Annotated in this window: 52 protein-coding genes (2 of these 52 running past the window's edge); 15 read left to right on the top strand and 37 right to left on the bottom strand. The window is 57.5% G+C overall.

Annotated features, from left to right (window positions below):
* Positions 1-1628 carry the 3' portion of a DNA mismatch repair protein MutS gene (gene mutS, locus OWK27_RS14095; RefSeq protein WP_267590620.1) on the top strand. Its footprint begins 934 nt before the window's first position, so the window shows 1628 of its 2562 coding nt (coding positions 935-2562); its start codon lies off the left edge, out of view; the stop codon is at positions 1626-1628.
* 82 nt (positions 1629-1710) lie between these two features.
* On the opposite strand, the gene OWK27_RS14100 is transcribed toward mutS, so the two are convergent.
* Genes OWK27_RS14100 through OWK27_RS14110 form a run of 3 tightly spaced genes read right to left on the bottom strand, consistent with a single transcriptional unit; the run spans position 1711 to position 3962 of the window.
* Positions 1711-1932 (bottom strand): non-oxidative hydroxyarylic acid decarboxylases subunit D, encoded by a 222-nt coding sequence (locus OWK27_RS14100; protein ID WP_148421244.1) that lies wholly within the window; start codon positions 1930-1932, stop codon positions 1711-1713.
* Positions 1933-1942: 10 nt separating this feature from the next.
* Positions 1943-3370, bottom strand: coding sequence for a non-oxidative hydroxyarylic acid decarboxylases subunit C (locus OWK27_RS14105; protein ID WP_267590621.1), 1428 nt, complete (start codon positions 3368-3370; stop codon positions 1943-1945).
* Positions 3360-3962: a non-oxidative hydroxyarylic acid decarboxylases subunit B gene (locus OWK27_RS14110; RefSeq protein WP_148421240.1), complete on the bottom strand. Its 603-nt coding sequence runs from the start codon at positions 3960-3962 to the stop codon at positions 3360-3362. Before OWK27_RS14110 ends, OWK27_RS14105 begins: the two co-directional genes overlap by 11 nt.
* 172 nt (positions 3963-4134) lie before the next feature.
* On the opposite strand from OWK27_RS14110, the gene OWK27_RS14115 reads away from it, so the two are divergent.
* Together OWK27_RS14115 and OWK27_RS14120 are read left to right on the top strand one after the other, a co-directional pair.
* Positions 4135-4551: a MarR family winged helix-turn-helix transcriptional regulator gene (locus tag OWK27_RS14115; RefSeq protein WP_148421238.1), complete on the top strand. Its 417-nt coding sequence runs from the start codon at positions 4135-4137 to the stop codon at positions 4549-4551.
* A complete protein-coding gene (locus OWK27_RS14120; RefSeq protein ID WP_267590622.1) occupies positions 4548-4925 on the top strand; it encodes a DUF4440 domain-containing protein in 378 nt (125 codons plus the stop codon). Before OWK27_RS14115 ends, OWK27_RS14120 begins: the two co-directional genes overlap by 4 nt.
* A 52-nt stretch (positions 4926-4977) precedes the next feature.
* Here OWK27_RS14120 and rpoS read toward each other — a convergent pair whose 3' ends face one another.
* Together rpoS and nlpD are read right to left on the bottom strand one after the other, a co-directional pair.
* Positions 4978-5970, bottom strand: a complete 993-nt coding sequence (gene rpoS / locus OWK27_RS14125) for an RNA polymerase sigma factor RpoS (protein ID WP_013098493.1) — start codon at positions 5968-5970, stop codon at positions 4978-4980.
* A 59-nt stretch (positions 5971-6029) separates the two neighbouring features.
* Complete coding sequence (gene nlpD, locus OWK27_RS14130) at positions 6030-7103, bottom strand: murein hydrolase activator NlpD (protein WP_242173206.1); 1074 nt, start codon at positions 7101-7103, stop codon at positions 6030-6032.
* Here nlpD and OWK27_RS14135 point away from each other — a divergent pair.
* Positions 7036-7176: a peptidase gene (locus tag OWK27_RS14135; protein ID WP_227009712.1), complete on the top strand. Its 141-nt coding sequence runs from the start codon at positions 7036-7038 to the stop codon at positions 7174-7176. The two genes, nlpD and OWK27_RS14135, sit on opposite strands and share 68 nt — an antisense overlap.
* A 94-nt stretch (positions 7177-7270) precedes the next feature.
* Here the strand turns inward: OWK27_RS14135 and OWK27_RS14140 are convergent, their stop codons facing one another.
* The 11 genes from OWK27_RS14140 to cysG all read right to left on the bottom strand — a co-directional run bounded on the left by OWK27_RS14140 (position 7271) and on the right by cysG (position 15979).
* A complete protein-coding gene (locus OWK27_RS14140; RefSeq protein WP_148421232.1) occupies positions 7271-7897 on the bottom strand; it encodes a protein-L-isoaspartate(D-aspartate) O-methyltransferase in 627 nt (208 codons plus the stop codon).
* Positions 7891-8652 (bottom strand): 5'/3'-nucleotidase SurE, encoded by a 762-nt coding sequence (gene surE / locus OWK27_RS14145; protein ID WP_148421230.1) that lies wholly within the window; start codon positions 8650-8652, stop codon positions 7891-7893. The genes OWK27_RS14140 and surE overlap by 7 nt, the downstream gene beginning before the upstream one ends.
* Positions 8633-9682, bottom strand: a complete 1050-nt coding sequence (gene truD / locus OWK27_RS14150; RefSeq protein WP_148421227.1) for a tRNA pseudouridine(13) synthase TruD — start codon at positions 9680-9682, stop codon at positions 8633-8635. The genes surE and truD overlap by 20 nt, the downstream gene beginning before the upstream one ends.
* A complete protein-coding gene (ispF, locus tag OWK27_RS14155) occupies positions 9679-10158 on the bottom strand; it encodes a 2-C-methyl-D-erythritol 2,4-cyclodiphosphate synthase (protein ID WP_006811766.1) in 480 nt (159 codons plus the stop codon). Before ispF ends, truD begins: the two co-directional genes overlap by 4 nt.
* Positions 10158-10868 (bottom strand): 2-C-methyl-D-erythritol 4-phosphate cytidylyltransferase, encoded by a 711-nt coding sequence (ispD, locus tag OWK27_RS14160; protein WP_148421225.1) that lies wholly within the window; start codon positions 10866-10868, stop codon positions 10158-10160. Before ispD ends, ispF begins: the two co-directional genes overlap by 1 nt.
* Positions 10869-10887: 19 nt before the next feature.
* On the bottom strand, positions 10888-11199 hold the full coding sequence (gene ftsB, locus OWK27_RS14165; RefSeq protein ID WP_003862095.1) for a cell division protein FtsB: 312 nt from the start codon (positions 11197-11199) through the stop codon (positions 10888-10890).
* Positions 11200-11278: 79 nt separating this feature from the next.
* Complete coding sequence (locus tag OWK27_RS14170; RefSeq protein ID WP_148421223.1) at positions 11279-11605, bottom strand: DUF3561 family protein; 327 nt, start codon at positions 11603-11605, stop codon at positions 11279-11281.
* A gap of 58 nt (positions 11606-11663) precedes the next feature.
* Positions 11664-12269, bottom strand: coding sequence for an adenylyl-sulfate kinase (cysC, locus tag OWK27_RS14175; protein WP_148421221.1), 606 nt, complete (start codon positions 12267-12269; stop codon positions 11664-11666).
* Positions 12269-13693: a sulfate adenylyltransferase subunit CysN gene (gene cysN, locus OWK27_RS14180; RefSeq protein WP_267590623.1), complete on the bottom strand. Its 1425-nt coding sequence runs from the start codon at positions 13691-13693 to the stop codon at positions 12269-12271. Before cysN ends, cysC begins: the two co-directional genes overlap by 1 nt.
* A gap of 9 nt (positions 13694-13702) precedes the next feature.
* On the bottom strand, positions 13703-14611 hold the full coding sequence (cysD, locus tag OWK27_RS14185; protein WP_006811770.1) for a sulfate adenylyltransferase subunit CysD: 909 nt from the start codon (positions 14609-14611) through the stop codon (positions 13703-13705).
* 9 nt (positions 14612-14620) lie between these two features.
* Complete coding sequence (cysG, locus tag OWK27_RS14190; protein WP_267590624.1) at positions 14621-15979, bottom strand: siroheme synthase CysG; 1359 nt, start codon at positions 15977-15979, stop codon at positions 14621-14623.
* Between the two features lie 239 nt (positions 15980-16218).
* Here cysG and OWK27_RS14195 point away from each other — a divergent pair, with 239 nt between their 5' ends.
* Complete coding sequence (locus OWK27_RS14195; RefSeq protein WP_193356089.1) at positions 16219-17262, top strand: aminopeptidase; 1044 nt, start codon at positions 16219-16221, stop codon at positions 17260-17262.
* A gap of 118 nt (positions 17263-17380) precedes the next feature.
* On the opposite strand, the gene cysH is transcribed toward OWK27_RS14195, so the two are convergent.
* Genes cysH through cysJ form a run of 3 tightly spaced genes read right to left on the bottom strand, consistent with a single transcriptional unit; the run spans position 17381 to position 21648 of the window.
* Entirely contained in the window at positions 17381-18115 is a 735-nt protein-coding gene (gene cysH / locus OWK27_RS14200) for a phosphoadenosine phosphosulfate reductase (protein WP_176609605.1), read from the bottom strand.
* 15 nt (positions 18116-18130) lie between these two features.
* Positions 18131-19843 (bottom strand): assimilatory sulfite reductase (NADPH) hemoprotein subunit, encoded by a 1713-nt coding sequence (cysI, locus tag OWK27_RS14205; RefSeq protein ID WP_267590625.1) that lies wholly within the window; start codon positions 19841-19843, stop codon positions 18131-18133.
* A complete protein-coding gene (cysJ, locus tag OWK27_RS14210; RefSeq protein WP_267590626.1) occupies positions 19843-21648 on the bottom strand; it encodes an NADPH-dependent assimilatory sulfite reductase flavoprotein subunit in 1806 nt (601 codons plus the stop codon). The genes cysI and cysJ overlap by 1 nt, the downstream gene beginning before the upstream one ends.
* A 303-nt stretch (positions 21649-21951) precedes the next feature.
* Here cysJ and queD point away from each other — a divergent pair, with 303 nt between their 5' ends.
* A complete protein-coding gene (gene queD, locus OWK27_RS14215) occupies positions 21952-22317 on the top strand; it encodes a 6-carboxytetrahydropterin synthase QueD (protein WP_148421211.1) in 366 nt (121 codons plus the stop codon).
* On the opposite strand, the gene OWK27_RS14220 is transcribed toward queD, so the two are convergent.
* Entirely contained in the window at positions 22302-24656 is a 2355-nt protein-coding gene (locus tag OWK27_RS14220; RefSeq protein ID WP_267590627.1) for a helix-turn-helix domain-containing protein, read from the bottom strand. The two genes, queD and OWK27_RS14220, sit on opposite strands and share 16 nt — an antisense overlap.
* Positions 24657-24827: 171 nt before the next feature.
* Here OWK27_RS14220 and OWK27_RS14225 point away from each other — a divergent pair, with 171 nt between their 5' ends.
* The gene (locus OWK27_RS14225; protein WP_267590628.1) at positions 24828-25997 is read left to right on the top strand and encodes a M20 aminoacylase family protein; all 1170 of its coding nucleotides are present in this window, start codon (positions 24828-24830) and stop codon (positions 25995-25997) included.
* Positions 25998-26024: 27 nt separating this feature from the next.
* Positions 26025-27422, top strand: coding sequence for an MFS transporter (locus tag OWK27_RS14230; protein ID WP_252004266.1), 1398 nt, complete (start codon positions 26025-26027; stop codon positions 27420-27422).
* 16 nt (positions 27423-27438) lie between these two features.
* Here OWK27_RS14230 and queE read toward each other — a convergent pair whose 3' ends face one another.
* The 3 genes from queE to OWK27_RS14245 are packed head-to-tail and all read right to left on the bottom strand — an operon-like array spanning position 27439 to position 30431.
* A complete protein-coding gene (gene queE / locus OWK27_RS14235) occupies positions 27439-28110 on the bottom strand; it encodes a 7-carboxy-7-deazaguanine synthase QueE (protein ID WP_148421203.1) in 672 nt (223 codons plus the stop codon).
* A gap of 54 nt (positions 28111-28164) precedes the next feature.
* Positions 28165-28872, bottom strand: a complete 708-nt coding sequence (locus tag OWK27_RS14240) for an N-acetylmannosamine-6-phosphate 2-epimerase (protein ID WP_148421201.1) — start codon at positions 28870-28872, stop codon at positions 28165-28167.
* The gene (locus tag OWK27_RS14245; RefSeq protein WP_267590629.1) at positions 28872-30431 is read right to left on the bottom strand and encodes a maltose/glucose-specific PTS transporter subunit IIC; all 1560 of its coding nucleotides are present in this window, start codon (positions 30429-30431) and stop codon (positions 28872-28874) included. Before OWK27_RS14245 ends, OWK27_RS14240 begins: the two co-directional genes overlap by 1 nt.
* A gap of 167 nt (positions 30432-30598) precedes the next feature.
* Here OWK27_RS14245 and OWK27_RS14250 point away from each other — a divergent pair, with 167 nt between their 5' ends.
* Positions 30599-31423: a MurR/RpiR family transcriptional regulator gene (locus tag OWK27_RS14250; protein ID WP_267590630.1), complete on the top strand. Its 825-nt coding sequence runs from the start codon at positions 30599-30601 to the stop codon at positions 31421-31423.
* A 52-nt stretch (positions 31424-31475) separates the two neighbouring features.
* Here the strand turns inward: OWK27_RS14250 and eno are convergent, their stop codons facing one another.
* The 5 genes from eno to rlmD form a co-directional block, all read right to left on the bottom strand.
* Positions 31476-32774 (bottom strand): phosphopyruvate hydratase, encoded by a 1299-nt coding sequence (eno, locus tag OWK27_RS14255; protein WP_006811784.1) that lies wholly within the window; start codon positions 32772-32774, stop codon positions 31476-31478.
* A gap of 82 nt (positions 32775-32856) precedes the next feature.
* Positions 32857-34494, bottom strand: coding sequence for a glutamine hydrolyzing CTP synthase (gene pyrG, locus OWK27_RS14260; protein ID WP_003862718.1), 1638 nt, complete (start codon positions 34492-34494; stop codon positions 32857-32859).
* A 223-nt stretch (positions 34495-34717) separates the two neighbouring features.
* On the bottom strand, positions 34718-35509 hold the full coding sequence (mazG, locus tag OWK27_RS14265) for a nucleoside triphosphate pyrophosphohydrolase (protein WP_267590631.1): 792 nt from the start codon (positions 35507-35509) through the stop codon (positions 34718-34720).
* 65 nt (positions 35510-35574) lie between these two features.
* The gene (gene relA / locus OWK27_RS14270) at positions 35575-37806 is read right to left on the bottom strand and encodes a GTP diphosphokinase (protein WP_193356100.1); all 2232 of its coding nucleotides are present in this window, start codon (positions 37804-37806) and stop codon (positions 35575-35577) included.
* Positions 37807-37857: 51 nt separating this feature from the next.
* On the bottom strand, positions 37858-39156 hold the full coding sequence (gene rlmD / locus OWK27_RS14275) for a 23S rRNA (uracil(1939)-C(5))-methyltransferase RlmD (RefSeq protein ID WP_148421189.1): 1299 nt from the start codon (positions 39154-39156) through the stop codon (positions 37858-37860).
* 57 nt (positions 39157-39213) lie between these two features.
* On the opposite strand from rlmD, the gene barA reads away from it, so the two are divergent.
* Positions 39214-41973: a two-component sensor histidine kinase BarA gene (gene barA, locus OWK27_RS14280; RefSeq protein ID WP_148421187.1), complete on the top strand. Its 2760-nt coding sequence runs from the start codon at positions 39214-39216 to the stop codon at positions 41971-41973.
* Between the two features lie 85 nt (positions 41974-42058).
* Here the strand turns inward: barA and OWK27_RS14285 are convergent, their stop codons facing one another.
* The 8 genes from OWK27_RS14285 to syd all read right to left on the bottom strand — a co-directional run bounded on the left by OWK27_RS14285 (position 42059) and on the right by syd (position 50389).
* Entirely contained in the window at positions 42059-43198 is a 1140-nt protein-coding gene (locus OWK27_RS14285; RefSeq protein ID WP_267590632.1) for a glycerate kinase, read from the bottom strand.
* A gap of 77 nt (positions 43199-43275) precedes the next feature.
* Positions 43276-44613: a glucarate dehydratase gene (gene gudD, locus OWK27_RS14290; protein WP_267590633.1), complete on the bottom strand. Its 1338-nt coding sequence runs from the start codon at positions 44611-44613 to the stop codon at positions 43276-43278.
* A 15-nt stretch (positions 44614-44628) separates the two neighbouring features.
* Positions 44629-45969, bottom strand: coding sequence for an enolase C-terminal domain-like protein (locus OWK27_RS14295; protein WP_148421326.1), 1341 nt, complete (start codon positions 45967-45969; stop codon positions 44629-44631).
* Positions 45969-47324: a galactarate/glucarate/glycerate transporter GudP gene (gene gudP / locus OWK27_RS14300; RefSeq protein WP_148421181.1), complete on the bottom strand. Its 1356-nt coding sequence runs from the start codon at positions 47322-47324 to the stop codon at positions 45969-45971. The genes OWK27_RS14295 and gudP overlap by 1 nt, the downstream gene beginning before the upstream one ends.
* 310 nt (positions 47325-47634) lie before the next feature.
* Positions 47635-48084: a flavodoxin gene (locus OWK27_RS14305; protein ID WP_148421179.1), complete on the bottom strand. Its 450-nt coding sequence runs from the start codon at positions 48082-48084 to the stop codon at positions 47635-47637.
* A 15-nt stretch (positions 48085-48099) separates the two neighbouring features.
* A complete protein-coding gene (gene truC, locus OWK27_RS14310; protein WP_193356104.1) occupies positions 48100-48885 on the bottom strand; it encodes a tRNA pseudouridine(65) synthase TruC in 786 nt (261 codons plus the stop codon).
* Positions 48882-49211: a YqcC family protein gene (locus OWK27_RS14315; protein ID WP_148421175.1), complete on the bottom strand. Its 330-nt coding sequence runs from the start codon at positions 49209-49211 to the stop codon at positions 48882-48884. The genes truC and OWK27_RS14315 overlap by 4 nt, the downstream gene beginning before the upstream one ends.
* Positions 49212-49843: 632 nt before the next feature.
* Positions 49844-50389 carry a SecY-interacting protein gene (syd, locus tag OWK27_RS14320; protein WP_148421173.1) on the bottom strand — a complete coding sequence of 182 codons (546 nt, stop codon included), beginning with the start codon at positions 50387-50389 and terminating at the stop codon, positions 49844-49846.
* Positions 50390-50458: 69 nt separating this feature from the next.
* Here syd and queF point away from each other — a divergent pair, with 69 nt between their 5' ends.
* The 5 genes from queF (at position 50459) to xni (ending at position 56874) form a co-directional block, all read left to right on the top strand.
* On the top strand, positions 50459-51301 hold the full coding sequence (gene queF, locus OWK27_RS14325) for an NADPH-dependent 7-cyano-7-deazaguanine reductase QueF (RefSeq protein ID WP_242171029.1): 843 nt from the start codon (positions 50459-50461) through the stop codon (positions 51299-51301).
* Between the two features lie 116 nt (positions 51302-51417).
* Positions 51418-52782: a nucleotide 5'-monophosphate nucleosidase PpnN gene (ppnN, locus tag OWK27_RS14330; protein WP_148421169.1), complete on the top strand. Its 1365-nt coding sequence runs from the start codon at positions 51418-51420 to the stop codon at positions 52780-52782.
* Between the two features lie 504 nt (positions 52783-53286).
* Entirely contained in the window at positions 53287-54576 is a 1290-nt protein-coding gene (locus OWK27_RS14335; RefSeq protein ID WP_148421167.1) for an HAAAP family serine/threonine permease, read from the top strand.
* 62 nt (positions 54577-54638) lie between these two features.
* The gene (locus OWK27_RS14340) at positions 54639-56006 is read left to right on the top strand and encodes an L-serine ammonia-lyase (RefSeq protein ID WP_148421165.1); all 1368 of its coding nucleotides are present in this window, start codon (positions 54639-54641) and stop codon (positions 56004-56006) included.
* 112 nt (positions 56007-56118) lie between these two features.
* Positions 56119-56874: a flap endonuclease Xni gene (gene xni, locus OWK27_RS14345; RefSeq protein WP_242171025.1), complete on the top strand. Its 756-nt coding sequence runs from the start codon at positions 56119-56121 to the stop codon at positions 56872-56874.
* A 98-nt stretch (positions 56875-56972) separates the two neighbouring features.
* Here the strand turns inward: xni and rlmM are convergent, their stop codons facing one another.
* On the bottom strand, positions 56973-57671 hold the 3' portion of the coding sequence (gene rlmM / locus OWK27_RS14350) for a 23S rRNA (cytidine(2498)-2'-O)-methyltransferase RlmM (protein ID WP_176609588.1). It continues 402 nt past the right edge of the window; only the last 699 of its 1101 coding nucleotides appear in the window; its start codon lies off the right edge, out of view; it ends in the stop codon at positions 56973-56975.

The raw sequence follows: 57671 nt of genomic DNA on the forward strand, positions 1-57671 counted from the left end.
ATATGCCGGTTCGCAATACCGAAACGCTTATCAGCCGTCAGCAAACCATCGCCGCTTTACAGGATCGTTATACCGAGCTGCAGCCGGTGCTGCGCCAGGTGGGCGATCTTGAGCGTATCCTGGCGCGCCTGGCGCTGCGCACCGCGCGCCCGCGCGATCTGGCCCGTATGCGCCACGCTTTCCAGCAGCTGCCGGAACTGCGCGCTCAGTTGGGCGAGGTCGACAGCGCGCCGGTGCAGAAGCTGCGCGAGACGATGGGCGAGTTTACCGAGCTTCGCGAACTGCTTGAACGTGCCATCATAGACGCGCCTCCGGTTCTGGTGCGCGATGGCGGCGTCATCGCCCCGGGCTACAACGAAGAGCTGGACGAATGGCGCGCGCTGGCCGATGGCGCAACGGACTATCTGGATAAGCTGGAAATCCGCGAGCGTGAGCGTCTGGGGCTCGACACCCTGAAGGTGGGCTATAACGCGGTGCACGGCTACTATATTCAAATCAGCCGCGGGCAGAGCCACCTGGCACCTATTCACTACGTTCGTCGCCAGACGCTGAAAAATGCCGAGCGCTACATTATCCCCGAACTGAAAGAGTACGAGGACAAAGTGCTTACCTCGAAAGGGAAAGCGCTGGCGCTGGAAAAACAGCTGTATGACGAGCTGTTCGACATGCTGATGCCGCACCTGGCGGACCTGCAGCTTAGTGCCGCCGCGCTGGCGGAGCTGGATGTTCTGGTGAACCTGGCCGAACGCGCCGAGACGCTGAATTACGCCTGTCCGACCTTTACCGACAAACCCGGGATTCGCATTACCGAAGGCCGACACCCGGTGGTTGAACAGGTACTGAATGAACCGTTCATTGCCAATCCGCTTAACCTTTCACCGCAGCGAAGAATGCTGATCATTACCGGCCCTAACATGGGCGGTAAAAGTACCTATATGCGCCAGACGGCGCTTATCGCCCTGCTCGCCTATATCGGCAGCTACGTTCCGGCACAGAAGGTGGAAATTGGGCCAATCGATCGTATCTTCACCCGCGTGGGGGCGGCGGACGATCTGGCAAGCGGTCGCTCAACCTTTATGGTAGAGATGACCGAAACCGCCAACATCCTGCATAACGCGACAGAGAACAGCCTGGTGCTGATGGACGAAGTGGGACGCGGTACCTCCACCTATGACGGCCTGTCTCTGGCCTGGGCCTGTGCGGAAAGCCTGGCGAATAAGATCAAAGCGTTGACCCTCTTCGCCACCCACTACTTCGAACTGACGCAGCTACCGGAGAAAATGGAAGGCGTGGCTAACGTCCACCTTGATGCGCTGGAGCACGGCGATACGATTGCCTTTATGCACACGGTGCAGGACGGTGCGGCAAGCAAGAGTTATGGTCTGGCCGTTGCCGCGCTGGCGGGCGTGCCGAAAGAGGTTATTAAACGCGCGCGTCAGAAGCTGCGCGAGCTGGAAAGCTTGTCACCGAATGCGGCAGCAACGCAGATCGATGGCACGCAGATGTCGCTGCTGGCGCAGCCAGAAGAGACTTCTCCGGCCGTTGAAGCGCTGGAGAACCTCGATCCGGATTCACTGACCCCGCGCCAGGCGCTGGAGTGGATTTATCGGTTGAAGAGCCTGGTTTAAGGCTCCGCTGACGCCATTACCCATCCCTCTTCCACGGAAGAGGGTGTAAGCACGAAAACGGCAACGTAAGTTGCCGTTTTGCTTATAGCAACGGTGGAACGGTTGGCACCTGCGGCGCCTCGTCAATATCCTTCTGCGTCATGCGGAACGCTTCGGGATAGTGCTCCCGGCTGGTGCGGCGCAGCGGCTCGGTATCGCGCCAGGTATAAAGACAGTGCTGGCACTGGTATACCGTCCAGACACCCTTCACCGGTGATGTTGCCATCACTTCAATATGCTCATCGGCACAACGTGGACAAATCATCTTTTCCTCCTTATTGACGTGCCGCCAGCATCGCGGTCAGCTTCTCGGCCCAGGCTTTGGTTTCAGGGAGATCCTGTACCGGCTGGCTGTAGTGGCCACGGTTGTCCGGGGCAACGGGCGTGGTGGCATCAACGATCAGTTTGTCAGTGATCCCCGCCGGGCTGGATCCGGGGTCAAGCTCCAGCACCGACATGTTCGGCAACTGCACCAGATCCCCTGCCGGGTTCACCTTCGATGACAGCGCCCACATCACCTGCGGCAGGTTGAACGGATCGACATCTTCATCCACCATGATCACCATTTTCACGTAGCCCAGGCCGTGTGGCGTGGTCATGGCGCGTAACCCGACGGCGCGGGCAAACCCGCCGTAACGCTTTTTAGTGGAGATGATCGCCAGCAGCCCGTGGGTGTACATGGCGTTCACCGCCTGCACTTCCGGGAATTCCGCCTTCAGCTGCTGGTAGAGCGGCACGCAGGTGGCCGGCCCCATCAGATAGTCAATCTCAGTCCACGGCATCCCCAGGTAGAGAGATTCGAAAATGGGTTTGGTGCGATAGGAGACTTTATCAATGCGCACGACCGTCATGTTGCGTCCACCAGAATAGTGCCCGGTAAACTCGCCGAACGGCCCTTCAATTTCACGTTTTCTGCTCTCAATCACCCCTTCCAGGATCACTTCCGACCCCCACGGCACGTCGAACCCGGTGAGCGGCGCGGTGGCAATCGGATACGGGCTTTCGCGTAACGCGCCGGCCATTTCGTACTCGGACTGATCGTATTTCAGCGGCGTGGCGCCCATCAGGGTGATGATCGGATCGTTACCCAGCGTAATGGCAATGGGCAGATCTTCGCCCCGTTCTTCCGCTTTGTGCAGATGCAGCGCGATATCGTGCATCGGCACCGGCTGCAGGCCGAGCTTGCGCTTGCCCTTCACTTCCATGCGGTAGATCCCGACGTTCTGCTTGCCGAAGTTATCCGGGTCGAGCGGATCGCGCGAGACAACGCACGCTTTATCGAGATAAAAACCGCCGTCGCCGTCGTTCAGACGGAACAGGGGCAAAATATCGAACAGGTTGATATCTTCACCGTCCACCGTATTTTCCGCCCATGCCGGATTCGCGCGCCGCTCAGGCGTAACGGGGAATTTATCCCAGCGCTGGATAAATTCATCGATCTGCTTTTTCACCGGCGTGTTTGGGGGCAGCCCCAGAGAGATGGCGTGGTTTTGCCAGGAGCCGATGGTATTCATCACTACTCGGGCATCGGTGAACCCGCGGATATTGTCAAACCACAGCGCGGGAGCCCCTTCGCCAATGCGTCCGGTCGCGTTGGCGGCTGCCGCCAGATCCGGCTCGGCGTTCACCTCTTCCTCAATTTTAAGCAGTTGCCCTTGCGCGTCGAGGGCCTGCAGAAAGCTTCTCAAATCATCAAATGCCATCGTGATTCTCCTGTGAAAAATGTTTTGCCTCCCGCAGACCGTTCCAGCGGCGCGCCTTTTTGTGTTCCAGACCAAACTGGTCCAGAACGCGGGTCACGATATGCTGGGTGATGTCATCAGCGGTTTGCGGGTGGTTGTAATAGGCAGGCATGGGCGGCACCATCGCCACGCCCATGCGGGAAAGCGCGAGCATATTCTCCAGATGAATAGTGCTGAGCGGCGTTTCGCGGGGGACCAGCACCAGCCTGCGTCCCTCTTTCAGCACAACGTCTGCCGCACGGCCTACCAGCCCTTCGGCATAGCCCGCGCGGATCCCCGCCAGCGTTTTCATGCTGCACGGGATAACGATCATGCCGTCGGTGCGAAACGAGCCGGAAGAAATGGTGGCAGCCTGATCGGCCGGGCTGTGGACAACGTCTGCCAGGGCAGCAACGTCCTGCGCGGTAAACGGCGTTTCCAGTTCAATAGTTGTTTTCGCCCACTTCGACATCACCAGATGGGTTTCGACCTCCGGCATTTCCCGCAGCGCCTGCAGCAACGCCACGCCCAGCGGCGCGCCCGTCGCCCCCGTCATTCCCACTATTAATCGCATTCAGCACCTCAATGAATTTGTTCGTACACGAACATTATCGTTAAAGTACTCCCCCATCGTTTTTCTGACAAGATTGTTCGTACACGATCACACTAATTGCTAAAAATCGCCGCGTTATAATCCAGCGCAATAGGGGCTATCATAGAGGGAGAATTTTTCCACCGGAGCGTTCATGGAACTGAGACAAGAAGCGTTTCACCTGTTACGTCAGCTTTTTCAACAGCATACCGCGCAGTGGCAGCATGCCTTACCGGAGCTGACCAAGCCGCAGTACGCGGTTATGCGCTCAATTGCCGAGCACCCGGGCATTGAACAGGTGGCGTTAACCGAAGTGGCTGTCAGCACGAAAGCGACGCTGGCGGAAATGCTTAGCCGCATGGAGAAGCGTGGGCTGGTAAAACGCGAGCACGATCCCGCGGACAAACGCCGCCGGTTTGTCTTTCTGACCCCTGAAGGCGAGGCGCTGCTTGAACGCTCCCAACCGGTAAGTTACGGCGTGGATGAAGCGTTCCTGGGACGGCTGACGGCTGATGAACGCAAGCAGTTTGCGGCCCTGATCGGCAAAATGATGACGAAGGAGAAACCGTGACCCACTTTGAGAAAGAGATTATCGACGCGCACGTCGCAATAGAAAGCTGGTTAAGCCGCAGCGAAGGGGATTATGACGCCCTGCTTGCCCGTTTCCGGCAGGATTTTTTAATGGTTACCCCAGGCGGCGCTCACCTGGACTACGCGGGGCTGGCGGCTTTCTTTACGAGCCAGGGCGGTAGCCGCCCCGGCCTGAAGATCGTGATTGACGAGCTTACCACGCGACAAACCTGGGACAACGGCGCGGTACTTCATTACCGTGAAACGCAGACCCGCCCGGATCATCCGGTAAACGTGCGCTGGTCAACCGCCGTGCTTAATCAGGAAGGCGCTGTGATAACCTGGCGTCTGCTGCATGAAACGGCACAGCCGTAGCGCATAAGAAAAAGGCCCGTCTCACGACGGGCCTTTTTTGACGAAAGGGTGCTTACTCGCGGAACAGCGCTTCGATATTCAGACCTTGCCCCTGCAAAATTTCACGCAGGCGGCGCAGACCTTCTACCTGAATCTGACGAACACGTTCACGGGTCAGGCCAATTTCGCGGCCGACGTCTTCCAGTGTCGCAGCTTCATACCCCAGTAAACCGAAACGACGTGCCAGCACTTCACGCTGTTTGGCGTTCAGTTCGAACAGCCATTTGACGATGCTCTGCTTCATGTCATCGTCCTGCGTGGTGTCTTCCGGGCCGTTGTCTTTTTCATCGGCCAGGATGTCCAGCAGCGCTTTTTCGGAGTCGCCACCCAGCGGGGTGTCAACGGAGGTAATGCGCTCGTTGAGACGCAGCATGCGGCTTACGTCATCAACCGGTTTGTCTAGTTGCTCTGCAATCTCTTCCGCACTTGGCTCGTGGTCCAGCTTATGGGACAACTCGCGCGCGGTACGCAGATAAACATTCAACTCTTTGACGATGTGAATCGGCAGTCGAATCGTACGGGTCTGGTTCATAATTGCCCGTTCGATGGTCTGACGAATCCACCAGGTCGCGTAGGTTGAGAAACGGAACCCGCGTTCCGGGTCAAACTTCTCAACTGCGCGGATGAGACCTAAGTTGCCCTCTTCAATCAGATCCAGCAGAGCCAGACCACGATTGCCGTAACGGCGGGCAATTTTCACGACCAGTCGCAGGTTACTTTCGATCATGCGACGACGCGAGGCAACATCACCACGCAAAGCACGACGTGCGAAATAGACTTCTTCTTCGGCCGTTAGCAGTGGGGAGTAACCAATCTCCCCAAGGTAAAGCTGAGTCGCGTCCAGCACACGCTGTGTGGCACCCTGCGATAACAGCTCTTCTTCAGCTAAATCGTTATCACTGGGTTCCTCTTCTACTAAGGCTTTTTCGTCAAAAGCCTCTGCTCCGTTCTCATCAAATTCCGCGTCTTCATTTAAATCATGAACTTTCAGCGTATTCTGACTCATAAGGTGGCTCCTACCCGTGATCCCTGAACGAGACACCCTGGCTGGCATGCCCCGTCAATTTATCGCTGCGGTAAATATTGCAGCGGGTTTACGGATTTCCCCTTGTAACGAATTTCAAAATGCAAGCGTGTAGAACTGGTTCCGGTGCTACCCATGGTAGCGATTTTTTGCCCCGCCTTAACTTCTTGTTGTTCCCGGACCAGCATCGTGTCGTTATGGGCGTAGGCACTCAGGTAATCATCATTATGTTTGATGATAATAAGATTACCGTAACCGCGCAGTGCGTTACCGGCATAGACAACGCGTCCGTCAGCGGTCGCGATGATTGCCTGTCCTTTACTGCCTGCGATATCGATCCCTTTGTTCCCACCCTCAGAGGTAGCGAAGTTCTCGATAATCTTGCCGTCAGTTGGCCAGCGCCAGGTATTAATTGACGAGCTGGCATTCTGACTGCTTGCAGTCGGTACAGTAGAGCTAACCACAGGTGCCGTAGTCGGTGCTGTGACAACAGTCGCAGTACCTTTATTATTCGGCAACATTTTGTTAGCAGTCTGATCACCTGAATCCTCAGAATACGTAATTACAGGTTGTGAAGCAACTACCGTGGTGGTTTTTTGTGCAGGAGTAACGCTGTTATTTTGAGCGGTCACGTCAGCGGCTGAAACGGTGTTCCCTGGCGTGAGCGGTGTACCCGTCGCGTTGCCAACCTGAAGCGTTTGCCCGACTTCCAGAGCATACGGGGCCTGGACGTTGTTTCGCTGTGCCAGATCGCGGAAATCGTTCCCGGTGATCCAGGCGATATAGAACAGCGTATCGCCGCGCTTCACGGTATAGGTACTGCCGCCGGTATAGCTACCTTTCGGAATGTTCCCATACTTGCGGTTATACACTATGCGGCCATTTTCGGTCTGAACAGGCTGTTCCACTGGCTGAATCTGTGTAGGCTGCGTGACCGGACGCTGAACTGGCTGGATCTGTGGTGTTTGCTGCGCCGCCGACGTCCCCATTTTAGGCGGAGGCGTGATCAACATTCCGCTGGACGTGTTACCCGAGCCGCTGGTTCCATTGACGGAACTGACGGGCGCAGGCGCGTTATTCGAACTTGTACAGCCTGCCAGCCAGAGCGAAACCAGTGATAATGCCGCAACACGGCTGATGGTGAATTTTGGGCTTCCCGCGCTCATTTATCCCCCAGGAATGTGTTAACTACCAGTGACTTAAAAATAACCGTGATGGCACGAACCTATCGCGCCACACCATACGCTGAATTTGCCTTAATAACCCTGGAAAAATCCGAGTCTCAGGCCAGTTCGCCCTTAACCAGGGGCACAAAGCGCACGGCTTCTACGGTATCGATAATAAACTCGCCGCCGCGTCGACGAACGCGCTTCAAAAGCTGCTGCTCATCCCCCACGGGCAAAACAAGGATCCCCCCTTCATCCAGCTGCGACAGAAGCGCCACGGGAATTTCAGGTGGGGCAGCCGTTACGATAATGGCATCAAACGGGGCGCGAGCCTGCCAACCTTGCCATCCATCACCGTGACGTGTCGATACATTATGTAAATCAAGCTGTTTCAGGCGACGACGCGCCTGCCACTGCAAGCCTTTAATCCGCTCAACGGAACAGACATGGTGCACAAGATGGGCCAGGATCGCGGTTTGATAGCCTGAACCGGTGCCAATTTCCAGCACGCGGGATTCCGGCGTTAGCTCCAGAAGCTCCGTCATGCGCGCCACCATGTAGGGTTGCGAAATCGTCTGGCCTTGCCCGATGGGTAGCGCCACGTTTTCCCACGCTTTGTGTTCAAACGCCTCATCTACAAACTTCTCACGGGGAACCTGAGCGAGCGCGTTCAGCACCTGCTCATTAGCGATCCCCTGAGCGCGTAGTTGTTCCAGAAGAGTTTGTACACGTTTACTTACCATTGCGCGTTCACTCCGACCCGATCTAACCAGTCCGACACCACATCATGCGCGCTATAGGCGGTTAAATCCACGTGCAGTGGCGTAACGGAAACGTAGCCTTCGTCCACCGCGGCGAAGTCGGTGTCTGGCCCCGCATCGCATTTATCTCCCGGAGGGCCGATCCAGTACAGGGTGTTGCCCCGCGGATCCTGCTGCGGAATGACCTGATCGGCGGGATGGCGGCTGCCGCAGCGCGTGACGCGGATCCCCTTAATTTCATTCAGGGGGAGATCCGGCACGTTGATATTTAGGATGCGTCCGGTACGCAGCGGCTCGCGGCCAAGCGCGCGGAGAATTGAGCAGGTCACCGCGGCGGCGGTGTCATAGTGCGTGTGGCCGTTTAGCGAGACCGCCAGCGCCGGGAACCCCAGGTGACGGCCTTCCATCGCCGCGGCCACGGTACCAGAGTAAATCACATCATCGCCAAGATTTGGTCCGGCATTGATGCCGGAGACCACAACATCCGGTCGCGGGCGCATCAGCGCATTCACGCCCAGAAATACGCAGTCGGTCGGCGTCCCCATCTGCACGGCAATATCGCCATTCTCAAAGGTAAAGGTGCGAAGTGAAGACTCCAGCGTCAATGAGTTAGACGCGCCGCTGCGGTTACGATCGGGAGCCACGACCTGCACGTCCGCAAAGTCGCGAAGGTGTTTCGCCAGCGTCTGAATACCTGGCGCGTGGATCCCGTCATCGTTACTCAGCAATATTCGCATAATCACCCGACGTGTTGATAAGTTCCCTGACAACACTGGTGGCAAAGCTACCTGCCGGCAGCCAGAAGCGTAACTCGACGGTTACGTCATCCCACCAGTTCCAGCTCAGCTGTTGCGGGTAGAGCAGCATCGCACGGCGTGCCGCCTCAACCTTTTCCCGCACCAGCAAGGATTGTAATTCCGGCGCATCCGCCACCGCTGACTGCTCGGCGGCAAGCGCCTCGCCCTGGGTTCCCCAGTCGCCGGAGCCCGGCAGGGCTGCGGTAATCATCAGCGCTTTAGCGTCCACGCGCGACTGGACATCGGCCATCTCTTCGGCCGTTGCCACAAACCAGCTTCCGCGTCCCGCTAATTGTAGCGCATCGCCGACAACAACTTGATTCGCGTCCGGTTTTTTCAGCCGTTCGCTCACCATCTGATTAAACAACGCGCTGCGGGCCGCCGACAACCAAAAACTGCGTTTATTCCTGTCGCGCACCGGCGCATCGCTTTGCGCCCAGCGCAGCGCGCCCTGCAAATTGCTGCCAGCGATGCCGAAGCGCTGCGCGCCAAAGTAGTTCGGCACGCCGCGTTCACCGATAGCCTTCAGGCGTTTTTCAACGTCTTCGCGGTCGGTTACTTCGCGCAGCACCAGGGTAAACGCGTTGCCTTTCAGGGCGCCCAGGCGCAGCTTGCGCTTGTGGCGGGCGTACTCCAGCACCTTACAGCCCTCAAGCTCAAACTGGCTTAAATCGGGCATCCCGTTGCCGGGCACGCGGGCGCAGAGCCACTGTTCGGTGACGGCGTGCTTATCTTTCTGCCCGGCGAAGCTCACCTCGCGAGCATGGATTTTGAGGAATTTTGCCAGCGCATCGGCCACGAATCGGGTGTTGCAGCCGTTTTTCAGGATCCGCACCAGGATGTGCTCGCCTTCGCCGTCTGGCTCAAATCCGAGGTCTTCCACCACCACGAAATCTTCCGGGCTGGCCTTCAGCAGGCCATTGCCCTGCGGCTTACCGTGCAGGTACGTCAGATTGTCGAAATCCGTCATTTGGCCGCCTTTACCAGCAGCGCCACGGCTTCACAGGCGATGCCTTCACCGCGGCCGGTAAAGCCCAGCTTCTCCGTGGTGGTCGCTTTAACGTTAACGTCGTCCATATGGCAGCCCAGATCTTCGGCGATAAACACGCGCATCTGCGGAATATGCGGCAGCATTTTCGGCGCCTGGGCGATAATCGTCACGTCAACGTTGCCGAGGGTGTAGCCTTTGGCCTGAATACGGCGCCAGGCTTCGCGCAGCAGTTCGCGGCTGTCCGCGCCCTTAAAAGCGGGATCGGTGTCCGGGAACAGCTTGCCGATGTCGCCCAGCGCGGCGGCGCCCAGCAGCGCGTCGGTGAGCGCATGCAGCGCTACGTCGCCATCAGAATGCGCCAGCAGACCTTTTTCGTAAGGAATGCGCACGCCGCCAATGATAATTGGGCCTTCGCCTCCAAAGGCGTGTACATCAAAACCGTGTCCAATACGCATTATGCCTTCTCCTGATGGGTCGTACGGGTAAGATAAAATTCCGCGAGCCGTAAATCTTCCGGGCGCGTCACTTTTATATTATCAGCGCGCCCTTCAACCAGTTCGGGGTGAAAACCGCAATACTCCAGCGCCGAGGCTTCGTCCGTAATGGTCGCACCTTCTTTAAGCGCGCGCGTTAAGCAGTCGTGGAGTAATTCGCGGGGGAAAAATTGTGGCGTCAGTGCGTGCCATAAATCGACGCGCTCGACGGTATGCGCGATCGCCGGCTTGCCCGGTTCGCCACGCTTCATGGTGTCACGCACCGGGGCCGCCAGAATGCCGCCCACTTTGCTGGTTTCGCTCAGCGCCAGCAGACGCGACAGATCGTCATGATGCAGACAGGGGCGCGCGGCATCGTGAACCAGTACCCACTGCGCGTTTCCGGCAGCCTGAATGCCCGCCAGAACGGAGTCGGCCCGCTCGGTGCCGCCGTCAACAACCGTAATCTGAGGATGGTTTGCCAGCGGAAGCTGCGCAAAACGCGCGTCGCCGGGGCTGATGGCAATAACAACGTGCTTCACCCGAGAATGCGCCAGCAGCGCCGCCACGGCGTGCTCGAGGATCGTTTTATCACCGATTGAGAGATACTGCTTTGGACATTCTGTCTGCATGCGCCGGCCAAAACCTGCGGCCGGCACCACGGCACAGACGTCCGAAAAAGTTGCTGCCATGTCGTAATCCTGGGCCTGATTATCGATTGTTTTGTGCGGAGCCCTGATTGCGTTTAGACGCATCCGGAACCAGACGATAAAACGTTTCGCCCGGCTTAGTCATACTGAGTTCGTTGCGTGCGCGCTCCTCAATCGCCTCCTGGCCGCCATTGAGGTCATCAATTTCAGCAAAAAGTTGATCGTTACGCGCCTTAAGTTTGGCGTTTGTTGCCTGCTGTGCCGCGACGTCATCGCTTACCCGGCTATAGTCGTGGAGCCCGTTCTTACCGAACCACAGCGAATATTGCAGCCAGACCAGCAAAGCCAGCAACAGCAGCGTTAGTTTACCCATCCTGCCCCCTGAAAAAACGGCATCATCATCCCATAACTTTCCGCTGGACTCTACTGCGGGGTTTTAATTATGTCGTAAGTTAGCCCATCAGCCATAAAAACAGCAGGCCGAAGATGACCACAACGGTGGCGATAGTGATAACCGTACTATACAGGAGCCTGCCGTTAAACAGGGAGTGCAGCGCAACGCCTACCACGACCGCAACGGGCATCAGCGCCAGGAAGAAGGGCCAGGTATAGAGGAAGAAGAAGAGGGTGTTACCACCGTAGAGTAAAAACGGGATGCCCAGCGCCAGTAACCACGCCGCGAAGCCGACAATCGCCCCGGGGAAGGACCAGGTCGTCTCGTCGTCGGCGGATAACGGCTCCGACCCGGTGGTAATCATGTAGTTTTCACTGTTGCGCATAGCTAATCCTGTGACCGTGACTCATCGTTCGGGAAGACAGCTCCCGAACGATACCGTCTCAGGATCTGATAATATCGTCCCGTCTGAGCAGGTCTAATAATTGGCTTACTAAATTTGTTACCAATTGTTGACCTTCCAGATGAATCTCAGGGGATTCAGGCGCTTCGTAAACCGAGTCGATGCCGGTGAAGTTTCGCAGTTCCCCCGCGCGGGCTTTTTTGTACAGCCCTTTCGGATCGCGCGCTTCGCAGATCTCCAGCGGCGTATCGACAAACACTTCTATAAAGCGCTCCTGGCCGACGCGCTCGCGCACCATCCGGCGCTCGGCGCGGTGCGGCGAGATAAACGCCGTCAGCACCACCAGCCCGGCATCCGCCATCAGGCTGGCCACCTCCCCTACCCGACGGATATTCTCTTTACGGTCTTGATCGCTGAAGCCCAAATCGCTGCACAGGCCGTGGCGCACGTTGTCGCCATCCAGCAGGTAGGTGCTCACGCCCTGCTGATGCAGCGCCTCTTCCAGCGCGCCCGCCACCGTCGATTTACCGGAGCCGGACAGCCCGGTAAACCACAGCACAACCCCACGGTGGCCGTGGAGCTGTTCGCGCTGGGTGACGGTGACCGGATGAGGATGCCAGACGACGTTCTCATCATGGGCGGCCATTACTTGCCTCCCAGCAGATCGCGTGCGCCCCAGTGCGGGAAGTGCTTACGCACCAGCGCGTTCAGCTCAAGCTCAAAGGCGCTGAACTCAGAGGCCACGGTAGCCTGCGCGTTTGGCTCACGAACCATCCCGGCACCGACGGTGACGTTCGTCAGGCGGTCGATAAAGATCATCCCGCCCGTTACCGGATTCTGCTGATACCGATCCAGCACCAGCGGTTCGTCGAAGGTGAGATCCACCAGCCCAATGCCGTTCAGCGGCAGTTCGCTCACCTCGCGCTGGGTCAGGTTGTTGATGTCCACCTGGAACTGAATGCCGTCCACGCGGGCGCGGGTTTTCTTTCCGGCGATCTTGATGTCGTAGCTCTGGCCTGCGGTCAGCGGCTGTTCTGCCATCCATACCACATCCACGGCCGCGCCCTGCACTGCCGCCAGCGTCTCCCGCGCGTCGACCAGCAGATCGCCGCGGCTGATATCAATTTCGTCCTTCAGTACCAGGGTCACCGCTTCGCCTGCCCCGGCCTCTTCCAGATCGCCGTCAAAGGTGACGATACGGGCAATGGCCGATTCCACGCCGGACGGCAGCACCTTCACGCGCTGCCTCACCTTCACCGAGCCGGAGGCAAGGGTGCCCGAGAAGCCGCGGAAATCGAGGTTAGGACGGTTCACGTACTGCACCGGGAAGCGCATCGGCTGAGTATCCACCACGCGCTGGATCTCAACGGTTTCCAGCACTTCCAGCAGCGTAGGGCCGCTGTACCAGGGCATGTTTGCGCTCTGGGAGGCTACGTTATCCCCTTCCAGCGCCGACAGCGGCACGAAGCGGATATCCAGGCTGCCCGGCAGCTGTTCGGCAAAGGTCAGGTAGCTCTGGCGGATCTCGTCGAACCGCGCTTCGCTGTAGTCCACCAGATCCATTTTGTTCACCGCCACCACCAGGTGTTTGATCCCCAGCAGCGTGGAGATAAAGCTGTGACGACGGGTTTGATCCAGCACGCCCTTGCGCGCGTCGATCAGCAGGATCGCCAGGTCGCAGGTGGACGCGCCGGTCGCCATATTGCGGGTGTACTGCTCGTGCCCCGGCGTGTCGGCGATAATAAATTTGCGCTTCTCGGTAGAGAAGTAGCGATAGGCCACATCGATGGTGATGCCCTGCTCGCGCTCCGCCTGCAGGCCGTCCACCAGCAGCGCCAGGTCCAGCTTTTCGCCCTGAGTACCGTGACGCTTGCTGTCGTTGTGCAGGGAAGAGAGCTGATCTTCGTAAATCTGACGCGTGTCGTGCAGCAGGCGGCCAATAAGGGTGCTTTTGCCGTCATCAACGCTGCCGCAGGTCAGAAAACGCAGCAGGCTTTTGTACTGTTGGGCGTGCAGATAGGCTTCCACGCCGCCTTCATCGGCAATTTGTTGGGCAATAGTCGTGTTCATGGCGGCTCCTTAGAAATAACCCTGACGTTTCTTCAGCTCCATGGAGCCGGCCTGGTCGCGGTCAATCACGCGGCCCTGTCGCTCGCTGGTGGTCGACACCAGCATCTCTTCGATAATTTCCGGCAGCGTCTGCGCGCTGGACTCCACCGCGCCGGTCAGCGGCCAGCAGCCGAGGGTACGGAAACGGACCATCTGTTTTTTGATTACCTCGCCCGGCTGTAAATCAATGCGATCGTCGTCGATCATCATCAGCATGCCGTCGCGCTCCAGCACCGGGCGCTCGGCGGCCAGATACAGCGGAACGATCTCAATATTTTCCAGATAGATGTACTGCCAGATATCCAGCTCGGTCCAGTTGGAGAGCGGGAAGACGCGGATGCTTTCGCCCTTGTTGATCTGGCCGTTGTAGTTGTGCCACAGCTCCGGACGCTGGTTTTTTGGGTCCCAGCGGTGGAAGCGGTCACGGAAGGAGTAGATACGCTCTTTCGCACGGGATTTCTCTTCGTCGCGGCGCGCGCCGCCGAAGGCGGCATCAAAACCGTATTTATTCAGCGCCTGCTTCAGCCCTTCGGTTTTCATGATGTCGGTATGCTTGGCGCTGCCGTGCACGAACGGGTTAATGCCCATCGCCACCCCTTCCGGGTTTTTATGCACCAGCAGCTCGCAGCCGTAGGCTTTGGCGGTACGGTCACGGAATTCATACATCTCGCGGAATTTCCAGCCGGTATCCACGTGCAGCAGCGGGAACGGCAGCGTACCCGGGTAAAACGCTTTACGCGCCAGGTGCAGCATGACGCTGGAATCTTTACCGATGGAGTACATCATCACCGGGTTAGAGAACTCGGCGGCCACTTCGCGGATAATATGGATACTTTCCGCTTCGAGCTGCCGCAGGTGAGTAAGTCGTTTTTGGTCCATAACCGTTCCTTAAGCCAAATTTATAACAGAAGAACCAAAGCCTTCCGTATCGGTTGTGTGTTGGAACCAGGCGAGGGTGTCGTGCAGCTGCACCACCTCTCCCACCACGATCAGGGCGGGCATCGGAGCATCTTTCGCCAGGATTGCAAGGTTTTGTAACGTGCCGATGGCGACGTGCTGATCGACGCGCGTGCCGCGAGAGATGACGGCAACCGGCGTCGTCGCTTCGCGACCGTGCTGAATAAGCTGTTCGCTGATATCCGCCGCTTTCATCGTGCCCATATAAATCGCCAGGGTTTGTCGGCTCTGGGCAAGATGCGACCAGTCAAACGGCGTGCTGTCGGCTTTGTAGTGCCCGGTCACAAAGGTGACGCTCTGGGCGTAATCGCGGTGGGTCAGCGGAATACCCGCGTAGGCCGTCACGGCTGACGCCGCCGTGATGCCGGGCACCACCTGGAACGGCACGCCCGCCTCGGCGGCCGCCTGGAGTTCTTCGCCTCCGCGACCGAAAATAAACGGGTCGCCCCCTTTCAGGCGCACCACGGTCTTGCCCGCTTTCGCAGCGGCAATCAGCATCTGGTTGGTATCGTGCTGCGCCACGGAGTGCTCCCCGGCGCGTTTGCCGACGCAAATTTGCTCCGCATCCCGGCGGATCAGCTCGCGCACGCCGTCGGTAACCAGGTGGTCGTAAAACACCACGTCCGCATCCTGCAATACCTGCAACCCGCGCAGGGTCAGCAGCCCGGCATCGCCCGGCCCGGCACCTACCAGAACGATCTCCCCGCCGCCGCTGCCGGGGTTATCCAGTTCATCCTCGAGAATTTGCTGCGCCGCCGTCTCGTTACCGGCATGCATCAGGCTGGCAAATCGGCCGCGGAACATACGCTCCCAGAAGCGACGGCGCTCCGTCACGCTGGTCAGACGCGTTTTCAGATGCGTGCGCCAGTAGCTGGCCTTCTCCGCCATGCGTCCGAGGCTGGTCGGCAGCAGCGCTTCAATTTTTTCCCGCAGCACCCGCGCCAGCACCGGCGCGGTGCCGCCGGAGGAGATCGCCACCAGCAGCGGCGAGCGGTCAACAATCGACGGGAAGATAAACGAGCACAGCGGCTGGTCGTCCACTACGTTCACCAGACGGTGACGGGCCTGCGCGGCACCGGAGATGCGCTGGTTAAGCTGACGATTTTCGGTTGCCGCAATGACCAGCACCACGCCGTCGATTTGAGACTCGTCAAAGTCCGCCTCTTCAACATTCAGCACCTGCGCCCCGGCGCGTTGCAGAAACGCGATTTTGCGATCGGCAATTTCGCCCGTACCGACAACCAGTACCGGTCGGTCTTTCAGGGCGGCAAAAAGGGGGAGATAGTCCACAGGCAACAACTCACTAACAATCAGGAATAAGGGGACTATAGGGGGCGGCTTAGATCGAATGAAATTACGAATTGGAATGAGTAGTTACTCAATGGAATAACGCCGTGAAAATGCAAATATCAAAAAGTGCTTAACACGCGAAATTTCGGGCATTTAAGAGCAATTCAAATTGTGTCTGCCCGGTCACAGTTTCATACTAAGCGGGTTAAAATTTTGCTCTGTTTTTTTAAGGACTCACTATGTTTTCCGCAATGCGCCACCGATGTGCAGCCCTGGCGCTCGGCGTTTGCTTTATTCTTCCGGCTCAGGCAAAAAATCAGTCTTACGGTGAAATAGCCAGTATGCAGGCGCGGCATATTGCGACGGTCTTTCCGGGCCGCATGACCGGCACGCCTGCCGAAATGCTCTCCGCAGACTATATTCGTCAGCAGTTTGCTCAGATGGGCTATCAGAGCGACATTCGCGCTTTCCATAGCCGCTATATCTATACCTCACGCAATAATACGCAGAACTGGCACAACGTGACCGGCAGCACGGTGATTGCGGCGCACGAAGGGAAAGCGGCTGAGCAGATTATTATTATGGCGCACCTTGATACCTACGCCCCGCTGAGCGATGCCGACAGCGATAATAACCTCGGCGGGCTGACGCTACAGGGGCTGGACGACAATGCGGCGGGGCTGGGGGTGATGCTTGAGCTGGCCGAACGTCTGAAGAATATCCCGACGAAATACGGTATCCGCTTTGTGGCAACCAGCGGCGAAGAAGAGGGCAAACTCGGTGCTGAGAATCTCCTTAAACGCATGAGCGCTGAGGAGAAGAAAAATACGCTGCTGGTGATTAACCTCGATAATCTGATCGTCGGCGATAAGCTCTATTTTAACAGCGGACAGAGCACGCCGAGCAGCGTGCGTAAACTCACCCGCGACCGCGCGCTGGCGCTCGCCCGTGCGCACGGCGTTTATGCCGCGACAAACCCGGGCGGTAATCCGGATTATCCAAAAGGCACTGGCTGCTGTAATGACGGGGAAGTGTTTGATAAAGCAGGTATTCCGGTGCTTTACGTCGAGGCGACCAACTGGGCGCTGGGCAAAAAGGATGGCTATCAGCAGCGCAGCAAATCAAAAGCGTTCCCGGACGGAACCAGCTGGCATGATGTGAGGCTGGATAACCAGCAGCATATAGACAGCGCGCTGCCGCAGCGGATTGAACACCGCAGCCGCGACGTGGTGAAAGTGATGCTGCCGCTGGTGAAGGAGCTGGCGAAAGCGGGGAAAGCGTAGAGCGGTATTTTCCCCTCACCCCTGCCCTCTCCCCAAAGGGGCGAGGGAGAAAAGACGGCTCCGGGCGATCCCCTCTCCCCTTTGGGGAGAGGGTTAGGGTGAGGGGGTGGATAAGGAATTACCCTTCGTGCAGCCCGCACTCGCGCTTGAGCCCAAAGAATCGCGTCTCTTCTTCCGCCATCCCCGGTTCCCATTTACGCGTGGTGTGGGTATCACCGACCGACAAATAGCCCTGATCCCACAGCGGATGGTATTTCAGACCGTGTTTTTGCAGGTACTGATACACCGTCCGGTTGTCCCAGTCGATAATCGGCAACACTTTAAACACGCCGCGCTGCACCGCCAGCACCGGTAGCGTCGCGCGGCTTCCGGACTGCTCGCGGCGAAGGCCGGCAAACCAGGTCTGGGCGTTCAGCTCTTTCAGCGCGCGGTTCATCGGCTCGACTTTGTTGATCTCATTGTATTTCTCAATGCCCTCAACGCCCTGCTCCCACAGCTTGCCGTAACGCGCCTCCTGCCAGGCCGCGCTTTCCGTCGCGCGGTAGACCTTCAGGTTCAGCCCGAGCCTGTCCGTCAGCTCGTCGATAAACTGGTAGGTTTCCGGGAACAGGTAGCCGGTATCGGTGAGGATCACCGGTATGTCCGGACGGATCTGATTCACCAGATGCAGGCTTACCGCCGCCTGAATGCCAAAGCTCGAGGAGAGCACATAGTCACCCGGCAGGTTTTCCAGCGCCCAGGCCACGCGCCCTTCGGCGTCGAGCTTTTCCAGCCGGGCGTTGGTTTCTGCCAGTGCCAGAATACGTTCGACTTTTGGCAGTTCATTAAGGGCGTTTAGATCGAGTACGGACATAATTACCTCTCGTGGTTACTCCCAGAAATCCCTTGCAGGATCGAGCACCGGGCGAATAATGCCCGCACGCACCGTAAAGTCGCCGAAGCCTTCACCCGCTTCGCGCTCTTTTGCCCAGCGCCCGACAAGCACGTCGATGGAATCGAGAATTTCCGGCTCGGTGATGTTCTCGCGGAACATACGCGGAATACGCGTGCCGATGCGGTTGCCGCCCAGATGCAGGTTGTAGCGACCCGGCGCTTTCCCCACCAGCCCCAGCTCGGCGAGCATCGCGCGTCCGCAGCCGTTTGGACAGCCGGTAACGCGCATAACAATATGCTCGTCCGGAATGCCGTGTTTTTCCAGAATCGCCTCCACCTTATCGGTGAACGACGGCAGGAAACGCTCTGCTTCGGCCATCGCCAGCGGGCAGGTCGGGAACGACACGCAGGCCATCGAATTTTCACGCTGCGGCTTCACCGCATTCATCAGCCCGTGCTCGTGCGCCAGCGCCTCAATTTTCGCCTTTTCGCTTTCCGGCACGCTGGCCACGATCAGGTTCTGGTTAGCGGTAATGCGGAATTCGCCTTTGTGGATCTTCGCGATTTCCAGCAGGCCGGTTTTCAGCGGACGGCCCGGGTAATCCAGAATACGTCCGTTTTCGATAAACAGCGTCAGGTGCCAGTTATTATCGATGCCTTTCACCCAGCCGATGCGATCGCCGCGACCGGTGAATTCATAAGGGCGGATCGGCTCAAACTTGATCCCCGCGCGACGCTCCACTTCTTCCTTGAAGGTCTCTACGCCCACGCGCTCAAGCGTGTACTTGGTTTTCGCGTTTTTACGGTCGGTACGGTTACCCCAGTCGCGCTGGGTAGTAACCACCGCTTCCGCCACGGTCAGCGTATGCTCCAGGGGCAGGAAGCCGAATTCGCTCGCGGTGCGGGCGTAGGTTTTCTTGTTACCGTGCTCGATGGACAGGCCGCCGCCCACCAGCAGGTTAAAGCCGATGAGCTTGCCGTTTTCGGCAATCGCCACGAAGTTCATGTCGTTGGCGTGCAGATCGATATCGTTCTGCGGCGGGATCACCACCGTAGTTTTAAACTTACGCGGCAGGTAGGTCTGGCCGAGGATCGGCTCTTCGTCCGTGGTCGCGACTTTTTCCTGATCGAGCCAGATCTCCGCATAGGCGCGGGTGCGCGGCAGCAGGTGCTCGGAGATCTTCTTCGCCCACTCATAGGCTTGCGCGTGAAGCTCGGACTCGTACGGGTTCGAGGTGCACAGCACGTTACGGTTCATGTCGTTGGCGGTCGCCAGCGCGTCCAGGCCAACGGAGTGCAGCATCTGGTGAACCGGCTTCACGTTCTTCTTCAGAATGCCGTGGAACTGGAAGGTCTGACGGTTGGTCAGACGAATGCTGCCGTAAATGGTGTTTTCACCGGCGAATTTATCAATCGCCTGCCACTGTGTCGTGGTGATCACTCCGCCCGGCAGACGGCAGCGCAGCAGCATCGCGTGACGCGGCTCCAGCTTCTGTTCAGCACGCTCGGCGCGGATATCGCGGTCGTCCTGCTGATACATGCCGTGGAAGCGGATCAGCAGGAAGTTGTCGCCTTTAAAGCCGCCGGTCAGACCGTCGTTTAAATCTTCGGCAATGGTACCGCGCAGGTAGTTGCTCTCTACCTTCATGCGCTCGGCATCAGACAGTTTGCCTTCGACCACCAGTGGGCCAGGGTGTTTTTCGCTCATTAGTAGACATCTCGCTGATAACGGCGCTCTACGCGCAGCTCACTTAAAAATTCATCCGCCGCTTCGGCATCCATACCGCCGAATTCGGCAATCACTTCCAGCAACGCCTGCTCGACGTCCTTCGCCATACGACTGGCGTCGCCGCAGACATAAATGTGGGCACCGTCATTGATCCAGCGCCACAGCTCTGCGCCCTGTTCGCGCAGTTTGTCTTGTACGTATACTTTTTCTTTCTGATCGCGGGACCAGGCCAGATCGATGCGGGTCAGCACGCCCTCTTTCACATAGCGCTGCCACTCAACCTGGTAGAGGAAATCTTCCGTAAAGTGCGGGTTGCCGAAGAACAGCCAGTTCTTGCCCGGCGCCTCGTCTGCCGCACGCTGCTGCATGAAGGCGCGGAACGGCGCGATGCCGGTGCCGGGGCCAATCATGATGACCGGCGTTTCCGGGTTCGCCGGCAGGCGGAAGTTATCGTTATGCTCGATAAAGACGCGCACGTCACCCTCTTCTTCCACGCGGTCGGCCAGGAAGCTCGACGCCCCACCCGCACGTGCGCGGCCTTCGATATCGTAACGCACCACCCCAACGGTGACGTGGACTTCGTTTTCCACTTCAGCCTGCGAGGAGGCGATGGAATAAAGGCGCGGCGTGAGCGGGCGCAGCAGGCCGATCAGCGCGTCGGCGTCCAGCTGTGCCGGAGAGAAACGCACCATGTCGACAATCGGCGTTGTCGCCGCGTAATGCTGCAGCTTCGCCTTATCCCCAACCAGCGGAAGGAGGGACTCGCTGCGGGTTAAGGTGGCGTAGTTTTCAACGATGTTGGCGGTGTTCACCGTCAGTTCAAAATGCCACTGGAGCGCCTCGGAGAGCGGCAGCGTTTTGCCTTCCACCTGAACGGGCTCTGTGCCTTTCAGCCACAGCAGCTCGACCAGCTCTTGCACCAGCGCCGGATCGTTCTGATACCAGACGCCCAGCGCATCGCCGGGCTGGTAACGCAGGCCGGAATCGCCGAGGTCGATTTCGATATGGCGCACGTCTTTTTCCGAATCGCGGCCCGTGATTTTCTGGTTCACCGACAGGCTCGCCGCCAGCGGTGCCTCTTTGGTGTATGGGCTGGAGTGGATCGCGTTGACGGTGCCGGCTGCGGTAACGGCGGCCTGCGCCGGGGTCTCTTTCGGCACGCGGGCTTTCAGCACCTCAACAATGCGCGCGCGCCATTCAGCGGCGGCAGCCTGGTATTCCACATCAGCGTCCACGCGGTCCAGCAGGCGTTCAGCGCCCAGCTCCGCCAGCCTGCTGTCGAAGTCTTTACCGGACTGGCAGAAAAATTCATAGGAGGTATCGCCGAGGCCAAACACGGCAAACGCGGTGCCTTCAAGCTTTGGCGCTTTTTTCGAGAACAGGAACTTATGCAGCGCGACGGCCTCTTCCGCAGGCTCACCTTCTCCCTGCGTCGAGGCAACCACCACCAGCAGCTTTTCTGACGCGATTTGTTTGAATTTATAATCCCCGGCGTTCACCAGGTTTACGTTCAGCTTCGCGGCGAGCAGGTCATCACGCAGCGCTTCGGCCACGCGGCGGGCATTACCCGTCTGCGAAGCGGAGATAAGCGTGATGGCAGGAATTTCAACGGCAGCTGGCGGTACGCCAGCCACGGCGCCCGGCTGCTGGTTCAGCATTCCCCAGAAATAGCCGGAGACCCAGGCGAGCTGGGTAGGTGAAAAATCGGATGTCGCGGCCTGTAGGCGCGCCAGCTGCTCCGGGTTCAGGGGAAGCAAATTTGAAGGTGGGGCCTGTGTTGTCATGCGTCGTTATGTTCCAGTAGCAAAGCGGACTTTAAGCGAATAAATCCAAACTGAAGATAAGGTTAACGGCGGGGATAATAACAATTAAAGAAGGGTTGGAAATAATAAATAACCAAATGGACTAACCTGTTTTAGCTATCGTTCTTAACGATAAAAGTGATTAAATAACTGCATGAAATACAACGAAAAACATTCATAAACGTTCTGAATACGGTGCGGGCGGCGTTCAGAGCCGTTTTAGTTAATGATAAAAATTGTGCTTTCCGGTACTATGCGGCGGTTTTTTCCGCATTCCTGAGAGCTATGATGTCCACCACACTGTTTAAAGATTTCACCTTCGAAGCCGCACACCACCTTCCGCACGTTCCTGCCGGGCATAAATGTGGCCGCCTGCATGGGCACTCGTTCATGGTGCGTCTTGAGATCACGGGTGAAGTCGATCCCCATACCGGTTGGATCATGGACTTCGCCGAACTGAAAGCCGCGTTTAAGCCAACCTACGATCGTCTTGACCACTTCTATCTGAATGAGATCCCGGGCCTTGAAAATCCGACCAGCGAAGTGCTGGCGAAATGGATTTGGGATCAGATGAAGCCGCTGGTGCCGCTGCTGAGCGCGGTGATGATCAAAGAGACCTGCACGGCAGGCTGCATCTACCGCGGGGAGTGAATCTCCTCCGCGTCGTCTTCACGAGACACGATCGGCGTAAACTCGTAGAGCACCAGCGCATTACTCTCCAGTAATTCAGTCAGCTGCCAGCCGTCATAAAGGCGTTCATCGCGTACGGAAAGCGTTGGACGCGCTTTATGTCCTATCCAGCACCACACCTCTTCGTCAGGGCCGCTTTCGCTGCCGACGCCTTCAAGCAAAGGATAGAGCGCCCCGTTATACCGATCGAAAAGATGGCATTTAATGCGCCATTTCCCGCGCATTCCCTTCAGGTGTAAATGATACTGCTGGCGAAAACGCTGGATGAAGGCTTCTTCACTGGAAAGCAGCGGATTAAAAACCACCACGTTACGCAGCAACAGCTGGTAGCCATTCAGATGTCGCGTAAGCAGAACTCGCCCGTCATTGACCAGCACCTCGCCCCGCAGGCGCTGCCAGAGCCAGAGCACCCAGTAAACCGGACGCGGCAGGCCGTGGTTATACTGTAGCGCCAGGCTTGATGTATCGATGGTGTTGTTCGCACGGGCTTCCCCCTGAAGACCCGAATTTAGCCAGAATCCCGCCAGCCAGACCAGCTCCGAAAGCCCGAGCAGGTTCTGCATCAGCAGCGCCCCCCGAAAGAACCAGCCGTTTGTCGCCCGCGTGCTTCCGGTGAGGGTATTCCAGGAGAGAAGCCAGACTGGAAGCGAACGTTTGTGCAGGCGAAGGGCGGCGAGGATCTGGCGGATCTTCAGTATCGGGTAATTTTCCGTCGAGGAGAGATCGGCAGGCTCCGGCTGCGCGGGATCGAGAAGCTCGTTGGCATCGGCGGAACAGGCAAGAAAATCGGCCTGCATCAGGATGGCTGAACGGAACAGGGGGTCGTCGCCCACGCCCGCGCTGACGGGGGGAAACCGGTGCCATAAGCCAAACTTTGCCTGCGGAAGAAAGGTTTGTATTACCTTACGCTGCGCCAGCCAGACCTGCTCCCGGGTCTCCTCACTCGCCAGTGAAGACCAGTGCATGACGAAGTGCCAGCCCGCGGCGATCTCTGGCGAAAAATGATTGACTGACTGCTGTAAAAAGCGGGTAAGAAGATCGCGACGGGTCGTTACGCCGGTGTGCAGCAGCACCGTCCACCGCTTTTTTGCCAGCCAGGTGAAGAGCTGATGCAGATTGTACCAGCAGGCGTAGCCCGCCATCTGCGGATCATCCCACCCGGTGGCAAACAGACGGCTGCTTAGAAAAGGCTCGGCGATATCAATTCCCTCAATGGGAATGGCCTTGTTTATCTCCTCAAGACTATGACGAACGTCCTCACGCAGCAAATCGTCGAGCTCACGCAGGGTAATGACCACCCGCATACGGCGCAGCGAGGCGGAGAGAGGTTTAAGCTGCTCAAGATCCAGCCTCTGCTCCTGCTGCGGATGAACGACGAGCGGCGAGGCTCCCCAGCCGCGCGTCACCGGGTCATTGAGCAGGCTAAACAGCTTATCCACCGCCACCGGATAGCGCTGCTCACGCCCGTCCGCACGTGCGCGCGCGGCCTCCGGGTGCTGGCGTCGGGTCTTACGAAACTCGCCCGGGGACATATTGTGAACGCGCCGAAACCGATCGCTCATCATACGCGTGCTGGCGAACCCCTGCTCAAGCGCAATCTGGTGCAGCGGCCGATTCGTCAGACGGAGGGCGTCAGCCGCCTTTTCCAGCCGCAGGGTGGTGATGTACTGCATGAAGCCGATCCCCACCTCCTTTCGAAAGAGACGAGAGAGCCAGGCTTCAGAGACGTATTCACTCGCGGCGATTTCCGCAAGCGTAATACGGCGGGAATAGCTGGCATCGATCCGCTCTATTACCCGGGCGATGCGCCTGCTGTGCGCGGTGGAACGTTCACGGGGCGCCAAACGGGCGGGCTGCTGAAAGCGGCTGGTCAGCAGCAGCAAAATCTCGCTCAGCCAGCGGTACGCCTCCAGCCGGTAGCGGCGCGGATCGTTGATGAGCGTGACCACAAGAAGCTGGCGCAACAGATCGCGAAGCGCATCGCACTGGGGCCAGACGCCTCCGGCTTCAACCGGTACCGCATAATCATGGGCAAAAAAATCTTTGCAGAGCTGGACGACCCAGCGCCCGGAAAGGGTTACGCGCAGGGTGACGTTTGCCGTTTCGCTCGTAAACTGCCAGCGCCGGTGACGGTTTATGATGGCAAGGGAATTGGCCTCCAGCACTTCACGTCCCGCATCGGTGCTCAGCTCTGCCCGTCCTTCCAGCACCCAGAGCAGCGTTAGCGTATCGCCTTCATCCACCACGCAGTGGCGAATGTCCTGAATCTCTACCCAAAATTCATCTCCCCGCTGCTCCATCTTATCCCTCATCAAAGACAAATAATGACATGCTCTTTTTTGTCATAACTGAATTGTATGAAAAACAATCAAAACAAAACCGTCGCTTTACAACAAAAAAGTGCATTTTCAGGCGGTACGATCGTCATAGACTCGAAATTATCACCGTTTGGCAGAAAAAGGATAACAAAAATGACACATCCAGTTATTGAAGCCCTGCGTGGCAACGAAGCCAGGTTCACGGAATTACGCCGCTATTTTCATCAGCATCCTGAAACGGGTTTTGAGGAGCATAACACCAGCGATCGCGTTGCGGCGCTGCTCCAGGAATGGGGGTATGAGGTCCATCGCGGCCTGGCGAAAACCGGCGTGGTCGGCACGCTGAAGGTGGGGAACGGACACAGGCGCCTGGGCCTGCGCGCCGATATGGATGCACTGCCAATGCAGGAAAACAGCGGCAAGGCGTGGAGCAGTACCGTTGAGGGTAAATTCCACGGCTGCGGCCATGACGGCCACACCACTACGCTGCTGTATGCAGCGGAGTACCTGGCACGCACCCGCAATTTTAACGGCACGCTACACCTTATTTTTCAGCCCGCGGAGGAGCTTCTGTATGGTGGACGCGTTATGGTAGAGGACGGTCTGTTTGACCTGTTCCCCTGCGACCATATTTTTGGCCTGCACAATATGCCGTCACAGCCCGTCGGAAAAATTGGTCTGCGCGATGGCGCCATGATGGCCTCTTCCGACACCCTTCATATTGAGGTTAACGGCGTGGGTGGTCACGGTGCGGTGCCGGAACATACGGTTGACGCTACCCTGGTTGCCTGTCATATCACCATCGCTTTGCAGTCAATTGTCTCGCGCAATATCACCCCTTTTCAGCCTGCCGTCGTTACCGTAGGCAGCATTCAGGCCGGGCACGCGCCCAACATTATCAACGACAAAGTATTGATGAAGCTGACCGTGCGCACGCTGGACGAAAGCGTGCGGCAGACCGTGCTACAGCGCATCCATGATATTGCCGTTGCACAGGCGGAAAGCTTCAATGCGACGGCCACCATCCGTCACGTTAACGGCAGCCCGGTGCTGAAAAACAATCCCCAAGCCAATGAGATGGTGCGCAGCGTCGCCACCGATCTGTTCGGTCAGGATGCGGTCGCGGAGGTTAACGCGTTTATGGGCAGCGAGGACTTTGCCTTCATGCTCGAGAAAAATCCAAACGGATGCTATTTCACCCTTGGCGCCGGGGATGAGCCTGACCGCTGCATGGTACATAACCCGGGCTACGACTTTAACGACACGATTCTCCTTACCGGCGCGGCGCTTTGGGCCGCACTGACCGAACGCTATCTGCGCTGATTCGCACCTTCCCGGGAGGGCTGCATTATGAGTACCGTTTCCCTGACAGGCACATCCGCCTACGCCGGTAACGATCGGCTGCTGGCGGGTATCGTCATGAGCGTTCTGACATTCTGGCTGTTTGCCCAGTCGGTTATCAACGTTGTTCCGGCCATGCAGAATAGCCTCGATATTGCCCTCGAAACCCTTACGCTGGCCGTCAGCCTGAGCGCGCTGTTCAGCGGCTGTTTTGTCGTGGCCTGCGGTGGGTTTGCCGATAAGTTTGGCCGCATGCGCCTGACCGTGATTGGCCTGATCCTGAGCATTATTGGGAGCGGCCTGCTGTTCATTTCCTGGGAGCCCGTCCTGTTTCTGCTGGGTAGGGCAATTCAGGGCCTGTCAGCGGCCTGCATCATGCCCGCCACGCTGGCGCTAATTAAGACCTGGTATGAAGGTAAAGCACGCCAGCGCGCCATCAGCTTCTGGGTTATCGGTTCATGGGGCGGGAGCGGCCTGAGCGCGTTTGTCGGAGGCGCCATCGCCACCACGCTGGGCTGGCGCTGGATTTTTATTTTATCGATGGCGGTAGCCCTGGCCGCGCTATTGCTTATCCGCGCCACCCCGGAAAGCCGCAGTCCCGATGCAGGTCAACACAAGCTGGATATCAGCGGCCTGGCGAGCTTTGTCCTTATGCTGGTGCTCTTCAATCTGTTTATAAGCAAAGGACACGCCTGGGGCTGGAGCAGTAGCTTATCGCTTCTCGTGCTGTGTGGAGCCGTGACTGCGTTGATATGCTTTGTCATTACCGGACGCCGCAAAGGCGATGCGGCGCTGATCGACTTTGCCCTGTTTAAAAACCGGGCCTACAGCGCCTCGGTATTCTCTAATTTCCTGCTCAACGGCTGCATTGGCACCATGATGATCGCCAGCATCTGGCTGCAGCACGGCCATCATCTTTCACCGCTACAGACCGGCATGATGACGCTGGGGTATCTGGTAACCGTGCTGGCGATGATCCGGGTGGGTGAAAAACTGCTTCAGCGGTATGGCGCCAGGCTGCCGATGATGACCGGACCGCTGCTGACCGCAACGGGCATTACGCTGATTTCATGTACCTTCTTAAGCAAAGAGGTCTACATTGTCACCGTTTTTCTGAGCAATATTTTATTCGGGCTGGGGCTCGGGTGTTACGCCACGCCCTCAACGGACACGGCGGTGATGAATGCCCCTGAAAACAAGGTAGGTGTGGCTTCCGGGATCTATAAGATGGGCAGTTCCCTGGGCGGAGCGATGGGGATCGCGGTCACCGCATCGCTGTACGCGCTATGGCTGCCGGTGGGAACGGCCAGCGCCGCGCAGTATGCCTTACTGTTCAACAGTGCGATTTGCCTTGGGTCGGCCGTAGTGACCTGGGCCTTACTGCCACCATCAAAAGCCCCGCGATAGGCGGGGCCAGGCAGTATCAGGCAATGTTCAGATATTTGTGCGTCTGCATCGACAGCCGCCAGTTGCGGGCGATGCAGGTTTCAATGCACAGGCGGGTTGCATCGTCCTTCTGGCTGATCGGCTGTAAAGCGATAACCCGCTGCTTTTCGTCCTTCAGCGTCGCCAGCAGTTCATCCAGCGCTTCGATATCGCGCACGCGCCCCACGGGATGCTTAATCTCATCAGCACGCTCCAGCGCCTGAGACAGCACGTCATAGCCGCCGCGCATGTTAACCTTTGGCGACACCGTTACCCAGGTTGAGTGGGAGCAGCGCACTTCATGGGTGCCGCTGGTTTCGATCTGGCAGCTATAGCCGTTTTTTTCGAGCAGGTCGGTAAGCGGCATCAGATCGTGAATGCACGGTTCACCACCGGTGATCACCACGTGACGCGCCGTCCAGCCCTGGCGACCAATAATGGCAAGCAGATCTTCTGCACTGCCCGCGCCCCACTTATCGCTCTCTTTGGTTTTCGCCAGGATACTAAACAGCGACACTTCCCGATCGGCGAGTTTATCCCACGTATGTTTGGTGTCACACCAGGCACAGCCAACCGGGCATCCCTGCAGGCGAATGAAAATAGCGGGAACGCCGGTAAAGTAACCCTCGCCTTGCAGGGTCTGGAACATCTCGTTAATCGGGTACTGCATAGTCATCTCAGTTAAGGGGATAAACGATAAGTATCGCAGATCCCTGCCGGATGGTCATGCTCCATCGGTGCTTTGCGCGCCTATCGCCGCCATAAAACGCCCGGTAATTTGCTGTGGGCGGGTGATCGCGCCCCCGACAACGACCGTATGCGCCCCTAGCGCCAGGCATCTTGCCGCACGCTCGGGGGTGTCCACGTTGCCTTCGGCAATCACCGGAACCGAAACGGCTGCCAGCACCGCTTTCAGGAACGCGAAGTCATTCTCCGGAAGCGAATGGCCCGCCGTTTCCGCCGTATAGCCGTAAAGCGTGGTCCCGATGCAGTCAAAACCAAGCGCCTGCGCGGTCACGGCCTCCTGCACGGAGGAAATATCTGCCATCAGCAGCAGCGAAGGGTAACGGGCGCGAACCTGCGCGATCAGCGCTTCCAGAGACTCCCCGCCGGGACGCCTGCGGGCGGTGGCATCCAGCGCGATGAGCTCCGGCGCGACCGCCATCAGCTCATCCACCTCCTTCATCGTCGCGGTGATAAACACCTCGCTCCCCGGGTAGTCCCGCTTGATAATGCCGATGACCGGCAGCGAGACCAGCCCTTTGATGGCCTCGATGTCCACCACGCTGTTGGCGCGGATCCCGGCGGCACCACCCTGCGCCGCCGCCAGCGCCATTCGGGACATAATAAACGGGCTGTGTAAGGGTTCGTTTTCCAGCGCCTGACAGGAGACGACCAGCTTTCCCTTCAGGGTATCCAGTACGGTTTTCATTACGATAAAATCTCTTCCACTTCGTTTTTGATAATTGTGACGTGCGGGCCATAAATGACCTGAACCCCGTTACCGCGCACGATAACGCCGCGCGCGCCGGTTGCCTTCAGTGCCGCTTCATTGACTTTGCTACCATCCCTTACCGTGACGCGAAGGCGCGTGGCGCAGCAATCAACGTCATCCAGGTTTTCTCTGCCGCCAAGCCCGGCGATCACCGCCGCGGCCCGCTCGCTTTGCGGCAAGGTATTCGCGTCAGCCACCGCCTCCTTTTCACGGCCCGGCGTGGCGAAATCAAAGCGGTTAATCAGATAGCGGAAGGTGAAGTAGTAAAGGAAGAACCACGGCACGCCCACCAGCGGGACGAACATCCAGTTGGTTTTAGCCTCCCCCTGAAGAATGCCGAACAGCACGAAGTCAATGAAGCCGCCGGAGAACGTCTGTCCGATGGTGATGTGCAGCACGTGCGCGAGCATAAATGCCAGTCCGTCAAACAGCGCATGAATGACGTAAAGCACCGGGGCGATAAACAGGAATGAGAACTCGATGGGTTCGGTAATGCCCGTCAGGAAAGAGGTTAACGCCGCTGAAAGCAGCAGCCCCGCTACGCGCTTTTTATTCTCTGGTTTTGCCGTGTGGTACATCGCAAGGCAGGCGCCGAGCAGGCCAAACATCATCGTAATAAAGCGCCCGGACATGAAGCGCGACGTGCCCTCATAGAAGTGCTGCGTGCTCGGGTCGGCGAGCTGGGCGAAGAAGATCCGCTGCGTGCCCTCTACCAGATGACCGTTGACGATTTCACTGCCGCCGAGCGCGGTGGTCCAGAACGGCAAATAAAAGATGTGGTGCAGGCCAAACGGGCCAAGCATGCGCAGGATGAAGCCGTACAGCAGGGTGCCCAGATAGCCGGTGGCATCTACCAGTCCGCCGAGGCCAAAGATCAGCTTCTGGAAATGCGGCCAGACGACGGTCATGAGGGCCCCGACGAGTATCGCCGCCAGCGAGCTGATAATCGGCACAAAGCGCGAGCCGCCAAAGAAGCCCAGAAATTGCGGAAGCGCGATTTTGTTAAACCGATGGTGCAGCGCGCAGGTCACAAGGCCAATCACCACGCCGCCAAACACGCCGGTTTCCAGCGTCTGAATGCCCAGCGTCATCCCCTGCCCCACTGCCCCCGGATTTTCTGAGGCCAGCTTTCCGGCCAGGATCAGCAGGGCGTTGATGGTGGCGTTCATTACCAGAAACGCGAGCAGAGCCGCCAGACCCGCCGTGCCTTTATCATTTTTAGCTAACCCGACGGCAACCCCAACGGCGAACAGCACGGAAAGGTTCGCAAACACAATCGAACCCGCACTGCTCATGATGGTGAAGATGGCCTGAAGCCAGCCAACGTTTAAGAAGGGATAGGCCGTAAGGGTATTGGGATTTGACAACGCTCCGCCAATTCCCAGTAAAAGCCCCGCCGCCGGCAAAACGGCGATGGGCAACATAAAGGATTTGCCGAAGCGCTGCGCTTTTTCAAACCATCCGCCGGAAGACGCTCCGCTGAACATTTGCATCATTTTTTTCATCCCCTGGTGTAATGATGAAAATTTTTATCACATTAAAAAACCAAATTGAAAATTATCATCAAAAACCAGGAGACGGATCATACTTTTTCGAAATCACTGGCATCCCTCCCCTGCTTTCCGCCACACTAGTCGGCAGAGAAACGCATTAAGGATCTAGCATGTCAGACCATGAAAACCTGCTGCTGAAGTTACGCCAGGAGGCTTCCGGGTATAGCCCTACGCAACAGAAACTGGGGGAGTTTGTTCTCAGCGATCCTGCTCGTGTGCTGTACCTGACGATCACCGAGCTGGCGCGCGAAAGTAAAACCAGCGAGGCCAGCGTGACGCGCCTGTGCCGGACGCTCGGCTGTAAGGGATATAACGAATTTAAAATGGCGCTGGCGCTGGATATTCAGCAGGGCCAGCCCGCTCGTCAGGCCGGGGATGAAATTGATAACGTAGTGGATGAGTCGGTGCAGGCTCTGCAGGATACGGCCCGGCTGCTCGACAGAGCGCTGCTGGAAAAGGCCGCGCAGGCTCTGCATCAGGCGCGGTCGGTACAGATTTACGGGGTGGCCGCCAGCGCGATCCTTGGGGAGTATCTGCATTACAAGCTGTTGCGGCTGGGCAAACCCGCGCAGCTGTTCAGCGATATGCATCGCGCGGCCATGAATGCGGCAACGCTCTCAGACGAGACGCTGGTGGTCGCTATCTCAAGTTCGGGCTCAACCCGCGATTTACTCCACGTCGTGAAGCTTGCCCGCAAGCGCGGCGTGCAGGTGCTGGCGCTCAGCAATACGCCACGCAGCCCGCTGGCTTCCCTGAGCGATATGCAGCTGGTTGCGGCAAAACCAGAGGGGCCGCTGAGCGCGGGCGCGCTCAATGCCAAAGTTGGGGTCATGCTGCTGATCGAGCTGCTTACCACCTCCCTTATTGCCATTGACGGCCGTTACGGCGAGGTGAGTCAGCAAACGGCCAGCGCGACGCTGCCGCTTCTGTTGTAGAAAACAAAAAACCCGCCGAAGCGGGTTTTTTTATTGAAACGAAAGCTCAGGCTTATGCCTGACCTTTGATCTCTTTACGACCGTTGTATGGTGCTTTTTCGCCCAGCGCTTCTTCGATACGAATGAGCTGGTTGTATTTAGCAACGCGATCAGAACGGCTCATAGAACCAGTTTTGATCTGGCCTGCTGCGGTACCTACAGCCAGGTCAGCGATGGTTGCATCTTCAGTTTCGCCAGAACGGTGAGAGATAACAGCGGTGTAGCCAGCGTCTTTCGCCATTTTGATCGCAGCCAGGGTTTCGGTCAGAGAGCCGATCTGGTTGAATTTGATCAGGATGGAGTTAACGATGCCTTTCTCGATGCCTTCTTTCAGGATCTTGGTGTTGGTTACGAACAGATCGTCACCAACCAGCTGGATTTTGTCGCCCAGTACTTTGGTCTGGTATGCGAAACCATCCCAGTCAGACTCGTCCAGACCGTCTTCGATAGAAACGATTGGGTACTGTTTGGTCAGGTCTTCCAGGAAGTGAGTGAACTCTTCGGAGGTGAACGCTTTGTTGCCTTCGCCAGCCAGAACGTATTTACCGTCTTTGTAGAATTCAGATGCTGCGCAGTCCATCGCCAGAGTGATGTCTTTGCCCAGCTCGTAGCCTGCTGCTTTAACCGCTTCAGCGATAACAGCCAGTGCTTCTGCGTTAGAACCCAGGTTTGGCGCGTAGCCACCTTCGTCACCAACGGCAGTGTTCATGCCTTTAGCTTTCAGAACTTTAGCCAGGTTGTGGAACACTTCAGAACCCATACGTACTGCTTCTTTCAGGGTTTTCGCGCCAACTGGCTGAATCATGAATTCCTGAATATCAACGTTGTTGTCTGCGTGCTCACCACCGTTGATGATGTTCATCATTGGTACAGGCATGGAGTATTTGCCTGGGGTGCCGTTCAGTTCAGCGATGTGCTCGAACAGTGGCATACCTTTAGCAGCCGCTGCTGCTTTGGCGTTCGCCAGGGAAACCGCCAGGATTGCGTTCGCACCGAAGTTAGATTTGTTTTCAGTACCGTCCAGATCGATCATGATCTTGTCGATGCCAGCCTGATCTTTGGCATCTTTGCCAACGATAGCCTGAGCAATAGGACCGTTAACAGCGCCAACCGCTTTCAGTACGCCTTTGCCCATGAAACGGGATTTGTCGCCGTCACGCAGTTCCAGCGCTTCGCGGGAACCAGTAGAAGCACCTGATGGAGCAGCTGCCATACCGACGAAACCACCTTCCAGATGAACTTCGGCTTCAACGGTCGGATTACCACGGGAGTCGATGATTTCACGACCGATGACTTTAACGATTTTGGACATTAGATTTTCCTCAGTACAAGTTAAACTAAAACTCCAGACAAACAACGCGTACCAGGGGTACGCGTTGCCGTTCTAACTTTTTTTACTTCGCCTGGCGCTTCTGGTACTCGCTGGCGGCTTTCACGAAGCCTGCAAACAGCGGATGTCCGTCACGCGGCGTTGAAGTAAATTCCGGGTGGAATTGGCAGGCAACGAACCACGGATGGTTAGGCACCTCGATGATCTCGACTAACTGATCGTCCCCGGAGCGGCCAGCAACACGCAGACCCGCCGCTTCAATTTGTTTCAACAACATGTTGTTGACTTCATAGCGGTGACGATGGCGCTCGGTGATGACCGGCTCGCCGTAAAGCTTGCGAACCACGCTATCGTCGGACAGCTGGCAGGCCTGTGCGCCAAGACGCATGGTGCCACCCAGATCGCTCTTCTCGGTACGGACTTCGACGTTACCGTCTTCGTCGCGCCATTCCGTAATCAGCGCCACTACAGGGTACTTACAGTCTGGCACAAATTCCGTAGAGTTCGCGTTTTCCATTCCCGCTACGTTGCGCGCAAATTCAATCAGCGCAACCTGCATACCCAGGCAGATACCGAGGTATGGAATATTGTTTTCACGCGCATAGCGTGCAGTGGCGATCTTGCCCTCAACACCACGGTAGCCGAAGCCGCCAGGGATGAGAATAGCGTCCAGATCTTTCAGAATTTCGACGCCGCGCGTTTCAACATCCTGCGAATCAATCAGCTTGATGTTAACGGAGACGCGATTCTTCAGACCACCGTGCTTCAGCGCTTCGATAACTGACTTATAGGCGTCCGGCAGTTCAATGTACTTACCGACCATACCGATAGTCACTTCACCGCCCGGATTGGCTTCTTCGTAAATCACCTGTTCCCATTCAGACAGGTTAGCTTCCGGACAGTTCAAGCTGAATCGTTTACAAATATAATCGTCCAGACCCTGTGATTTCAACAGGCCCGGGATTTTATAAATGGAATCGACATCTTTCATTGAAATAACGGCTTTTTCAGGCACGTTACAGAACAATGCAATTTTCGCACGTTCGTTCGCCGGAATCGCGCGATCGGAACGGCAAACCAGGATGTCAGGCTGAATACCGATGGAAAGCAGCTCTTTAACAGAGTGCTGGGTCGGTTTGGTTTTCACTTCACCCGCTGCCGCCATGTAAGGCACCAGCGTCAGGTGCATGAACAGCGCGTGCTCACGACCAATATCTACCGCCAGCTGACGAATCGCTTCGAGGAACGGCAGGGATTCGATATCGCCTACGGTACCGCCGATTTCAACCAGCACAACGTCATGCCCTTCGCCACCGGCAAGAACACGTTCTTTAATGGCGTTGGTGATGTGGGGGATAACCTGCACGGTTGCGCCCAGGTAGTCACCACGGCGCTCTTTACGCAGAACGTCAGAGTAGATACGGCCAGTCGTAAAGTTGTTACGACGGGTCATTTTGGTACGGATGAAACGCTCGTAGTGGCCAAGATCCAGATCGGTTTCAGCGCCGTCTTCAGTAACGAACACTTCCCCGTGTTGGGTTGGGCTCATGGTGCCAGGATCGACGTTAATATACGGATCCAGTTTCATCATGGTCACATTGAGGCCACGGGCTTCAAGAATGGCTGCGAGGGAGGCTGCGGCAATGCCTTTACCCAGAGAGGATACGACCCCGCCGGTCACAAAAATATAGTTCGTTGTCATGCTGAACCTGAGAAGTTAGGGTGAAACGATGGAATAACCAGGACGGGAAAGTAGTATACCCGAACACGGCGAGCGCCACAAACTTTCATTCTCCGTCTCCTTCCCAGGCCATGACAAACATAAGGAGTGAGAAAATAGCCCCTTTTGGGTAAATGTTTTTGACGCAAATCAAGCGCTTGTCATTTAAAAAATCACACAAAATGCGCTTGATCGCAAAATTCCGTTAGAGATCATGTTCCTGGCGCTTTACTTCCTGCCACACTTCTTCCATTGCATCGAGGTCAATCCCGCTCATTTCGAGGCCGCGCGAGGCCACAATCCGCTCCACTTCACGGAAGCGTCGCTCGAATTTCACGTTCGCTTTTTGCAGCGCGGTTTCCGCTTTTACGCCGAGGTGGCGCGAAAGGTTGACGGTCGCAAACAGCAGATCGCCCATCTCCTCTTCCAGTTTTGCTTCATCCACCACGGCCTGCTGCGCTTCGTGCATCACTTCGTCGATCTCTTCATGCACTTTTTCCAGCACCGGGCCGAGGGAGGTCCAGTCAAACCCTACCGCCGAACAGCGCTTTTGAATTTTATGCGCGCGCATCAGCGCGGGCAGGTTCAGGGGAATATCGTCCAGCGCCGAGTGCTGGGATTTTTCCGCGCGCTCGGCGCTTTTGATCTGCTCCCAGCGCGCCAGCACTTCGGTACTGTTGCCAGCGGTGGCATCGCCAAAGATATGCGGATGACGCCGTTCCAGCTTGTCGCTGATGGCGGCGCAGATATCGTCAAAGTTAAAGCGGCCGTCTTCCTGCGCCATCTGCGCGTAGAACACTACCTGGAACAGCAGATCGCCAAGCTCCCCGCGCAGGTCGTCGAAATCTTCGCGGGAAATCGCGTCCAGCACCTCATAGGTTTCTTCAAGGGTATACGGGGCGATGGTGGCAAAAGTTTGCTCTTTGTCCCACGGGCAGCCGTTTTCCGGATCCCGAAGACGTTTCATGATGCCAAGCAGGCGGTCGATTTGAGTCATAGTCTGTCCTGATAAAAAAATGCCGGGCGGCGGCCTCGCCTTACCCGGCCTACAGAAGCGTGGGATTAACCGCCGTGCAGACGGCGCGCGTCAATCACATCCGGCACCTGGTTCAGCTTGCCGAGCACGCGGCCCAGCACCTGCAGGTTATAGATTTCGATGGTCATATCGATGGTGGCAAGCTGCTCGCGGGTATCGCTGCGGCTGGCTACGCCCAGCACGTTGACCTTCTCGTTGGCGAGAATGGTCGTGATGTCGCGCAGCAGACCGCTGCGGTCGTTGGCAGTAACGCGGACCACCAGCGAGTAGCCGGCAGAGTAGCTCTCCCCCCAGACCGCTTCCACGATGCGTTCCGGCGCGTGCGACTGCAGTTCGGCAAGCTGATCGCAGTCGGAGCGGTGTATCGAGATCCCGCGCCCCTGAGTGATAAAGCCGACAATATCGTCACCCGGAATCGGCTGGCAGCAGCGGGCGATATGGTGCATCAGGTTCCCGACCCCTTCGACCACCACGCGGCCATTGTCCTTGCTGCGCTGCTGTGGGGCGTAGGTTTTTTGCTGCAGCTGCTTCAGCGCGGCCGCGTCCTGCTCTGCCGCGCTTGGCTTGTTGAACTGCGCCTGCAGGAAGTTCACCATCTGATTCAGCCGGATATCACCACCGCCAATCGCCGCCAACAGCTCGTCCAGCTCGTTGAAGTTGTAGCGCGGCAGCAGGAATTTCTCCGCCTCTTTCAGGCTGATCCCGATATGCTCCAGCTCGTCGTCCAGGATCTGGCGACCGGCGAGGATATTTTTGTCCCGATCCTGCTTACGGAACCAGGCGTGAATTTTGGAGCGCCCGCGGCTGGTGGTGACATAGCCCAGGTTCGGGTTAAGCCAGTCGCGGCTTGGGTTCGGCTGCTTCTGGGTGATGATTTCAATCTGGTCGCCCATCTGCAGCTGGTAAGTGAACGGGACGATGCGCCCGCCAATTTTCGCGCCGATGCAGCGGTGCCCCACGTCGCTGTGGATGTGGTAAGCAAAATCAAGCGGCGTGGAGCCAGCCGGCAGGTCAACCACGTCCCCTTTCGGAGTAAAGACGTAGACGCGATCGTCGAAGACCTGGCTGCGCACTTCGTCGAGCATTTCGCCAGAGTCGGCCATCTCTTCCTGCCACGCAATCAGCTTACGCAGCCAGGCGATACGATCCTCGTGACCAGAGCGAGCGCCGCCGGAGGTGCCCTCTTTATACTTCCAGTGCGCGGCCACGCCCAGCTCGGCGTCTTCGTGCATCTGCCTGGTACGGATCTGAATTTCCACCGTTTTGCCGCCAGGGCCGAGCACCACGGTATGAATAGACTGGTAGCCGTTCGGTTTCGGGTTGGCGACATAGTCATCAAACTCGTCCGGCAAATGGCGGAAATGGGTGTGTACGATCCCCAGCGCGGCGTAGCAGTCCTGCAAACGTTCCGCCACAATACGCACGGCGCGCACGTCGAACAGCTCGTCAAAGGCGAGATGTTTCTTCTGCATTTTGCGCCAGATGCTGTAGATGTGCTTAGGACGACCGTAAACCTCGGCGCGCACATTCTCCTCTTTCATCGCCTGGCGCAGCCCGCCGACAAACTCGTCGATATAGTGCTCGCGGTCGATGCGGCGTTCGTGCAGCAGTTTTGCAATGCGCTTGTATTCCGCCGGATGCAGGTAGCGGAAGCAGTAATCTTCCAGCTCCCACTTCAGCTGGCCGATACCCAGGCGGTTCGCCAGCGGCGCATAGATGTTGGTACACTCTTTGGCGGCCAGAACGCGCTCGTCTTCCGGCGCATCCTTCACTTCGCGCAGGTGGGCAATACGTTCCGCCAGCTTGATAACCACGCAGCGGAAATCATCCACCATCGCCAGCAGCATGCGGCGAACGTTATCGACCTGCTCGGAAGAGACGGAATCCGTTTGTGCGGCCTTCAGCTGGCGGATGGCGGCCATGTCACGTACGCCGTGAATAAGCGCCACGACGGGCTGGCCGACGCTCTCACGCAGCACGTCTTCGGTTACCACGTCGGCGTCCGCAAGCGGGAACAGCAGCGCGGCCTGCAGCGTTTCGATATCCATGTTCAGCATGGATAAAATTTCTACCATCTCCACGCCGCGCCACAGCAGCAGTTCAGCGTCCGGATGTCCCTGCGTAGTCCGTAAACAATAGGCCCAGGTTTCGGTTAAGCGTTCACACGACTGCTGGCTGGAAATCCCCAGACTTGCGATCCATTTTTGAGGGTCAAACTCACCAGCTTTATTTAAATGTGCACTTCTTACCGCAACCATCGTCCTCTCCTTTAGGGACAAGGGCCTGTCGAAGTCGACAAGCCATACTCATTAGATGTGCTCAAACAACACCATCGATTCCAGATGTCCAGTGTGCGGGAACATGTCCAGCATTGCCAGACGCCGAATCTGGTAACCCCCGCTCAATAATGCTTCACTGTCCCGGGCAAGCGTCGCCGGATTACAGGAAACATAGACCACGCGTTCAGGCGCGAGTTTAATTATATGTTGCATCACGCCCGGCGCACCCGCGCGCGCCGGATCGAGCAGGATCTTATCGAAGCCCTGCTTAGCCCACGGTTGCTGCGTGACATCTTCCTCCAGATTTTGATGAAAGAATGTCACATTTTGCAACCCGTTCTGTTGGGCGTTCTCCTGGCCTTTCGCCACCAGCGCCTCAACGCCCTCCACCCCGACTACGCTCTCTGCTCTGCGGGCCAGCGGCAGGGTGAAGTTCCCCATACCGCAGAACAGATCGAGCACCCGATCGGTTGGCTGTACGTCAAGCCACGCCAGCGCGTTTGCTACCATCTGCTGGTTTACGCCGTCGTTAACCTGGATAAAATCCCGCGGGCTGAACGTTAAGCGTAGCCCGTCTGACGCATACCAGGGGGCTTCTCCCGTTACCTGCTCAAGTATCTCGCTCTGCGGCGCGAGGAAAAGCGCAAGCTCGTGAGAATGCGAAAAGCGTTCCAGTTTTTCGCGATCTTTCTTCGACAGCGGCGCGGTATGGCGCAGCACCATCAGCGGACCGTTGTTTGCCAGCACCAGTTCGACATGGCCCAGCGAACGCACGCCATCCAGCGATGCAAGACAGTGGTGCACGTCCGGAAGCAGTGCCTCAAGATGGGGCACCAAAACAGGGCAACGCGCGATATTGACGATATCGCTGGAGCCGGCTTTACGAAAACCCATCTCCAGCCGCCCGGTTTTTGGCTGATAGCTGAGGCTCAGGCGAGCGCGGCGGCGGTAGCCCCACGGCTGGTCAGCAACAACGTCACTGACGTCGTGTTTTAGCAGGCGAGCCAGCGCGCTGCTTTTACTTTTTTGCTGTAATTCTGTGCTGGCATGCTGTTGCTGACAGCCGCCGCAGACGCCAAAATGGGGGCAGCGAGGCGTTACGCGATCCGGGCTATCACCAAGACGGCGCTTGACCTGGCCGCGCGCGTACTGGCGTTTGTCTTCCGTCAGCGTAATTTCTGCTCGTTCACCCGGCAGCAAACCTGTGATAAACAGAGTCTTACCATTGTGACGCGCCACACCCTGTCCGAAAGGATCGAGGTCCGTGGCTTCAACAGTTATGATCTGACGCGTCGTCACGCGTCGTTTTGCAGAGTAGAATTGCGCCATCGCCGAGATTTTTCTCAAATAAACATAATTAGCCTGATTGTCCCATAACGGAACTCCATGACCAACTACAGCCTGCGCGCGCGCATGATGATTTTGATCCTCGCTCCTACCGTTCTTATCGGTTTGCTGCTGAGCATCTTCTTTGTGGTGCACCGCTATAACGATCTGCAGAGGCAGCTTGAAGATGCCGGTGCCAGCATTATCGAACCGCTGGCCGTCTCCAGCGAGTACGGCATGAACCTGCAAAACCGCGAATCCATTGGTCAGTTAATCAGCGTGCTGCACCGCCGGCATTCAGAGATTGTCCGCGCCATTTCCGTTTACGATGAGCATAACCGGCTGTTCGTGACCTCGAATTTTCATCTCGATCCCACGTCGCTGAAAATCCCGGAAGGTACCCCCTTCCCGCGCCATCTCACGGTTCTTCGGCGCGGCGATATCATGATCCTGCGTACGCCGATCGTCTCGGAAAGCTATTCACCTGATGAATCCGCCCAGTCCGATGCCAAGTCCAGCAACAATATGCTGGGATATGTGGCGCTGGAGCTGGATCTCAAGTCGGTGCGTCTCCAGCAGTACAAAGAAATATTCATTTCCGGCGTGATGATGCTCTTTTGTATCGGTATCGCGCTGATTTTCGGCTGGCGACTGATGCGCGACGTCACGGGACCTATCCGCAACATGGTGAATACCGTTGACCGGATACGCCGCGGCCAGCTCGACAGCCGCGTAGAAGGCTTTATGCTCGGCGAACTGGATATGCTGAAAAACGGCATCAACTCAATGGCAATGTCGCTGGCGGCCTATCACGAAGAGATGCAGCACAACGTTGACCAGGCCACGTCGGACCTGCGTGAAACGCTGGAGCAGATGGAGATCCAGAACGTGGAGCTGGATCTGGCGAAAAAACGCGCGCAGGAGGCGGCGCGCATTAAGTCTGAGTTCCTGGCGAACATGTCGCACGAGTTGCGTACGCCGCTTAACGGGGTGATTGGCTTTACCCGCCTGACGCTCAAAAGCGAGCTGAATCCGACCCAGCGTGACCACCTGCATACCATTGAGCGCTCGGCCAATAACCTGCTGACCATTATTAACGACGTGCTGGACTTTTCGAAGCTGGAAGCGGGCAAGCTGATTCTGGAAAGCATCCCGTTCCCGCTGCGCAGCACGCTGGATGACGTGGTCACGCTGCTTGCTCACTCCTCGCACGATAAAGGGCTGGAGCTGACGCTCAATATCAAAAACGACGTGCCGGATAACGTCATTGGCGACCCGCTGCGCCTGCAGCAGGTTATTACCAATCTGGTGGGCAACGCGATTAAGTTCACCGAGAGCGGCAATATTGACATCCTGGTCGAAAAACGGGCGCTCAGTAATAATAAGGTCCAGATAGAAGTGCAGATCCGCGATACCGGTATTGGCATACCGGAGCGCGATCAGTCGCGTCTGTTCCAGGCTTTCCGCCAGGCCGATGCGAGCATTTCCCGTCGCCACGGCGGAACGGGCCTGGGGCTGGTGATCACCCAAAAACTGGTGAAAGAGATGGGGGGCGATATCTCCTTCCACAGCCAGCCTAACCGGGGCTCAACCTTCTGGTTCCATATCAATCTCGATCTTAACCCGAACGTGCAGACCGACGGACCGGTCACCGACTGCCTGAAAGGGATGCGTCTGGCCTATGTGGAACCTAACGCCGCCGCGGCGCAGTGCACGCTGGATGTGTTGAGCACTACGCCGCTGGAGGTGGTCTACAGCCCGACCTTCTCCGCGCTGGCGAGCGATCATTACGATATCCTGCTGATGGGTATTCCGGTGACGTTTACCGGCGAGCTGACCATGCAGCAGGAGCGCCTGGCGAAGGCGGCTTCCATGACGGACTACCTGTTGCTGGCCCTGCCGTGTCACGCGCAAATCAATGCCGAAGAGCTGAAAAACGACGGGGCGGCGGCGTGTCTGCTGAAACCGCTCACCGCAACCCGGCTGCTGCCTGCGTTGACCGAGTATTGTCGCCTGACGCACCAGCCCCTTCTGCCGGCGAACGATGAGCACAAGCTCCCGATGACGGTGATGGCAGTAGACGACAACCCGGCAAACCTGAAGCTGATTGGCGTGCTGCTTGAGGATCAGGTTCAGCACGTGGAGCTGTGTACCAACGGTGCCGAAGCCGTTGAACAGGCCAAACAGATGCAGTTCGACCTAATCCTGATGGATATTCAGATGCCGGGAATGGACGGCATCCGCGCCTGTGAGCTTATCCGCCAGCTTCCGCACCAGCAGCAGACGCCGGTGATTGCCGTGACGGCGCACGCGATGGCCGGGCAAAAGGAGAAGCTGCTGGGTGCGGGCATGAACGATTATCTGGCGAAACCGATCGACGAAGAGAAGCTGCACAGCCTGCTGCTGCGCTACAAGCCTGGACACATTGGCGGGACATACACCGTTTCAGCAGAATCGCCGGAGATCGGCGTGAACCAGAATGCCACGTTCGACTGGCAGCTGGCGCTGCGCCAGGCGGCGGGCAAAGCCGATCTGGCAAGGGATATGCTGCAAATGCTGGTGGACTTCCTGCCGGAAATACGGAACAAGGTTGAAGAGCAGCTGGTGGGAGAAAACCCTGACGGGCTGCTGGAAGCCATTCATAAGCTGCACGGTAGCTGCGGCTACAGCGGCGTACCGCGGCTGAAAAATCTCTGCCAGCTGCTTGAGCAGCAGCTACGCGCGGGAACGCCAGAGTCAGAGCTTGAACCGGAGTTCCTGGAGCTGCTGGACGAGATGGACAATGTGACGCGGGAAGCGATGAAGGTATTAGGGAACTAGCGCTGGTGAGGCCTCAGGGCAAAGGATAAAGGCCGCACCAACACTCCCCTCGCCCCTTTGGGGAGAGGGTCTGGGTGAGGGGAAACTACATCCCCTGCCCCATTTTCAGCACCGCCGCAATATTTCGTGCGGCCAGCTGCACGTTCCGTTGCGCATTTTCCAGCGCATCTTCCAGAGAACAGATGGTGTATATCACACTGAATACGGCATCCAGCCCGTGCTCGTGCACCACGCCAACGTCCGCCGTCAGGCTGCCAGCAATGCCGATAACCGGTTTGTTATAGCGTTTCGCGACTCGCGCCACGCCAACGGGCACCTTGCCGTGGATCGTCTGGCTGTCGATGCGGCCTTCACCGGTGATCACCAGATCGGCGTTCGCAACCTGTTCATCAAGATGCAGCGCATCAGTGACAATCTCAATGCCCTGACGCAGCTGCGCGCCGCAAAATGCATACAGCGCGGCGCCCATTCCGCCCGCCGCGCCGCCGCCCGCGAGGTTTAAGACGTCAATATCCAGATCCCGGGCGATGATCTGTGCGTAATGGGCAAGCGCGTTATCCAGCGTCCCGATCATTTCCGGCGTCGCCCCTTTCTGCGGGCCAAATACCGCTGAGGCGCCGGCTTCACCGATCAGGGGATTGGTCACATCACAGGCCACTTCAATTCGACACGCGGTCAGCCGCTTATCCAGCCCGCCCACGTCAATATGCGTAAGGCGTGCCAGTTCGCCGCCGCCCGGCCCTACCGGCTGCCCGCTGGCATCCAGCAGTTTTACGCCCAGCGCCTGCACCATGCCCGCGCCGCCGTCGTTGGTCGCGCTGCCGCCAATGCCAATAATGATATGCTTAACGCCTGCGTCAAGCGCATGACGGATGAGCTCGCCGGTCCCCCACGAGGTGGTGACCAGCGGGTTACGCCTGGCGGGAGGCACCAGCTCCAGACCGCTCGCCGCCGCCATCTCGATAAACGCGCTTTTACCGTCTCCGGATAAGCCGAAGAACCCCTCGACACGTTCACCCAGGGGACCGGTGACGGGAACATGGACAATGCGCCCATGAGTGGCTGCCACCATGGCGTCTACCGTCCCTTCGCCGCCGTCGGCAACCGGCAATTTGACATAGTCAGCTGACGGGAAAATTTCGCGAAAACCGTCCTCTATCGCTGTCGCCACCTCAAGCGCGCTCAAGCTTTCCTTATACGAGTCCGGAGCGATTACAATTTTCATAAGCCATCCTTACGCATGTTAGTTACGTTAAGCATACACCACGTAAGGGACCGCTTGTGGGAGCGGTCCCAATGCGCTTATCGTACCATGCACGGACGTTTATTGTCGAATGCCCACTCAGGGATCAGGTACTGCATTGCCAGCGCATCGTCACGCGCGCCCAGCCCGTGTTTCTGATACAGCTCATGTGCTTTCATGACCTGATCCATATCCAGCTCAACGCCCAGGCCCGGCGTGGAAGGAACCTGCACCATGCCGCCTTTGATCTCAAATGGCCGTTTGGTCAGGCGCTGGTTGCCCTCCTGCCAGATCCAGTGGGTATCAATTGCGGTGATCTTGCCCGGCGCAGCGGCCGCCACGTGGGTGAACATCGCCAGCGAGATGTCGAAGTGGTTGTTGGAGTGCGAGCCCCAGGTCAGACCAAACTCGTGGCACATCTGCGCCACGCGAACCGAGCCCTGCATCGTCCAGAAGTGCGGATCTGCCAGCGGGATATCCACCGACTGCAGGGAGAGCGTATGCCCCATCTGACGCCAGTCGGTCGCGATCATGTTGGTGGCGGTTGGCAGTCCGGTGGCGCGACGGAACTCCGCCATAACCTCACGCCCGGAGTAACCCTGCTCTGCGCCGCACGGATCTTCCGCGTAGGCCAGCACGCCTTTTAGCTGCTTACCTATTTTGATGGCTTCATCAAGGGACCAGGCACCGTTCGGATCCAGCGTCACGCGCGCCTGCGGGAAGCGCTTCGCCAGCGCGGCGATTGCCTCCGCTTCTTCCTCACCGGCCAGCACGCCGCCTTTCAGCTTGAAGTCATTAAAGCCGTATTTTTCATACGCGGCTTCTGCCAGGCGCACCACCGCGTCCGGGGTCATCGCTTCATCGTGGCGTACCCGGTACCAGTCGCATTTTTCGTCCGGCTGGCTCTGGTACGGCAGCGGGGTCAGCTTGCGGTTGCCGATAAAGAACAGGTAACCGAGCATCTCCACTTCATTACGCTGCTGGCCGTCACCCAGCAGGGATGCGACGTTGACGCCCAGATGCTGGCCTAACAGATCCAGCATTGCGGCTTCGATGCCCGTCACCACGTGAATGGTGGTACGCAGGTCAAACGTTTGCAGACCACGACCGCCCGCATCGCGATCGGCAAAGGTGTTACGCACGCTGTTCAGAACGTTTTTGTATTCCCCCAGCGTTTTGCCCACCACCAGCGGAACGGCGTCTTCCAGCGTTTTACGGATCTTCTCCCCGCCCGGGATTTCACCCACACCGGTGTGCCCGGAGTTGTCCTTGATCACCACAATATTGCGGGTGAAGAACGGCGCGTGAGCGCCGCTCAGGTTCATCAACATGCTGTCATGTCCCGCGACGGGGATAATCTGCATGGAGGTGACTACAGGGGTAGAAAAAGTGCTCATCGTTCGATCCTTTTATCAGTGACGTCCAAAAACAGGGCGCTTACGGTCAAATGTCCAGCCGGGGATAAGGTACTGCATCGGGCCCGCGTCGTTGCGCGCGCCGCCCGGCAGTTTTTTATACGCTTCATGCGCCTTGTGGATCCGATCCCAGTCAAGCTCCACGCCCAGCCCCGGCGCATCCGGTACGGCGATGCTGCCGTTTTTGATTTCAAGTGGATTCCTGGTCAGGCGCGCTTCGCCTTCCTGCCAGATCCAGTGCGTATCAATGGCGGTCGGGTTGCCCGGTGCCGCCGCGCCAACGTGGGTAAACATCGCCAGCGAAATGTCGAAATGGTTATTGGAGTGGCAGCCCCAGGTGAGCCCCCAGTCATCGCACAGCTGCGCCACGCGCACCGCGCCGGAAAGGGTCCAGAAGTGCGGGTCCGCCAGCGGAATGTCCACCGCATTCAGCATCACCGCATGGCCCATTTCGCGCCAGTTGGTGGCGATCATATTGGTCGCGACCGGCAGCCCGGTGGCGCGTCGGAACTCCGCCATCACTTCGCGGCCGGAGAAACCCTGCTCCGCGCCGCACGGGTCTTCCGCGTAGGTCAGCACGTCGCCCAGCCCTTTACACAGCGCGATGGCTTCATCCAGCAGCCATGCGCCGTTCGGATCGACGGTGATGCGCGCCTCCGGAAAACGCTTTTTCAACGCGCGCACGCTGTCAATCTCCTGCTCGCCCGGCAGGACGCCGCCTTTCAGCTTGAAGTCCTTAAAGCCGTAGCGATCCTGCGCCGCTTCCGCCAGGCGCACTACCGCGTCGGCCGAAAGCGCCTCCTGGTGACGCAGGTGATACCACTCGTGGCTGCCCGGCGAGCGCTCCAGATACGGCAGATCGGTTTTCGTCCGGTCGCCAACATAGAACAGATAGCCCAGCACCGTTACCGCATCACGCTGTTTGCCAGGCCCCAGCAGCTCGCAGACCGGCACGTTCAGCGCCTTGCCGAGTAAATCGAGGAGAGCCGCCTCCAGGGCCGCCACCGCGTTAACGCGCAGCTCAAACGTCCAGGCGCCTTTTCCGAAGGTGTCAAAATCCGCCGACTGGTTACCCTTGTGCACTCGCTGAACCACCTTATTCAGGCGGGCGATTTCCTGCCCAACCACCTGCGGGACGGCATCGACCAGCGTCTGGTAAATCACCTCTCCGCCCGGCGCTTCACCCACGCCGGTATTGCCTGCGCTGTCGGTCAGCACCACGATATTACGGGTAAACCAGGCGTTATGCGCGCCCCCAATGTTGAGCAGCATGCTGTCCTGCCCCGCCACCGGGATAACCTTCATCTCAGTGATGACCGGGCTTGATTGCGTTGTCATCATCCGCGCTCCACGACAGGTTTGAGTTCGATACGCTTGATGTCGCCCACCAGTACCAGATAGCTGAGCACCGCTACCAGCGCATGGACACCAACGTAAATCAGCGCGCCATTGAAGGAGCCGGTGGTGCCGACGATGTAGCCGATCGCGATTGGGGTGACAATGCCGGAAATGTTGCCAAACATGTTGAACAGGCCGCCGCTCAGGCCGCTGATCTCTTTCGGCGCGGTATCTGCCATCACCGCCCAGCCCAGCGCGCCAATGCCTTTACCGAAGAAGGCCATCGCCATAAAGCCGATGATCATCCACTCCGCGCTGACGTAGTTGCAGAACACCATGGTCATGGAGAGCAGCATGCCGAGCACGATTGGCGTTTTACGCGCAATATTCAGCGAACCGGTACGGCGCATCAGCCAGTCGGAAATGACCCCGCCGAGCACACCACCCACGAAACCGCAGATGGCCGGAACGGAGGCGACGAAGCCCGCCTTCAGAATCGACATGCCGCGCGCCTGCACCAGGTAAACCGGGAACCAGGTGATGAAGAAGTAGGTCAAGGCGTTGATGCAGTACTGGCCGAGATAGATACCGATCATCATGCGTGTGCCGACGAGCTGTTTGATCTGCGCCCATTTCTGGCTGAACGGAACTTTGGCTTTTTGGGTTTTCTGATCCATGTTGATCAGCGCCCCGCCTTCAGCAATGTAGTCCAGCTCTTTCTTATTCACGCCCGGGTGCTGGTTCGGTTCGTGGATCACTTTCAGCCAGACAAAGCTGATAACGATCCCCAGTCCACCCATGAAGAAGAAGACGTGTGACCAGCCCACCTCGTGCGTCAGCCAGCCCATGATTGGGGCGAAAATAACCGTCGCGAAGTATTGCGCCGAGTTGAAGATGGCTACCGCCGTTCCCCTCTCCTGCGCCGGGAACCAGGCTGCCACAATGCGGCTGTTACCGGGGAAGGATGGCGCTTCCGCTAAGCCCACCAGGAAGCGGAGGGTAAAGAGCGCAATGATAATGCCGAAGCCGCTAAAGATATCGACGAAACCCTGCAGCAGGGTAAACATCGACCAGATAAAGATGGACCAGAAGTAGACCCGCTTGGAGCCGAAGCGGTCCAGCAGCCAGCCGCCAGGAATTTGGCCGATAACATAGGCCCATGAAAACGCGGAGAAAACATAACCCATACCAACCGGATCGAGCCCGATATCTTTTGCCATTTCAGAACCGGCAATCGACAGCGTCGCGCGGTCGCCGTAGTTAAAGGATGTGACGATAAACAGCATCACCACTATCCAGTAGCGAGCATTGGTGCGCTTTTCAGCGCTGCTCGCCGCCTGGCTTAATGTACTCATAGTTGCACTCCTGAATCATAGCTTTCGCCTGGTTCATTCTGTACGGCACCTGTAGGGTAATCAGAATGAGAGAGTTGTATTGGATCGTTTTGGTACGGCCTTGAGCCGTTTTATAGTGACGGGAAAAGTATATGAAGGAGTGACGCGTTCTCTCACCGTGCAAAAACACAGTATTGAAGGGTGTGTGAGAGGTTGTTTATGGCATAAGCCCAAGGAAGTGGAAGGTGGTTCACGGAATTGGGGTTTGGGACGGGCGGTATGGCCGGGTAGCGGCTACGCCTTACCCGGCCTGCGTGTCGTATCGTCAGGGTTATTTCAGCAGGGTTGCCCAGCGTTCAACCCACGGATTTGACTCGCTTTCTGGTTCAGGATGCTCACCGGCATCAATCAGCAACATTTCGCCGACGCGCTGAGCGCTCTGTTCCTGCAACAGCGCGTCGAACTGCTTGCCGCCGCCGCAGAAGTTAGCATAGGAGCTGTCACCCAGCGCGATGATGCCGTAACGCACGTCTGGCTGGTAGCCAAGCCGATCTTTTATCCCCTGGAAAAGCGGCATGATGCTGTCCGGCAGATCGCCCTGCCCCGTGGTAGACGTCACGATGAGGATGTAGTTGTCTTTGTATTTTTCCCAGTCCTCCAGCTGCGGATCTTCATAGACCGTCGCCTTATGGCCCTGATTTGCGAGGATCGCTTCCGCTTCCTCCGCCACCAGCAGCGAGTTGCCGTACATCGTGCCGACAAAAATGCCTACTTCAGCCATGCTTTGCTCCCGTAATTATTGCGCCTGCCGTTCATCCTGAACGTTGCCCGCGGCAAACTCAACCCTTTCATTTTCGGGGAGTTGTCCCAGCCAGCCAAACTGTGACAGCGCCTGCATCCAGACATCGTCCAGCCCCGCGCGGAGTGTCAGCGGTTCGCCGGTGAACGGGTGCGTCAGGCACAGCTCGCTGGCGTGCAGCATCAGCCGGTTACAGCCGAAGTGCTCTGCCGCGCTGCGGTTCTGGCGCAGATCGCCGTGCTTGCTGTCGCCGATGATTGGATGGCGCAGGTGCGCAAGGTGACGACGAAGCTGGTGCTTGCGCCCGGTTTTGGGCAAAAGCTCAACCAGGCTGTAGCGCGTGGTGGGAAATTTACCGGTCGCCACCGGCAGCTCGACGGTCGCCATCCCGCGATAATCGGTCACCGCTGGCTGCGGGCCTTTATCATCACGGGCAAACTTATCGGCGATTTTATCCAGTTCCTCCACCAGCGGATAATCAAGCGTGGCGGCGTCCGTCAGCCAGCCGCGCGCAATGGCGTGGTAGCGTTTCTGGATCTGGTGCTGTTCAAACTGCTGCGCCAGCAGGCGCCCGGCCTCACTGGACAGCCCCATCAGCAGCACGCCGGAGGTTGGCCGGTCCAGACGATGGGCGGTAAAGACGTGCTGACCGATCTGATCGCGCACGGTCTGCATGACCACGACCTTCTCATCGCGATCGAGCCAGCTTCTGTGCACCAGCCAGCCGGATGGCTTATTCACCGCCACGAGCCACTCATCCTGATACAGGATCTCAAGCGTCATGCATCGTCACCGGCGAAAAGCGCATCCAGCTTTTCCAGCTCCGCCAGCATCACTGCGCGCGCCGGGTGGGTCGCTTCCAGCGCCATTTCGTAATAAGGGGAGACGGCAAACGACTGTGGCAACGCGTGGCCACCTTCCAGCAGCGCGTGCATGCGCGGAAGTAATACCCACTGGAGCCACTCGAACGGGGCCAGGGTATCCAGACAAAACGGCTGGGTGCTGGCGAACGCTTCCGGCTGCGGCGCGTTATCCTGCCACAGCTGATGCTGGCGCATAAGGGCTTCGATGGCGTGCAGCTGTGCACGAACGCTATCGTGATGCGTCATAGTAACCTCAACTGAAAAACGGAATGGCGCGAAGCATAGCATTGCGGAAGTCAGAAATAAAAAAAGGGAGCACTGTAAAAACAGTGCTCCCGGTTCGTTTCGCAGCAATCCAGCTACAATACGTGCTCCCTGCTCATCCGTGACAACTTTTCCTGATGCCCGAAGGCCTGGTCATCCGTTTACCTTTTGCATCCTGCACACATCATCCTGACGCGTATGTTTCATCCTGAAACGTCCTGGCCATCCTGACCCACCGACCATCCTGACCGGCTCTCGTTCTCCTTCCTGGAGGTGTCCCTTACGCATCCTGCGTGCTCCACTTCGCTTCATCCTGAAGCCTTCCTGCGGCGTCATCCTGACGTGTTCCTGTTAAGAAACGCCATCATCCTGATGTTCGTTTCTCGTGTCGGCGTCCTGTCGACAGAGATAGAATCCGCTATTCTGCTTCGTCTTACAACCCACCCTGTAAGCAATGTAAGCCAGACGAAACGGGGGATATCGTTTAAGAAAAGCGCTAACCTGTTGAAACCGAAGTTAATATTATTCTGAAATCCCTAAGACAATACTAATTGTTTCGGCGATGTCTCACAGAGCGTGTAAGAGATCTCTCACACACACAGTAGCATCATGGATTACAGAAGCGGCTCAAGTCGGTTAAGGAAATCCGCAAGGGAAGGCGCGAGAACATCGCGATTGCGGGTGCCGAGCGTCTCTTTAATGACCTCGCCAGACAGATTGCAGACGGAAATAACGTCCAGTTCACTGTCGAGCGTCGCAATAAAGAGAGTCGGAGAGAGCTTAAGGCGTTTTTGCGTGACCAGGTGACCGATGAGGTTTTCCTGAACGCGCTGGAGATCGTCCTCGCTCCAGGTTTGCAGCAGCGTCAGCGGCTGCTCAGCAAAGCATGCGCTCATATCCCCGGCAAGCTGCGTGGTATAAAACGCATGAAGCGCAGGTTGTATCACAATGTCCATGGCGCGTTCAACCGCCTTTACGTTCTGCTCGCCGGTAAACGGTTTCGGCTGCCAGATAACGTAATCATCCTGTGAAGAGATAATGCACGGTGACGGCACGCCATGCAGTTCGGTACTTTGCGGCCACGTCCCCTGCTTTTCATGCCAGGCATCGCAATAGCGGGTCGTGAAGGTTGTCAGGGCATTTGCAGTTTCGATATCCACCGATTTCTCTCTTCTTGTAAGACAGGATAAACTCAGCCCTTAAGTGTACCTGTAAAGTGGCTATGAAACATGTCTTACGAAAATCATCAGGCGTTAACGGGCTTAACGCTGGGTAAATCGACCGATTACCGCGACACCTACGACGCAAGCCTGCTTCAGGGCGTGCCGCGCAGCCTGAACCGCGATCCGCTCGGACTGCACGCCGACGCGCTGCCGTTTGTCGGCGGCGACATCTGGACGCTGTATGAACTCTCCTGGCTGAACGCGCGCGGTCTGCCGCAGGTCGCCGTGGGCCACGTTGAGCTGGACTACGCCAGCGTGAACCTGGTCGAGTCCAAAAGCTTCAAGCTCTATCTCAACAGCTTCAACCAGACCCGATTCAACAGCTGGGACGACGTTCAGCAGACCCTTGAGCGGGATTTACGCGCCTGCGCGCAGGGGGACGTGTCCGTCTCGTTATACCGTCTGCATGAACTGGAGGGGCAGCCCATCGCCCATTTCCACGGCACCTGCATCGACGACCAGGATATTGAGATAGAGAGCTACGAATTCAGCGCCGACTACCTCGAAAACGCGGCGAGCGGAAAGATCGTGGAAGAGACGCTGGTCAGCCATCTGCTGAAATCCAACTGCCTTATCACCCACCAGCCGGACTGGGGCTCCGTTCAGATTCAGTATCGCGGCCCGAAAATTGACCGGGAAAAGCTGCTGCGTTACCTGGTGTCGTTCCGCCATCACAACGAGTTTCACGAGCAGTGCGTGGAGCGTATCTTTAACGATATTCAGCGTTTCTGCCGGCCAGAAAAGCTCAGCGTGTACGCCCGCTATACCCGCCGCGGCGGTCTGGATATCAACCCGTGGCGCACCAATACCGATTTTGTGCCTGCTACCGGACGGCTGGTGCGTCAGTAAGATAAATATTTTCACAATATGCGGGCGGTATTCCGCCCGAAGTGTTGTGAAACGTCATAAGCCAGGGCTATTGTAATCAACAGGGAAAGACGATAATCGTCCCATAAGGAGCTCACTTGATTACACATATTAGCCCGCTTGGCTCTATGGATATGTTGTCGCAGCTGGAAGTGGACATGCTTAAACGCACCGCCAGTAGCGACCTTTATCAACTGTTTCGTAACTGTTCACTTGCCGTACTGAACTCCGGAAGCCTGACCGACAACAGTAAAGAGCTGCTGTCCCGCTTCGAAAGTTTCGATATCAACGTGCTGCGCCGCGAGCGCGGCGTGAAGCTTGAGGTCATTAACCCGCCGGAAGAGGCGTTTGTTGACGGGCGTATTATTCGCTCCCTTCAGGCCAACCTGTTTGCCGTGCTGCGCGACATCCTGTTTGTTAACGGGCAGATCAGCAACGCCGGTCGTTTCCAGCATCTCGACCTGGAAAGCTCCGTTCATATCACCAACCTGGTCTTCTCCATTCTGCGTAACGCCCGCGCCCTGCACGTCGGCGAAGCGCCGAACATGGTCGTCTGCTGGGGTGGTCACTCCATTAACGAAACCGAATACCTGTACGCCCGCCGCGTGGGTAATCAGCTCGGTCTGCGCGAGCTGAACATCTGTACCGGCTGCGGCCCGGGAGCGATGGAAGCCCCCATGAAAGGTGCCGCGGTAGGCCATGCTCAGCAGCGCTATAAAGAGGGGCGTTTTATCGGCATGACCGAACCGTCCATCATCGCAGCGGAGCCACCTAACCCGCTGGTTAACGAACTGATTATCATGCCGGATATCGAAAAACGCCTTGAGGCGTTTGTCCGTATCGCTCACGGCATCATCATCTTCCCGGGCGGCGTCGGTACGGCGGAAGAGCTGCTTTACCTGCTGGGGATCCTGATGAACCCGGCCAATAAAGATCAGGTTCTGCCGCTGATCCTGACCGGGCCGAAAGAGAGCGCCGACTACTTCCGCGTGCTGGACGAGTTTATCGTTCACACCCTGGGGGAAGACGCGCGCCGTCACTATCGCATTATCATCGACGATGCCGCAGAAGTGGCGCGCCAGATGAAAAAAGCGATGCCGCTGGTGAAAGAGAACCGTCGTGATACCGGGGATGCCTACAGCTTTAACTGGTCCATCCGTATCGCACCGGACCTGCAAATCCCCTTCGAGCCGTCGCATGAGAACATGGCGAACCTGAAGCTCTACCCGGATCAGCCGGTAGAAGTGCTGGCTGCCGACCTGCGTCGCGCCTTCTCGGGCATCGTGGCGGGCAACGTTAAAGAGGTTGGGATCCGCGCGATTGAGGAGTTCGGGCCGTATAAGATCCACGGTGACCCGGAGATGATGCGCCGCATGGATGACATGCTGCAGGGCTTTGTGGCTCAGCACCGCATGAAGCTTCCGGGCTCTGCCTATATTCCGTGTTACGAAATCATCAAGTAACCCGTTTGCACCTTCCCCTCAGGCCGGATTGTCATCCGGCTTTTTTATTAGTGATGCAATTCATAGACATCTTTAATGCTATTAACAAATCCACCGCCAACGCAAACGATTACGTGGTTTTTGAAACCGTAAATAATTAGCCTTAATCAAAATTACCTGCCAGAAAATCCTAAAAACCCATTTCTTTTCAGCGAAAGACACCTATCTCGCGGGACAGCCTTTTCGAAAACATGTCGTTAATGGTAGCCTTCGCGCCCGTAAATCCTCTTTGACGTTTTTTTAACAGATAAATGGACTAAATATGCCCACTTCATAAGTGGATTATTGCATTTGGGATCGCGATCACTGATAGATTCATAACTAGAATGTATCTTTCCGCCCGCCAATAGTTACGGGCAAAAATTATTAAAAAACCGTCACTGAACGAATTTCATATTACCGTCAGGCACTTTTTCATCGGATTTGACTAAAAACCTGACAATTTGCTTCCTCCAGGAGATACAGATGGAAACCACTCAAACCAGCACCGTTGCTTCGATTGAATCCCGAAGCGGTTGGCGCAAAACGGATACCATGTGGATGCTTGGCCTTTACGGCACGGCAATCGGCGCTGGTGTACTGTTCCTTCCTATCAACGCGGGTGTCGGCGGTCTGATTCCGCTGATCATCATGGCCATCATCGCCTTCCCGATGACCTTCTTTGCACACCGCGGTCTGACCCGCTTCGTGCTGTCCGGTAAAAACCCGGGCGAAGACATCACTGAAGTCGTTGAAGAACACTTCGGCGTTGGCGCAGGTAAGCTGATTACCCTGCTCTACTTCTTCGCGATTTACCCCATTCTGCTGGTTTATAGCGTGGCTATTACCAACACCGTTGAAAGCTTCATGATGCACCAGCTGCAGATGACCCCGCCGCCGCGCGCGATCCTGTCCCTGATCCTGATTGTCGGTATGATGACCATCGTCCGCTTCGGCGAGCAGATGATCGTGAAAGCGATGAGCGTGCTGGTATTCCCGTTTGTTGCTGCCCTGATGCTGCTGGCGCTGTACCTGATCCCACAGTGGAACGGCGCGGCGCTTGAAACGCTGTCCCTGAGCAGCGCATCCGCGACCGGTAACGGCCTGCTGCTGACCCTGTGGCTGGCAATCCCGGTAATGGTGTTCTCCTTCAACCACTCGCCAATCATCTCCTCCTTCGCGGTTGCGAAGCGTGAAGAGTACGGCAATGGCGCAGAGAAGAAGTGCTCCAGCATCCTGGCTCGCGCCCACATTATGATGGTACTGACCGTGATGTTCTTCGTGTTCAGCTGCGTGCTGAGCCTCTCCCCGGCAGACCTGGCGGCGGCGAAAGAGCAGAACATCTCTATTCTGTCTTACCTGGCAAACCACTTTAACGCACCGCTGATTGCGTGGATGGCGCCTATTATCGCGATTATCGCTATCACCAAATCCTTCCTGGGCCACTATCTGGGCGCACGTGAAGGCTTCAACGGTATGGTGATTAAATCTCTGCGCGGTAAAGGCAAGAGCATTGAAATCAACCGACTGAACAAAATCACTGCGCTGTTCATGCTGGTGACCACCTGGGCGGTAGCCACCCTGAACCCAAGCATTCTGGGTATGATTGAAACCCTGGGCGGCCCGATTATCGCGATGATTCTGTTCCTGATGCCGATGTACGCGATTCAGAAAGTGCCTGCGATGCGTAAATACAGCGGCCACATCAGCAACGTGTTCGTTGTTGTGATGGGTCTGATTGCCATCTCCGCCATTTTCTACTCGCTGTTCAGCTAAGACCTCCTGCGCCGTCCTCGGGCGGCGCACTCCTCCCCTCTGACTGAAGCAATGGACGCATCATGATTAGCGTATTCGATATCTTCAAAATCGGTATTGGTCCTTCCAGCTCTCACACCGTCGGGCCAATGAAAGCCGGTAAACAATTCACGGATGACTTGATTGCACGCGGCATTTTGCACGACATCACCCGCGTGGTTGTCGATGTATACGGTTCCCTTTCCCTGACCGGTAAAGGCCACCATACCGATATTGCCATTATCATGGGGCTGGCGGGTAATCTGCCGGATACCGTTGATATAGATGCAATACCTGGCTTTATCCAGGACGTGAACACCCACGGTCGTTTGCTGCTGGCGAACGGCGAACACGAGGTTGAATTCCCGGTTGACCACTGCATGAATTTCCATGCGGACAACCTGTCGCTGCACGAAAACGGTATGCGTATTACCGCGCTGGTCGGCGATAAAGCGGTTTACAGCCAGACGTATTACTCCATCGGCGGCGGCTTTATCGTTGACGAAGACCATTTTGGTCAAACCAACAGTTCCGCCGTCGACGTGCCGTACCCGTACAAAAACGCGGCCGATTTACAGCGTCACTGTCGGGAGACGGGCCTTTCCCTCTCCGGCCTGATGATGAAAAACGAGCTGGCCCTGCACAGCAAAGAGGAGCTGGAACAGCACTTCGCTAACGTCTGGGAGGTGATGCGCAGCGGTATCGAGCGCGGGATCACCACCGAAGGCGTGCTGCCGGGCAAGCTGCGCGTACCGCGTCGAGCGGCCGCGCTGCGCCGCATGCTGGTCAGCACCGACAAAACCACCACCGACCCGATGGCCGTCGTTGACTGGATCAACATGTTTGCGCTGGCGGTGAACGAAGAGAACGCCGCGGGTGGCCGCGTGGTCACCGCGCCAACCAACGGCGCGTGCGGTATCGTTCCGGCGGTGCTGGCGTATTACGACAAGTTCATCCGTGAAGTAAACGCAAACTCACTGGCGCGCTATATGCTGGTGGCCAGTGCGATTGGCTCACTGTACAAGATGAACGCCTCCATTTCCGGCGCGGAAGTGGGCTGTCAGGGTGAAGTGGGCGTAGCCTGCTCTATGGCGGCGGCGGGGCTGGCCGAACTGCTGGGCGCAAGCCCTGCGCAGGTGTGCATTGCGGCGGAAATCGGCATGGAACATAACCTGGGGCTGACCTGCGACCCGGTCGGCGGACAGGTACAGGTGCCGTGCATCGAGCGTAACGCTATCGCCTCTGTGAAAGCGGTCAACGCGGCCCGTATGGCGCTGCGCCGCACCAGCGAGCCGCGCGTCTGCCTCGACAAGGTTATCGAAACCATGTACGAAACCGGTAAGGACATGAACGCCAAATACCGCGAAACCTCCCGCGGCGGCCTGGCGATGAAGATCGTTACCTGCGACTAAGCCGCTCTGGAAGCCTCGTTTTGCGAGGCTTCTTCCTCTTTTCCCCGCTGCGAATAGTTTCCCTCTCCTGACAATGTTACCCTTCACCCATTAGACAGAAGGGAGATTATCTGTGGCCGTTCATTTGCTTATCGTCGATGCACTTAACCTGATTCGCCGCATCCATGCGGTCCAGGGCACCCCCTGCAAGGACACCTGTTTACACGCGCTGGAACAGCTTATCCGCCATAGCGAACCCACCCATGCCGTTGCCGTATTCGACGACGAGGCCCGCAATACCGGCTGGCGGCACCAGCGCCTGCCGGACTACAAGGCCGGACGCGCCCCCATGCCGGGCGATCTCCACGCTGAAATGCCCGTTATTCGCGCGGCCTTTGAGCAGCGCGGCGTGCCGTGCTGGGGCGCGCACGGCAACGAAGCTGACGATTTAGCCGCAACGCTGGCGGTCAAAATCGCGAGCGCCGGGCATCAGGCCACTATCGTTTCAACCGATAAAGGCTACTGCCAGCTGCTCTCTCCGACAATCCGCATCCGCGACTACTTTCAGAAGCGCTGGCTGGACGCGCCGTTTATTGCCGGTGAGTTTGGCGTCTCGCCTGAGCAGCTGCCGGATTACTGGGGGCTAGCAGGCATCAGCAGCTCTAAGGTTCCGGGTGTTGCCGGTATTGGGCCAAAGAGCGCCGCGCAGCTGCTGACGGATTTTCAGAGTCTGGAAGGGATTTACGCCAGGCTGGATGAGGTACCGGAAAAGTGGCGCAAGAAGCTGGAGGCGCATAAAGAGATGGCGTTTACCTGCCGGGATGTGGCGACGCTGCAGACGGATTTACGGCTGGACGGGAATTTGCAGCAGTTAAGGTTAGAGCGGTAATGTACTACCTCTCCCCAAAGGGGTGAGGGGGAAAAGGCAGCACTAAGGATTCCCCTCTCCCCTTTGGGGAGAGGGTTAGGGTGAGGGGTAAGGTAAAGCTATCGCTCGTCGCGACGCCCACCCACAGCGGCCCACCAGCGACGAATGTGTACCGTCACCTCTTCGCGGTCGTGATAAAGCTGACGCGCCTGGATCTCGACGTTAATGCCGTGTTCATCCATCTGCTCCTGGATGTAGGCCAGGTTCTGAGAAACCTCTTCGTAGCGCTTTTTCATTGGCAGCTTGAGGTTGAAAATCGTCTCACGACACCAGCCGTTTACCAGCCAGGAGGCCATCAGCGCCGCCACTTTCGCCGGTTTCTCTACCATGTCGCACACCATCCAGGAGATGTTGTTGCGGTTCGGGCGATAGCGGAAACCGTCCTCACGCAGCCAGGTCACCTGTCCGGTATCCATCAGGCTTTGCGCCATCGGGCCGTTGTCCACGGACGACACCCACATGTTGCGTTTTACCAGCTGATAGGTCCAGCCGCCGGGGCACGCTCCCAGATCGACCGCGTACATGCCGTTTGCCAGGCGCTCGTCCCACTCATCCGCCGGGATAAAGACGTGGAACGCCTCTTCCAGCTTCAGGGTTGAACGGCTCGGCGCATCCGCCGGGAAGCGCAAACGCGGGATCCCCATAAAGAACGGCGAGTTATTGGTGGTGTAGGAGTAACCGGCATAGCAGCAGCCTGGTGCAATAAAGAAGATATGCACAACCGGACGCTTTGGCGTTTCGTAGTTCGTCAGCACGCC

The sequence above is a fragment of the Enterobacter cloacae complex sp. 2022EL-00788 genome, from assembly GCF_026627565.1.
Taxonomy (GTDB): domain Bacteria; phylum Pseudomonadota; class Gammaproteobacteria; order Enterobacterales; family Enterobacteriaceae; genus Enterobacter; species Enterobacter pasteurii.

Bases quoted from the DNA above. Each gene is read 5' to 3' on its own strand.
- OWK27_RS14100 (WP_148421244.1), bottom strand. From the start codon at position 1,932: ATGATTTGTCCACGTTGTGCCGATGAGCATATTGAAGTGATGGCAACA.
- OWK27_RS14105 (WP_267590621.1), bottom strand. From the start codon at position 3,370: ATGGCATTTGATGATTTGAGAAGCTTTCTGCAGGCCCTCGACGCGCAA.
- OWK27_RS14110 (WP_148421240.1), bottom strand. From the start codon at position 3,962: ATGCGATTAATAGTGGGAATGACGGGGGCGACGGGCGCGCCGCTGGGC.
- OWK27_RS14115 (WP_148421238.1), top strand. From the start codon at position 4,135: ATGGAACTGAGACAAGAAGCGTTTCACCTGTTACGTCAGCTTTTTCAA.
- rpoS (WP_013098493.1), bottom strand. From the start codon at position 5,970: ATGAGTCAGAATACGCTGAAAGTTCATGATTTAAATGAAGACGCGGAA.
- OWK27_RS14140 (WP_148421232.1), bottom strand. From the start codon at position 7,897: ATGGTAAGTAAACGTGTACAAACTCTTCTGGAACAACTACGCGCTCAG.
- surE (WP_148421230.1), bottom strand. From the start codon at position 8,652: ATGCGAATATTGCTGAGTAACGATGACGGGATCCACGCGCCAGGTATT.
- truD (WP_148421227.1), bottom strand. From the start codon at position 9,682: ATGACGGATTTCGACAATCTGACGTACCTGCACGGTAAGCCGCAGGGC.
- ispF (WP_006811766.1), bottom strand. From the start codon at position 10,158: ATGCGTATTGGACACGGTTTTGATGTACACGCCTTTGGAGGCGAAGGC.
- ispD (WP_148421225.1), bottom strand. From the start codon at position 10,868: ATGGCAGCAACTTTTTCGGACGTCTGTGCCGTGGTGCCGGCCGCAGGT.
- ftsB (WP_003862095.1), bottom strand. From the start codon at position 11,199: ATGGGTAAACTAACGCTGCTGTTGCTGGCTTTGCTGGTCTGGCTGCAA.
- OWK27_RS14170 (WP_148421223.1), bottom strand. From the start codon at position 11,605: ATGCGCAACAGTGAAAACTACATGATTACCACCGGGTCGGAGCCGTTA.
- cysC (WP_148421221.1), bottom strand. From the start codon at position 12,269: ATGGCCGCCCATGATGAGAACGTCGTCTGGCATCCTCATCCGGTCACC.
- cysN (WP_267590623.1), bottom strand. From the start codon at position 13,693: ATGAACACGACTATTGCCCAACAAATTGCCGATGAAGGCGGCGTGGAA.
- cysD (WP_006811770.1), bottom strand. From the start codon at position 14,611: ATGGACCAAAAACGACTTACTCACCTGCGGCAGCTCGAAGCGGAAAGT.
- OWK27_RS14195 (WP_193356089.1), top strand. From the start codon at position 16,219: ATGTTTTCCGCAATGCGCCACCGATGTGCAGCCCTGGCGCTCGGCGTT.
- cysH (WP_176609605.1), bottom strand. From the start codon at position 18,115: ATGTCCGTACTCGATCTAAACGCCCTTAATGAACTGCCAAAAGTCGAA.
- cysI (WP_267590625.1), bottom strand. From the start codon at position 19,843: ATGAGCGAAAAACACCCTGGCCCACTGGTGGTCGAAGGCAAACTGTCT.
- cysJ (WP_267590626.1), bottom strand. From the start codon at position 21,648: ATGACAACACAGGCCCCACCTTCAAATTTGCTTCCCCTGAACCCGGAG.
- queD (WP_148421211.1), top strand. From the start codon at position 21,952: ATGATGTCCACCACACTGTTTAAAGATTTCACCTTCGAAGCCGCACAC.
- OWK27_RS14220 (WP_267590627.1), bottom strand. From the start codon at position 24,656: ATGGAGCAGCGGGGAGATGAATTTTGGGTAGAGATTCAGGACATTCGC.
- OWK27_RS14225 (WP_267590628.1), top strand. From the start codon at position 24,828: ATGACACATCCAGTTATTGAAGCCCTGCGTGGCAACGAAGCCAGGTTC.
- OWK27_RS14230 (WP_252004266.1), top strand. From the start codon at position 26,025: ATGAGTACCGTTTCCCTGACAGGCACATCCGCCTACGCCGGTAACGAT.
- queE (WP_148421203.1), bottom strand. From the start codon at position 28,110: ATGCAGTACCCGATTAACGAGATGTTCCAGACCCTGCAAGGCGAGGGT.
- OWK27_RS14240 (WP_148421201.1), bottom strand. From the start codon at position 28,872: ATGAAAACCGTACTGGATACCCTGAAGGGAAAGCTGGTCGTCTCCTGT.
- OWK27_RS14245 (WP_267590629.1), bottom strand. From the start codon at position 30,431: ATGATGCAAATGTTCAGCGGAGCGTCTTCCGGCGGATGGTTTGAAAAA.
- OWK27_RS14250 (WP_267590630.1), top strand. From the start codon at position 30,599: ATGTCAGACCATGAAAACCTGCTGCTGAAGTTACGCCAGGAGGCTTCC.
- eno (WP_006811784.1), bottom strand. From the start codon at position 32,774: ATGTCCAAAATCGTTAAAGTCATCGGTCGTGAAATCATCGACTCCCGT.
- pyrG (WP_003862718.1), bottom strand. From the start codon at position 34,494: ATGACAACGAACTATATTTTTGTGACCGGCGGGGTCGTATCCTCTCTG.
- mazG (WP_267590631.1), bottom strand. From the start codon at position 35,509: ATGACTCAAATCGACCGCCTGCTTGGCATCATGAAACGTCTTCGGGAT.
- relA (WP_193356100.1), bottom strand. From the start codon at position 37,806: ATGGTTGCGGTAAGAAGTGCACATTTAAATAAAGCTGGTGAGTTTGAC.
- rlmD (WP_148421189.1), bottom strand. From the start codon at position 39,156: ATGGCGCAATTCTACTCTGCAAAACGACGCGTGACGACGCGTCAGATC.
- barA (WP_148421187.1), top strand. From the start codon at position 39,214: ATGACCAACTACAGCCTGCGCGCGCGCATGATGATTTTGATCCTCGCT.
- OWK27_RS14285 (WP_267590632.1), bottom strand. From the start codon at position 43,198: ATGAAAATTGTAATCGCTCCGGACTCGTATAAGGAAAGCTTGAGCGCG.
- gudD (WP_267590633.1), bottom strand. From the start codon at position 44,613: ATGAGCACTTTTTCTACCCCTGTAGTCACCTCCATGCAGATTATCCCC.
- OWK27_RS14295 (WP_148421326.1), bottom strand. From the start codon at position 45,969: ATGACAACGCAATCAAGCCCGGTCATCACTGAGATGAAGGTTATCCCG.
- gudP (WP_148421181.1), bottom strand. From the start codon at position 47,324: ATGAGTACATTAAGCCAGGCGGCGAGCAGCGCTGAAAAGCGCACCAAT.
- OWK27_RS14305 (WP_148421179.1), bottom strand. From the start codon at position 48,084: ATGGCTGAAGTAGGCATTTTTGTCGGCACGATGTACGGCAACTCGCTG.
- truC (WP_193356104.1), bottom strand. From the start codon at position 48,885: ATGACGCTTGAGATCCTGTATCAGGATGAGTGGCTCGTGGCGGTGAAT.
- OWK27_RS14315 (WP_148421175.1), bottom strand. From the start codon at position 49,211: ATGACGCATCACGATAGCGTTCGTGCACAGCTGCACGCCATCGAAGCC.
- queF (WP_242171029.1), top strand. From the start codon at position 50,459: ATGTCTTACGAAAATCATCAGGCGTTAACGGGCTTAACGCTGGGTAAA.
- OWK27_RS14335 (WP_148421167.1), top strand. From the start codon at position 53,287: ATGGAAACCACTCAAACCAGCACCGTTGCTTCGATTGAATCCCGAAGC.
- OWK27_RS14340 (WP_148421165.1), top strand. From the start codon at position 54,639: ATGATTAGCGTATTCGATATCTTCAAAATCGGTATTGGTCCTTCCAGC.